Source organism: Sphingobium phenoxybenzoativorans (assembly GCF_018286635.1).
GTDB lineage: Bacteria > Pseudomonadota > Alphaproteobacteria > Sphingomonadales > Sphingomonadaceae > Sphingobium > Sphingobium phenoxybenzoativorans.
In genome coordinates this window covers 2,994,160-3,051,830 of sequence record NZ_CP073910.1, presented here as the reverse complement: position 1 = coordinate 3,051,830, position 57,671 = coordinate 2,994,160, and the positions used below count along the sequence as shown (strand labels likewise).

46 protein-coding genes and 2 pseudogenes (2 of these 48 only partly in view) are annotated in these 57,671 nt (G+C 55.2%); 20 read left to right on the top strand and 28 right to left on the bottom strand.

What is annotated here, in order from left to right; all coding sequences use genetic code 11:
* The 4 genes from rpoC to KFK14_RS15105 form a co-directional block, all read right to left on the bottom strand.
* Positions 1-466, bottom strand: partial view of a DNA-directed RNA polymerase subunit beta' gene (gene rpoC / locus KFK14_RS15120; protein WP_212608221.1) — the start only. The gene continues 3,788 nt to the left of window position 1, outside the view; 466 of the gene's 4,254 nt are visible here — the first part of the coding sequence; its start codon is at positions 464-466; its stop codon lies off the left edge, out of view.
* A gap of 83 nt (positions 467-549) precedes the next feature.
* Positions 550-4,704, bottom strand: a complete 4,155-nt coding sequence (rpoB, locus tag KFK14_RS15115; RefSeq protein ID WP_070155953.1) for a DNA-directed RNA polymerase subunit beta — start codon at positions 4,702-4,704, stop codon at positions 550-552.
* Between the two features lie 444 nt (positions 4,705-5,148).
* On the bottom strand, positions 5,149-6,222 hold the full coding sequence (locus KFK14_RS15110; protein WP_171905834.1) for a mannose-1-phosphate guanylyltransferase/mannose-6-phosphate isomerase: 1,074 nt from the start codon (positions 6,220-6,222) through the stop codon (positions 5,149-5,151).
* 85 nt (positions 6,223-6,307) lie between these two features.
* Entirely contained in the window at positions 6,308-7,630 is a 1,323-nt protein-coding gene (locus tag KFK14_RS15105; protein ID WP_212608220.1) for a UDP-glucose dehydrogenase family protein, read from the bottom strand.
* Positions 7,631-7,794: 164 nt separating this feature from the next.
* On the opposite strand from KFK14_RS15105, the gene wecB reads away from it, so the two are divergent.
* Positions 7,795-8,916 (top strand): non-hydrolyzing UDP-N-acetylglucosamine 2-epimerase, encoded by a 1,122-nt coding sequence (gene wecB, locus KFK14_RS15100; RefSeq protein WP_212608219.1) that lies wholly within the window; start codon positions 7,795-7,797, stop codon positions 8,914-8,916.
* A 6-nt stretch (positions 8,917-8,922) separates the two neighbouring features.
* On the opposite strand, the gene KFK14_RS15095 is transcribed toward wecB, so the two are convergent.
* Positions 8,923-9,987: a phosphatase PAP2 family protein gene (locus tag KFK14_RS15095; RefSeq protein WP_212608218.1), complete on the bottom strand. Its 1,065-nt coding sequence runs from the start codon at positions 9,985-9,987 to the stop codon at positions 8,923-8,925.
* 212 nt (positions 9,988-10,199) lie between these two features.
* Here KFK14_RS15095 and KFK14_RS15090 point away from each other — a divergent pair, with 212 nt between their 5' ends.
* The 6 genes from KFK14_RS15090 to KFK14_RS15065 all read left to right on the top strand — a co-directional run bounded on the left by KFK14_RS15090 (position 10,200) and on the right by KFK14_RS15065 (position 17,059).
* The gene (locus tag KFK14_RS15090; protein ID WP_246524653.1) at positions 10,200-10,826 is read left to right on the top strand and encodes a DedA family protein; all 627 of its coding nucleotides are present in this window, start codon (positions 10,200-10,202) and stop codon (positions 10,824-10,826) included.
* 114 nt (positions 10,827-10,940) lie between these two features.
* Positions 10,941-12,059, top strand: a complete 1,119-nt coding sequence (locus KFK14_RS15085) for a phytanoyl-CoA dioxygenase family protein (protein WP_212608216.1) — start codon at positions 10,941-10,943, stop codon at positions 12,057-12,059.
* 160 nt (positions 12,060-12,219) lie between these two features.
* Positions 12,220-13,179, top strand: a complete 960-nt coding sequence (locus tag KFK14_RS15080; protein ID WP_246524652.1) for a KpsF/GutQ family sugar-phosphate isomerase — start codon at positions 12,220-12,222, stop codon at positions 13,177-13,179.
* 19 nt (positions 13,180-13,198) lie between these two features.
* Complete coding sequence (locus KFK14_RS15075; protein WP_212608214.1) at positions 13,199-14,017, top strand: 3-deoxy-manno-octulosonate cytidylyltransferase family protein; 819 nt, start codon at positions 13,199-13,201, stop codon at positions 14,015-14,017.
* Positions 14,018-14,087: 70 nt separating this feature from the next.
* Positions 14,088-15,812 (top strand): capsular polysaccharide export protein, LipB/KpsS family, encoded by a 1,725-nt coding sequence (locus tag KFK14_RS15070; RefSeq protein ID WP_212608213.1) that lies wholly within the window; start codon positions 14,088-14,090, stop codon positions 15,810-15,812.
* Positions 15,809-17,059 (top strand): capsule biosynthesis protein, encoded by a 1,251-nt coding sequence (locus tag KFK14_RS15065; protein ID WP_212608212.1) that lies wholly within the window; start codon positions 15,809-15,811, stop codon positions 17,057-17,059. The genes KFK14_RS15070 and KFK14_RS15065 overlap by 4 nt, the downstream gene beginning before the upstream one ends.
* A gap of 10 nt (positions 17,060-17,069) precedes the next feature.
* Here the strand turns inward: KFK14_RS15065 and KFK14_RS15060 are convergent, their stop codons facing one another.
* The 3 genes from KFK14_RS15060 to KFK14_RS15050 form a co-directional block, all read right to left on the bottom strand.
* Positions 17,070-18,146, bottom strand: coding sequence for a glycosyltransferase family 4 protein (locus KFK14_RS15060; RefSeq protein ID WP_246524651.1), 1,077 nt, complete (start codon positions 18,144-18,146; stop codon positions 17,070-17,072).
* Between the two features lie 149 nt (positions 18,147-18,295).
* The gene (locus KFK14_RS15055; RefSeq protein ID WP_212608210.1) at positions 18,296-19,078 is read right to left on the bottom strand and encodes a WbqC family protein; all 783 of its coding nucleotides are present in this window, start codon (positions 19,076-19,078) and stop codon (positions 18,296-18,298) included.
* 6 nt (positions 19,079-19,084) lie between these two features.
* Entirely contained in the window at positions 19,085-20,215 is a 1,131-nt protein-coding gene (locus KFK14_RS15050) for a DegT/DnrJ/EryC1/StrS family aminotransferase (protein WP_212608209.1), read from the bottom strand.
* On the opposite strand from KFK14_RS15050, the gene KFK14_RS15045 reads away from it, so the two are divergent.
* A complete protein-coding gene (locus KFK14_RS15045) occupies positions 20,214-20,939 on the top strand; it encodes a class I SAM-dependent methyltransferase (protein WP_212608208.1) in 726 nt (241 codons plus the stop codon). The two genes, KFK14_RS15050 and KFK14_RS15045, sit on opposite strands and share 2 nt — an antisense overlap.
* 35 nt (positions 20,940-20,974) lie before the next feature.
* Here the strand turns inward: KFK14_RS15045 and KFK14_RS15040 are convergent, their stop codons facing one another.
* Positions 20,975-21,925, bottom strand: coding sequence for a hypothetical protein (locus KFK14_RS15040; protein WP_212608207.1), 951 nt, complete (start codon positions 21,923-21,925; stop codon positions 20,975-20,977).
* Positions 21,926-21,976: 51 nt separating this feature from the next.
* Positions 21,977-22,930, bottom strand: coding sequence for a hypothetical protein (locus KFK14_RS15035; RefSeq protein WP_212608206.1), 954 nt, complete (start codon positions 22,928-22,930; stop codon positions 21,977-21,979).
* A 435-nt stretch (positions 22,931-23,365) separates the two neighbouring features.
* Here KFK14_RS15035 and KFK14_RS15030 point away from each other — a divergent pair, with 435 nt between their 5' ends.
* From KFK14_RS15030 to KFK14_RS15010, 5 genes are all read left to right on the top strand, one after another.
* Entirely contained in the window at positions 23,366-24,475 is a 1,110-nt protein-coding gene (locus KFK14_RS15030; protein WP_212608205.1) for a KpsE/RkpR family capsule polysaccharide export protein, read from the top strand.
* Positions 24,465-25,274 (top strand): ABC transporter permease, encoded by an 810-nt coding sequence (locus tag KFK14_RS15025; RefSeq protein ID WP_212608204.1) that lies wholly within the window; start codon positions 24,465-24,467, stop codon positions 25,272-25,274. The genes KFK14_RS15030 and KFK14_RS15025 overlap by 11 nt, the downstream gene beginning before the upstream one ends.
* Positions 25,271-25,960, top strand: a complete 690-nt coding sequence (locus tag KFK14_RS15020; protein ID WP_212608203.1) for an ABC transporter ATP-binding protein — start codon at positions 25,271-25,273, stop codon at positions 25,958-25,960. The genes KFK14_RS15025 and KFK14_RS15020 overlap by 4 nt, the downstream gene beginning before the upstream one ends.
* A 63-nt stretch (positions 25,961-26,023) precedes the next feature.
* Positions 26,024-26,944 (top strand): hypothetical protein, encoded by a 921-nt coding sequence (locus tag KFK14_RS15015; protein WP_212608202.1) that lies wholly within the window; start codon positions 26,024-26,026, stop codon positions 26,942-26,944.
* Between the two features lie 306 nt (positions 26,945-27,250).
* A complete protein-coding gene (locus KFK14_RS15010; RefSeq protein ID WP_212608201.1) occupies positions 27,251-28,186 on the top strand; it encodes an IS5 family transposase in 936 nt (311 codons plus the stop codon).
* Between the two features lie 238 nt (positions 28,187-28,424).
* On the opposite strand, the gene KFK14_RS15005 is transcribed toward KFK14_RS15010, so the two are convergent.
* Positions 28,425-28,883 carry a transposase gene (locus KFK14_RS15005; protein WP_212608200.1) on the bottom strand — a complete coding sequence of 153 codons (459 nt, stop codon included), beginning with the start codon at positions 28,881-28,883 and terminating at the stop codon, positions 28,425-28,427.
* Between the two features lie 160 nt (positions 28,884-29,043).
* Here KFK14_RS15005 and KFK14_RS15000 point away from each other — a divergent pair.
* The 4 genes and pseudogenes from KFK14_RS15000 to KFK14_RS14985 form a co-directional block, all read left to right on the top strand.
* Positions 29,044-29,565 (top strand): annotated as a pseudogene (locus KFK14_RS15000) (transposase); the annotation flags it as partial.
* 143 nt (positions 29,566-29,708) lie between these two features.
* Positions 29,709-30,971 (top strand): IS21 family transposase, encoded by a 1,263-nt coding sequence (istA, locus tag KFK14_RS14995; protein WP_212608199.1) that lies wholly within the window; start codon positions 29,709-29,711, stop codon positions 30,969-30,971.
* On the top strand, positions 30,968-31,828 hold the full coding sequence (istB, locus tag KFK14_RS14990; protein ID WP_212608198.1) for an IS21-like element helper ATPase IstB: 861 nt from the start codon (positions 30,968-30,970) through the stop codon (positions 31,826-31,828). Before istA ends, istB begins: the two co-directional genes overlap by 4 nt.
* 77 nt (positions 31,829-31,905) lie before the next feature.
* A pseudogene (locus tag KFK14_RS14985) lies at positions 31,906-32,619 on the top strand (IS256 family transposase); the annotation flags it as partial.
* A gap of 3 nt (positions 32,620-32,622) precedes the next feature.
* Here the strand turns inward: KFK14_RS14985 and KFK14_RS14980 are convergent.
* From KFK14_RS14980 to KFK14_RS14960, 5 genes are all read right to left on the bottom strand, one after another.
* Positions 32,623-33,186, bottom strand: coding sequence for a transposase (locus KFK14_RS14980; protein WP_212608197.1), 564 nt, complete (start codon positions 33,184-33,186; stop codon positions 32,623-32,625).
* A 269-nt stretch (positions 33,187-33,455) separates the two neighbouring features.
* A complete protein-coding gene (locus tag KFK14_RS14975; RefSeq protein WP_212608196.1) occupies positions 33,456-34,448 on the bottom strand; it encodes an FkbM family methyltransferase in 993 nt (330 codons plus the stop codon).
* A 55-nt stretch (positions 34,449-34,503) separates the two neighbouring features.
* Positions 34,504-35,634, bottom strand: coding sequence for an NAD-dependent epimerase/dehydratase family protein (locus KFK14_RS14970; RefSeq protein ID WP_212608195.1), 1,131 nt, complete (start codon positions 35,632-35,634; stop codon positions 34,504-34,506).
* 17 nt (positions 35,635-35,651) lie between these two features.
* Positions 35,652-36,773 (bottom strand): class I SAM-dependent methyltransferase, encoded by a 1,122-nt coding sequence (locus KFK14_RS14965; protein WP_212608194.1) that lies wholly within the window; start codon positions 36,771-36,773, stop codon positions 35,652-35,654.
* Positions 36,774-36,908: 135 nt separating this feature from the next.
* Positions 36,909-37,169: a hypothetical protein gene (locus tag KFK14_RS14960; protein ID WP_212608193.1), complete on the bottom strand. Its 261-nt coding sequence runs from the start codon at positions 37,167-37,169 to the stop codon at positions 36,909-36,911.
* A 275-nt stretch (positions 37,170-37,444) separates the two neighbouring features.
* Here KFK14_RS14960 and KFK14_RS14955 point away from each other — a divergent pair, with 275 nt between their 5' ends.
* On the top strand, positions 37,445-38,914 hold the full coding sequence (locus KFK14_RS14955; RefSeq protein WP_212608192.1) for a right-handed parallel beta-helix repeat-containing protein: 1,470 nt from the start codon (positions 37,445-37,447) through the stop codon (positions 38,912-38,914).
* Between the two features lie 72 nt (positions 38,915-38,986).
* On the opposite strand, the gene KFK14_RS14950 is transcribed toward KFK14_RS14955, so the two are convergent.
* From KFK14_RS14950 to KFK14_RS14915, 8 genes are all read right to left on the bottom strand, one after another.
* Positions 38,987-40,156 carry a class I SAM-dependent methyltransferase gene (locus KFK14_RS14950; RefSeq protein WP_212608191.1) on the bottom strand — a complete coding sequence of 390 codons (1,170 nt, stop codon included), beginning with the start codon at positions 40,154-40,156 and terminating at the stop codon, positions 38,987-38,989.
* A gap of 62 nt (positions 40,157-40,218) precedes the next feature.
* Positions 40,219-41,343: a GSCFA domain-containing protein gene (locus KFK14_RS14945; protein ID WP_212608190.1), complete on the bottom strand. Its 1,125-nt coding sequence runs from the start codon at positions 41,341-41,343 to the stop codon at positions 40,219-40,221.
* 34 nt (positions 41,344-41,377) lie between these two features.
* Positions 41,378-42,085 (bottom strand): hypothetical protein, encoded by a 708-nt coding sequence (locus KFK14_RS14940; protein WP_212608189.1) that lies wholly within the window; start codon positions 42,083-42,085, stop codon positions 41,378-41,380.
* A gap of 36 nt (positions 42,086-42,121) precedes the next feature.
* Positions 42,122-42,835, bottom strand: coding sequence for a hypothetical protein (locus tag KFK14_RS14935; RefSeq protein ID WP_212608188.1), 714 nt, complete (start codon positions 42,833-42,835; stop codon positions 42,122-42,124).
* 80 nt (positions 42,836-42,915) lie between these two features.
* Positions 42,916-43,758: a 3-deoxy-8-phosphooctulonate synthase gene (gene kdsA, locus KFK14_RS14930; protein WP_212608187.1), complete on the bottom strand. Its 843-nt coding sequence runs from the start codon at positions 43,756-43,758 to the stop codon at positions 42,916-42,918.
* Between the two features lie 22 nt (positions 43,759-43,780).
* The gene (locus KFK14_RS14925; protein ID WP_212608186.1) at positions 43,781-45,991 is read right to left on the bottom strand and encodes a glycosyltransferase family protein; all 2,211 of its coding nucleotides are present in this window, start codon (positions 45,989-45,991) and stop codon (positions 43,781-43,783) included.
* Entirely contained in the window at positions 45,988-47,478 is a 1,491-nt protein-coding gene (locus KFK14_RS14920) for a hypothetical protein (RefSeq protein ID WP_212608185.1), read from the bottom strand. The genes KFK14_RS14925 and KFK14_RS14920 overlap by 4 nt, the downstream gene beginning before the upstream one ends.
* A complete protein-coding gene (locus tag KFK14_RS14915; protein WP_212608184.1) occupies positions 47,475-51,047 on the bottom strand; it encodes a hypothetical protein in 3,573 nt (1,190 codons plus the stop codon). Before KFK14_RS14915 ends, KFK14_RS14920 begins: the two co-directional genes overlap by 4 nt.
* A gap of 188 nt (positions 51,048-51,235) precedes the next feature.
* On the opposite strand from KFK14_RS14915, the gene KFK14_RS14910 reads away from it, so the two are divergent.
* On the top strand, positions 51,236-51,970 hold the full coding sequence (locus tag KFK14_RS14910) for a hypothetical protein (RefSeq protein WP_212608183.1): 735 nt from the start codon (positions 51,236-51,238) through the stop codon (positions 51,968-51,970).
* On the opposite strand, the gene KFK14_RS14905 is transcribed toward KFK14_RS14910, so the two are convergent.
* On the bottom strand, positions 51,967-52,776 hold the full coding sequence (locus tag KFK14_RS14905; protein WP_212608182.1) for a DUF5672 family protein: 810 nt from the start codon (positions 52,774-52,776) through the stop codon (positions 51,967-51,969). The genes KFK14_RS14910 and KFK14_RS14905 overlap by 4 nt on opposite strands.
* A gap of 4 nt (positions 52,777-52,780) precedes the next feature.
* Positions 52,781-54,469, bottom strand: a complete 1,689-nt coding sequence (locus KFK14_RS14900; RefSeq protein ID WP_212608181.1) for a glycosyltransferase family 2 protein — start codon at positions 54,467-54,469, stop codon at positions 52,781-52,783.
* A 320-nt stretch (positions 54,470-54,789) separates the two neighbouring features.
* Here KFK14_RS14900 and KFK14_RS14895 point away from each other — a divergent pair, with 320 nt between their 5' ends.
* Complete coding sequence (locus KFK14_RS14895; RefSeq protein ID WP_212608180.1) at positions 54,790-56,013, top strand: polysaccharide biosynthesis/export family protein; 1,224 nt, start codon at positions 54,790-54,792, stop codon at positions 56,011-56,013.
* 95 nt (positions 56,014-56,108) lie between these two features.
* Here the strand turns inward: KFK14_RS14895 and KFK14_RS14890 are convergent, their stop codons facing one another.
* Both KFK14_RS14890 and KFK14_RS14885 read right to left on the bottom strand, forming a co-directional pair.
* A complete protein-coding gene (locus tag KFK14_RS14890; RefSeq protein WP_212608179.1) occupies positions 56,109-57,056 on the bottom strand; it encodes a Kdo hydroxylase family protein in 948 nt (315 codons plus the stop codon).
* A gap of 15 nt (positions 57,057-57,071) precedes the next feature.
* Positions 57,072-57,671, bottom strand: partial view of a hypothetical protein gene (locus KFK14_RS14885; protein ID WP_212608178.1) — the 3' portion only. 288 nt of this gene lie beyond the right edge of the window; the window shows 600 of its 888 coding nt (coding positions 289-888); its start codon lies off the right edge, out of view; the stop codon is at positions 57,072-57,074.

Genomic DNA, 57,671 nt, shown 5'->3' with positions numbered 1-57,671 from the left:
TCTCCAGCGGGGTCAGGCCCGGCTCGATGACGATGTAGCTCTCGAAATAGAGGACGCGCTCAAGCTGCTTGAGTTGCATGTCGAGCAGCAGGCCGATGCGCGAGGGCAGGGACTTCAGGAACCAGATGTGCGCGACGGGCGCGGCCAGTTCGATATGGCCCATACGCTCACGGCGGACCTTTGAAACCGTGACTTCGACACCGCATTTTTCGCAGACGATGCCCTTATATTTCATGCGCTTATACTTGCCGCACAGGCACTCATAATCCTTGATCGGACCAAAGATGCGCGCGCAGAACAGACCGTCACGCTCCGGCTTGAACGTGCGGTAGTTGATCGTTTCGGGCTTCTTGATCTCGCCGAAGGACCAGGACCGGATGCGCTCTGGCGAGGCAAGGCCGATTTGAATCTGGTCGAAGGTTTCCGGCTTGGCGACCGGGTTGGCGAAGTTGGTCAGTTCGTTCATGTTTCAATCCCCATTGAGGGCAAATCTTCGGGCGGAGCGGTTGGAAGGGACGCCGCCTCTGCAGGGCAGCGTCCCAATTCCGGTTATTCCGCAGCCTCTGGCAGTTCGTCCGGTCCGCTCATGTCTTCCAGCGCAGCCAGTTCGACGTTCAGACCCAGCGAGCGCATTTCCTTCACGAGCACGTTGAAGCTCTCCGGGATGCCGGCCTCGAACGTGTCGTCGCCCTTGACGATGGCTTCGTAGACCTTGGTGCGGCCGACTACGTCGTCCGACTTCACCGTCAGCATTTCCTGCAGCGTGTAGGCGGCACCGTAAGCCTGGAGCGCCCAGACCTCCATTTCACCAAAGCGCTGGCCACCGAACTGCGCCTTGCCGCCCAGCGGCTGCTGGGTGACGAGCGAGTAGGGGCCGATGGAACGGGCGTGGATCTTGTCGTCGACAAGGTGGTGGAGCTTCAACATGTAGATGATGCCCACGGTCACCTTGCGGTCGAACTTGTCGCCCGTGCGTCCATCATACAGGTCCGACTGGCCGGACGAGTGGAGACCCGCCAGTTCCAGCATCGCCGACACGTCGCCTTCACGCGCGCCGTCAAATACCGGCGTACCCATCGGAACGCCGCTGGTCAGATTTTCGGCCAGTTCAACGATCTGCTTGGCATCGCGCGCCTCGATCTCCGCGACATAATGGTCGCCATACACCGTCTTGAGGCGATCCTTGACCGCTTCCGGCATCGCGCCACCGGCGCCGTCCGGGTTGGCCTCACGCCAATCTTCGAGCGCATGCTTGATCTGCTGGCCAAGACCGCGCGCGGCCCAGCCCAGATGCGTTTCGAAGATTTGACCGACGTTCATGCGCGACGGCACGCCCAGCGGGTTCAGCACGATGTCGACATGGGTGCCATCTTCAAGGAACGGCATGTCCTCGATCGGCAGGATGCGCGAGATGACGCCCTTGTTGCCGTGACGGCCGGCCATCTTGTCGCCCGGCTGCAGCTTGCGCTTCACCGCGACGAAAACCTTCACCATCTTGAGCACGCCCGGAGGCAGCTCGTCGCCGCGCTGCAGCTTGTCGACGCGATCCTCGAACTTCTCGACGATGGACTTCACCGCCTCGTCATACTGCGCCTTGACGGCCTCGATCGCCGACTGGCGGCTGTCATCCGCAACCGCGAACTTCCACCATTCGTAACGCTCGACTTCCTCAAGCAGCGCCTCGTCGATCTCAACGCCCTTCTTGACGCCCTTGGGGGCAGCGGTGGCCGTCTGGCCAAGCAGCATGTCCTTCAGGCGGTTGAAGGTCGCACGGTTCAGAATGCCGCGCTCATCCTCACGGTCCTTCGCGAGACGGTCGATCTCCTCGCGCTCGATCGCCATCGCGCGCTCGTCCTTGTCGATGCCGTGGCGGTTGAACACGCGGACCTCGACAACCGTACCGGCAACGCCCGGCGGCAGGCGGAGCGAGGTGTCGCGCACGTCGCTGGCCTTTTCGCCGAAGATGGCGCGGAGCAGCTTTTCTTCCGGCGTCATCGGGCTTTCGCCCTTCGGCGTGATCTTGCCGACCAGGATGTCGCCCGGCTCAACCTCTGCGCCGATATAGACGATGCCCGCCTCGTCGAGGTTGCGCAGGGCCTCCTCGCCGACGTTCGGGATGTCGCGGGTGATGTCTTCCGGCCCAAGCTTGGTGTCGCGGGCCATGACCTCAAACTCCTCGATGTGGATCGAGGTGAAGACGTCATCCTTCACGATCCGCTCGGAGATCAGGATGGAGTCCTCATAGTTGTAGCCGTTCCAGGGCATGAACGCGACGAGCGTGTTCCGGCCCAGCGCCAGTTCGCCAAATTCGGTGGACGGGCCGTCGGCGATCACGTCGCCGGCGTTGACCAGCTCACCGACCTTCACCAGCGGACGCTGGTTGATGCAGGTGTCCTGGTTCGACCGCTGGAACTTCATCAGCGTGTAGATGTCGACGCCCGACTTGCCGGGTTCGACGTCGCCAGTGGCGCGGATAACGATACGGGTAGCGTCGACCTGATCGACGATGCCCGAACGCTTGGCCGAAATGGCGGCGCCGGAATCGCGTGCAACCGTCTCCTCCATGCCGGTGCCGACGAACGGCGCCTCGGCCCGGACAAGCGGAACCGCCTGACGCTGCATGTTCGATCCCATGAGCGCGCGGTTGGCGTCGTCATTCTCCAGGAACGGAATGAGCGATGCAGCAACCGACACTAGCTGCTTGGGACTGACGTCCATCAGCGTGATGTGGTCCTTCGGCGCCATCAGGAATTCGCCGGCCTCACGAGCGGATATCAGGTCCTCGACGAAGCTGTTGTCCGCATTGAGTTCCGCGTTCGCCTGCGCGATCGTGTGCTTGGCTTCTTCCATAGCCGACAGGTAGACGACCTCGCTGGTCACCTTGCCGTCGATCACCTTGCGGTACGGCGTTTCGATGAAGCCGTACTTGTTCACCCGGCTGAAGCTGGCGAGCGAGTTGATCAGACCGATGTTCGGTCCTTCCGGCGTCTCAATCGGGCAGATGCGGCCATAATGGGTCGGGTGAACGTCGCGGACTTCGAAGCCTGCGCGCTCACGGGTCAGACCGCCCGGCCCAAGGGCCGAAACGCGGCGCTTGTGGGTGACTTCCGAGAGTGGGTTCGTCTGGTCCATGAACTGCGAAAGCTGCGAGGAGCCGAAAAATTCACGCACGGCGGCCACGGCGGGCTTCGCGTTGATCAGATCGTTCGGCATCACGGTCGACACGTCAACCGACGACATGCGCTCCTTCACGGCGCGCTCCATGCGGAGCAGGCCGACGCGATACTGGTTCTCCAGAAGCTCGCCGACCGAACGCACGCGGCGGTTGCCGAGATTGTCGATGTCGTCGATTTCGCCCTTGCCGTCCTTCAGGTTCACCAGCTCCTTGACGACGGCAAGGATGTCCTCGCGGCGCAGGGTGGTGACCGTATCCTCGGCATCAAGGTCGAGGCGCATGTTGAGCTTTACACGGCCCACGGCCGACAGATCGTAGCGCTCCGGATCGAAGAACAGGCCGTCGAACAGCGCTTCGGCGGTCTCGCGCGTCGGCGGTTCGCCAGGGCGCATGACGCGATAGATGTCTGACAGGGCCTGGTCGCGATCCTCGGCCTTGTCGGCCTTCAGCGTGTTGCGGATCCAGGGGCCGGTGGTGACATGATCGATGTCGAGCAGTTCGAGGCGATCGATGCCAGCCTTGTCCAGCTTCTCCAGATTTTCGGGAGAAACCTCGTCGCCAGCCTCGATGTAGATCTCGCCGGTCTTTTCGTTGATGAGGTCATAGGCCGAATAACGGCCGAAAATTTCCTCGGTCGGGATCAGCAGCGTTTCAAGACCGTCCTTGCCGGCCTTGTTGGCGGCGCGGGGCGAAATCTTCTGACCCGCCGGGAACACGACTTCGCCGGACTTGGCGTCAACAATGTCGAATGCCGGCTTCTGGCCGCGCCATGCCTCGACGGCGAACGGGATCTGCCAGCCGCCTTCGCCACGCAGGAACGTGACCTTGTTGTAGAAATAGCCAAGGATGTCCTCGGCATTCAAGCCAAGCGCGAACAGCAGCGCAGTGACCGGCAGCTTGCGCTTGCGGTCGATGCGGACGTTCACAATGTCCTTGGCGTCAAATTCGAAGTCCAGCCAGGAACCGCGATAGGGAATAACGCGGGCGGCAAAGAGATATTTGCCCGACGAGTGGGTCTTGCCACGGTCATGGTCGAACAGGACGCCCGGCGACCGGTGCATCTGCGACACGATGACGCGCTCGGTGCCGTTGATGATGAAGGTGCCGTTGCCGGTCATGAGCGGCATGTCGCCCATGTAGACGTCCTGCTCCTTGATATCGAGCACGGAGCGGCTGTCGGTGTCCTGATCCACCTCGAACACGATGAGGCGCAGGGTTACGCGCATCGGCGCGGCGTAGGTGATACCACGCTGGCGGCATTCCTCGGTATCGTATTTCGGGTCTTCCAGCTCGTAATGAACGAAGTCCATTTCGGCGGTGCCGGCGAAATCGCGGATCGGGAACACCGACCGGAGCGTCTTTTCCAGGCCGGATACATAGCCGATGGAAGGGTCGGAACGAAGGAACTGCTCGTAGGATTCGCGCTGCACTTCAATCAGGTTCGGCATCTGAACCACTTCGTGGATGTCGCCGAAGACCTTGCGGATGCGCTTTTTTGCGGTCTGGGGGAGAGCTGCCTTGGTCGCCATGTATTTTCCTGTCGCTTTGGTCGCAATTTTTTCCGCATCGCAGCGAAATTTCAGCCTGATTCGTTAGCCTTAGCCACGAAAAAAAGTGCGGGTCGGGACTGTCCGAACCGCACTGCCAGCGTCTTGTAGAACCTCCACTTGCACCCCATTCGTCTCGGTTCGTGCGCAAATCGAACCTTGGCCCGGGTGAGGGGAGGGTGACCGTTTTCGTACCATTATGGCACAGGGCCGATCGACCTTCGGAAGCGCATATAGGGATATTGTTGGACTTTGAAAAGCCCCCCGAAGGAGGTTTTCCGTCAGTTCCGCAAAATGCCAACGGCGACAGGCCCAAGCAGAAAGACCATGACGATGATGGACGCAGCGATCAACCAGTGGCGCATTGCCGGGCTGGATATTTCCGGGATCTTGTCGTCCGGTTTCAGGCGCACGGGCTGAATCCCATCAGCCTTTCAGGGCGTCCGTAACCCGGCGAACCTCCTGCGCCTTGCCGCGCGGGAGGATGAGGATGTCGGCACCGGAGACGACGACGATCAAATCCTCGACATCGACCAGCGCAACGCGCGGCCCATCCGTATGCACAAGGCATCGCGAGGCGCCGAGGGCAAGTACGTCACCACGAACCGTGTTGCCTGCCGCATCGGGCGCGGAAATGGCGTGAAGCGAGTCCCAGCTACCGACGTCCGACCATCCCATCGCCACCGGTACGCAGGCGACCTTCTCCGCCCGTTCCATGATGGCATAGTCAATGGAATCGGAAGGGCTGGCCGCAAAGGCCTCCGCATCAGGGAACAGGCGGCTGCCCTCCCGCACGGCGCCATCGACGGAAGCCTGAATGGCGGTGAGCATGTCGGGCTGGAATTGCGCCAGCGCCGCCAGAAACGCGTCGGCCCGGAACAGGAAGATGCCTGCATTCCAGGCATAGCCGCCCTCGGCAAGCATGGCTGCGGCGCGATCGGCATTGGGCTTTTCGACGAAGCTTGCGACCTTGTTGACGCCGGCGGCGAGGGCGTCGCCCATGCGGATATAGCCATAGCCGGTCTCCGGGGCGTCGGGTTCTATACCGAATGTCACCAGCCAGCCATCGGACACCAGGGGTAGAGCCTTGGCAATGGCTGCGTGGAAGGCAGGAAGATCAGTGATCACATGGTCGCTTGGCATGACGAGCAGCGCGGCGGCGGGATCATTGGCGGCGATGGCGGCGAGCGCGATGGCGGGGGCCGTGTTACGGCCGAACGGCTCCAGCACGATCAGCCCATCGGGCAGACCGACGGCGGAAAGCTGTTCCTCTATCATGGCCGCATGCGCCGTATTGGCGACGATGATCGGCCGGCCCGACCCGACAATGCCCTCCATGCGGAGAGCCGTGAGCTGCAGCATTGTCTCCTCGCCGGTGAGTGCGAGCAACTGCTTGGGGCGTTCGGGGCGGGACACCGGCCAAAGCCGCGTTCCCGATCCGCCGGACAGAATGACCGGCACGATCGCGGGGGTCGTGGACGGTTGTTCTATCGCTGGCATCGAATCGCTCCTGTACTCATGCTGGTACGACATGACCTGCTATTCTTAAGATTAGACTCACCTTGCCGCGATGATTTGAGATCATCTACATTTCACTGGACGCATCAACGCCGCCAACCCGGAACAACTTGAATCCCGCTGCAGCCGCCTCGGACGCGGGATAGATGTTGCGGAGGTCGACCAGAACGGGTGCGGTCATGAGGCCGGCGATCTTCTTTAGGTCGAGCGCGCGGAAGATGTCCCACTCGGTCACCAGGACCAGAACGTCCGCGCCCTCGGCCGCGGCATAGGGGTCGGACATCATCTTCACGCGCGGCATCAGCGAAGCGGCAGCCTCCATGCCTTCGGGATCATAGGCGCAGATATCCGCCCCTGAATCCTCGAGCGCCTGGACGATGGCAAGCGACGGCGCGTCGCGCATGTCGTCGGTATTCGGCTTGAAGGTCAGGCCAAGGATGGCGACCTTCTTGCCGCGGGCGTCGCCGCCCAGCGCCTTGATGACCTTACGGCCCATGGCGCGCTTGCGGGTGTCGTTCACCTGCGCCACCGCTTCCACGATGCGGATCGGCGAATCGAAATCCTGGCCGGTCTTGATGAGCGCCAGCGTGTCCTTCGGGAAGCAGGAGCCACCATAGCCGGGGCCAGCATGCAGGAATTTGGAGCCGATGCGGTTGTCTAGACCGATTCCGCGCGCGACATCCTTCACTTCCGCGCCCACCGCTTCGCAAAGGTCGGCAATCTCGTTGATGAAGGTGATCTTGGTCGCGAGGAAGGCATTGGCGGCATATTTGATCAGCTCTGCCGTCCGGCGGCCAGTGAAGATCAACGGCGCTTCTCCGAGATAGAGCGGGCGGTAGATCTGACGCATGACGGCCGTGGCGCGGGGATCGTCCGTGCCGACGACGATGCGGTCCGGGCGCTTGAAATCGCCGATCGCCGCGCCCTCGCGCAGAAATTCCGGGTTAGACACGGCCGCGACCTCCAGGTCGGGACGCGCCTCGCGCATGATGCGCTCCACTTCGTCGCCCGTGCCGACCGGGACCGTCGATTTGGTCACGATGACTGCCGGACCGTCCAGAGCCTCCGCGATTTCCTTCGCCGCGGCGTAGACATAGGTCAGGTCCGCATGGCCGTCGCCGCGGCGGGAGGGGGTTCCGACGGCGATGAAGATCGCGTCTGCGCCCTTGACGCCTTCGGCTAGGTCGGTTGTGAAATCCAGCCGCTTGGCTGCGACATTGCTGGCCACGAGCGCGTCGAGGCCCGGTTCATAAATCGGCATTTTCCCGCCGCGAATGGCGGCAATCTTGCTCTCATCCTTATCGACGCAGGTCACGGTGTGACCGAAATCGGCAAAGCATGCACCCGATACAAGCCCGACATAGCCGGTGCCAATCATCGTGATTTTCATGAAGCTCCTTAGCGATTCTGCTGATGACCCGCGGCCGCACCTAGCATAGCCGTTCGCACCTGCGAAAGGCAGAGGAGATCATTTCGTCAGCGTTTAGAGGCTGTATACCATTTTTTGCGAAAGGACGTCCCGATGCGCCGGGCGCGCGAAGCGGGGAATCCGGCATGAAAGTGATCATCGTTTTTGGCACGCGGCCCGAAGCCATCAAGCTGTTTCCCGTGATTCACGCGCTAAAGGCGCGGCCGCAAATCGATACACGGGTCTGCGTCACGGCCCAGCATCGCGGGCTGCTTGATCAGGTGCTGGAGATGAGCGGCATCGTGCCGGACATCGACCTGGATATCATGCAAGAGAATCAGACGCTGGACGGGCTGACCGCGCGCCTGATCGTGGAACTGGGCAAAGTTTTTGACAGCGAACAGCCCGACCGGGTGGTTGTCCATGGCGATACGCTGACGACCATGGTCGCCAGCCTGGCCGCCTATTACCGCAAGATTCCCGTCGCTCATGTCGAGGCCGGACTGCGCAGCGGCGACATCCACCATCCCTGGCCGGAGGAAGTGAACCGGCGCGTGGTCGCCTGTATCGCAGACATGAACTTCGCGCCCACCCAGGGCGCCGCAGACGCCTTGCTGGCGGAGGGGCGCGACCCGGCGGGCATATATGTGACCGGAAATACGGTTATCGACGCCTTGCTCGCCACCAAGCGGCGCATCGATGCTGAACCCTCCCTTGCCGCAGGGCTGGCGCCGCTCGCCACCCGCTTTTCGGGCAAGCGCATCATCGCCGTGACCAGCCACAGGCGGGAAAATTTCGGCGGCGGCATGGAGAATATCGCCAAGGCGGTGAAAGACATCGCAGCGCGCCCGGACGTCGCCATAATCTTCCCCGTGCATCCCAACCCGAATGTGCGGGCGGTGATGGATGTCGAACTTGCCGGCCTCAATAACGTCGCGATGATTGATCCGCTCGACTACCCCCATTTCGTCAAGCTGCTCGACATGTGCGAGATCGTGCTGACCGATAGCGGCGGCGTGCAGGAGGAGGCTCCATCCCTGGGCAAGCCTGTGCTGGTGATGCGCGAGACCACAGAGCGGCCGGAAGGCGTGGCCGCCGGAACCGCCAGGCTGGTGGGGACTGACCGGCGCAAAATCGTGGCTGAGTTGTTCCGGCTGCTCGACGATGCGGATGCCTATGCCGAGATGTCCCGCGCGCATAATCCCTTTGGCGATGGCAAAGGCAGCGACCGGATCGCCGAGATCATGGCCGGGGCGGTTAAAGGCTGAAAAAACTCAGCGTTTGGCGAATGTCGTGCCGCCAGCCAGCACCCGCTCCGCGGCTGGCTCCTTCGCATGGGCGGGGCCGGTCAGGAAACCCGCGCCATACCACAGGCCGATGGCGCCCGCCGCACCAACGATGCCGTCAATCGCATAATGCCAGTTCAGATAGACTGACCCCAGCCAGATCAGCGCTGCAAACGCGCTCATGCACAGGCCGAACACGCGATTGAAGCGATAGCCGACCAGCGCGAACAGCACCGCCATAGCATTGTGGATGGACGGGATGGCGGAGATGCCGCCGCCGATGCTGAGATCGGGGTCGTTGAAGCGGTCGAGGAGCATGTCGCGCACCTCGATCGTGAACAGGAAGTCCGCAGCGCGCGCCGCCCGGTCGGCGACCAGCGCGTCATTAACCGCCTCGAACGGGCCATTGCCGATGGGACCGACCAAAACGCCGTAGAAACATGGTCCCGCTGCGGGCAACAGATAAGCCAGGATCGATCCAAGGCCGATCCAGGTCATGGTGAAGGCTGTCATATACTGCATGCGCGTGCGCGCATCCGTGCAGAGCGCCACAATGCCGACGCCCACCGACATGGGCAGGAACCAGGCGTGGTACACGCCATCAAGGAAATAGGTGAGCAGCGGCGAACCGATGATCTTGTGAAGCCATAATCCCAAATCCACGCCGAATATGCTGCGGTCTATTGCGGCGAGGGCGGGATCAAAATGGAAACCGGCATGGGGCAGAATGCGCTGCTTGAACGCGCTGAAGCTCGACATGACGATCGCAAAAAGAAGGACTGGCCATAGCAATGTGACAAACCGGTCCGACCGCCACCGGTCCTGCAGCGCGGCGAGCATGCCCGGCCCGCGCGCGTTGAGCAGGGCAAAACCGAGCAGCGACAGAGCGCTCAGCGGGATGGTCAAAAGCAGGAATGTGCCGATCAGCCGCAGAAATTCCCATGTGGGCACCGCTGGCTGCGCAACGACAAACAGGGCAAAGGCAAGGGCGATGATCAGATTGAGCCTGACGATGGCGTGTTCGCGCTTCGATACGCGCTCAAACAAGGTCATGGTTTCATTGGTCCACCGCGGCTTCTGGCCGACACCTATGAAAAATATGGCCGCAGCGCAAAGGTGAAATGGTTGCGAATACGCAACGGTTGCGATGCGCGCCGGTCCGCGCAATTCGCTCTTGCCAGCGCCCTCCAATCTTTCCAAAGCGGCGGCGGAACGTCCGCAGCGGAACCGTCCGCGCTACAGAAAGTCCTCCTTTGGAAAATATATTGGCGGGCGTTACGCTGTTCATCACCGAGCATCGCGCATGGGCGGGACCGCTGATAGGCCTGATCATATTCGCGGAGTCGCTGGCCATTATCGGCCTGTTTTTCCCCGCGACGCCCATCATGTTCGCTATCGGCGGCATGTTGGGTGCGGGCACGCTGGAGCCGGTTCCCGTCCTGATCTGTGGGCTGCTGGGCGCGGTGGCGGGCGACGCGCTGTCATATGCGATTGGCAGGCATATCGGCCCGTCCATCTATTACCGCGCGCCCTTCAACCGGCACCGGGGGATGTTCGCCAAGGCGCGGCTGTTTTTCCAGCGTTATGGCTTCGCGGCCATATTCTTCGGCCGGTTCATGGGGCCGTTCCGTACGACTGTCCCGCTGGTTTCGGGCGTGGCTTTCATGGAGGCGCGCACCTTTCAGGCCGCGAATATCCTGTCCGCGCTGCTCTGGGTGCCGGCGAGTTTTGCGCCGGGTTATCTGGCCGTGAGAGGAGTGGGGGCGGCTGCGTTGATGAGCCAATCCGATCTGATTGCGATTGGCGGGGTTATAGCCCTGCTGTCGATCATGATGACGGTTGCCGGGTCCATTTTCATCGCTCGCAGGCGGTCGAACCGGCGGCAGAAATAACTGGCGACAGCGGATATCTCCAGATTGGTTGTTTAAATCGCTCGACTATCGGTACGGGATTATGCAGACGGCGACGTGTTCCGGATACAAGAGGGCTGGAACAGTTCACCGGGAATGAATAGTCATCGCCATCCGATTCTGCAGTTGCCCTCCAAACAGGGAGTGGCAGTTGCACGTTCGGGGCATGAAGTGGGCCTGGGGACCGAGATTTTGTCTGTATTGCGCACGGTTCTGGGGTTGCCATTATGGGCTATTCAGATTGTTTCGGGTACGAAATCTTTTGCGGATAATCCGGTCATTGGGTCCAAGCGTCTAAACCGGCTCGGTTTACATGCAGGGAGAGTGCGCGTCGCGCACCTGCTGGCCCGATGGCGCAGATCGAGGTTGGGCCGTCATGTTCCCGCGGTGTATCGCGCAGAGTTTGCTGCAAATGGCTTCATAAGGATTGATGATTATCTTCCTGCCGATGAGTTCGCGGCTTTGCGGGACGCTGTCCTGTCAACGCGTGCCCCGGCGCGCGAAATGTTGCAGGGCGATACCATAACTAGGCGGATTGCGATCGATCCTGAATATCTGGAGAGTGTGCCGCAGTTGCGGGCGTTGACGTCGGCCAGTCGCTGGCGGAGCCTGGTTCGCTATGTTGCCAGCTCGGCATCCGAACCTTTATATTATATCCAGACGATATTGACGCATCGGGCCAAAGCCGACCCTGACCCCCAAACCACATTCCATGCCGATACCTTTCATCCCACGATGAAGGCCTGGTATTTTCTTGAGGATGTGGCGGAGGATGCGGGGGCTTTCCGCTATGTGCCGGGGTCTCATAAATTGACGGCTGAGCGGCTTGCCTGGGAACAGGCGCGCAGCATCGCTGCTCCGGAGGGCGTTGATCGCCTGTCCGCCAGGGGGTCCATGCGCATACTGGAATCGGAATTGGCCGGGCTTAAATTGCCGGAGCCAAAGACCCTTGGGGTGAAGGCAAACACTCTGGTTATTGCCGATACTTTCGGCTTTCATGCGCGTGGCCATGCATCAAAACCGACACGAAGAGTCGAGATCTGGGCATACAGCCGGCGAAATCCTTTTTACCCCTGGACAGGGTTTGATCCTCTTTCCTTACGGGGCATGGCGGAGAGGCGCATTCCCTGGATATGGGCTGCGAAGGACCGGTTTCCAAAATTGTTCGGTGCCCCCTGGCACGATGCAGGACCGAAAGTGCCGGGAAGTGAATGAAGAATATTTTACTTCGGAGTTAAAGCGTGCGAGCTGTCCGGTAAATAGAAAATATAGTTAACGACATACTCGACAAATTGCGCTTCAAGCTTGTAAAGGTTTTCTAGAGACCGTCGAGTTTCTTCAGGGTTCACAGTAGCAGTGGTTTTTCAATATGCTAATGACTGATATTTCCCAGACAAAAGATCATGGTTTGGCGGTAATTCGTCAAGAGGCTGAAGGGCTGCTTCAGTTGGCGGATCAGCTGGATGATGATTTTAGCCGTGCGGTTTCGAAAATCGTCAGTACGCAGGGACGTGTCATCGTCTCCGGGATGGGTAAGTCTGGGCATATTGGCCGAAAGATCGCGGCGACCCTGTCAGCGACGGGTTCGCCAGCATTCTTTGTGCATCCAGCGGAGGCGTCGCATGGAGATCTAGGCCTTCTGAAGCCGACCGATACCATGTTGATCCTGTCAAACTCTGGCGCCACATCGGAACTTCGGCCGCTTATTGCCTATGTGAAGAACCTCAACGCCCCGATGATCGGAATTGCCTCGGACGCAGATTCCCTTTTGATGCGGGAAGCGGACTTCCGAATTCTTCTGCCGAAGATTCCTGAGGCTTGCCCCGAACTTATAGCGCCAACCACTTCTACCACGATGATGCTGGCGGTTGGTGATGCCTTGGCCATCGCTGCCATGCGCGAACGTGGTATATCCAGGACGGAATTGATGCAGTGGCATCCTGGAGGGTCGATTGGGTGGAGACTGCTACCTGTTGATTCCATGCTTCGCAAAACCGGAACGCTGCCGCTGGTCACGCCCACCACAGGTATGCGTGATGTCGTTCTGGAAATGACCTCGACGGGGAAAGGAGTTGCGGGCGTCGTAGATGGTGAAGGCAATCTGGTCGGGATCATTACGGATGGCGATTTGCGCCGTTCGTTCGACAAGATGCTGATCGCCACCGCTGGCGAGATTATGACCGCTTCTCCCAAAACCGTGGCAAGCGGTACGAGAATAGAGGAAACACTCGCCTTGATGTCCGAGGCGAAAATAACGGTGGTGTTCGTGATGCGGGCGGATGATCCGCGTAAGCCGGCCGGAGTGATCCATATCCACGACATAGCTTCGATTTGATCGCTGGGCTGCTTACCATATGCGCGAGCAAAATTTCGCCGGTGTGGCGATCGTCATTCCGGCGCGGTACAAGTCGTCGCGTTATCCAGGGAAGCCGCTTGCCGAAATCAGGGGCGTAACGGGCGTTGCGAAGCCATTGATCCAGCGCAGCTTTGAGGCTGCGAGTGGTATAGCACCCGGATTGCCGGTCTATGTGGCGACCGATGACGACCGTATCGCAGAGGCGGCAACAGCCTTTGGCGGACGGGTCATAATGACACCTGAATCATGTGCGAACGGCACCGAGCGTGTCGCAGCCGCGATTGCCGATATTCCTGCTGAACATGATGTTGTCATAAATTTTCAGGGAGACGCATTGCTAACGCCGCCTGAACTGGTCAGGGCGTTGATCGAACATATGACAGCAAATCCCGGATGCCAGGTAGCTACAGTGGCAGTTCGCTGTTCTCCCAGTGCTTACCAGCATCTTTTGACCGATCAGGCCGCGGGACGGAGTGGCGGAACCACAGTCGTCGTCAATGCGCAGAGCGAAGCCCTCTATTTTTCGAAGCGGGTCATTCCGCATATCCTGCCTGGGAGCGATGCGGAAAATAAGCCGCCGATCCTGATGCATTTGGGGCTTTACGCATACCGGCGGCCGGCTCTGGAACATTATGTAAATTCGCCCTCGACGTTGCTTGAAGAACTGGAAGGGCTGGAGCAGCTCCGTTTTCTCCATGCGGGCATCCCTGTCGCGGTGGTGCAATGCGATCCGCCAGGCTGGGATGCGATAGAGTTGAACAATCCCAGCGATCTGGAACCGATCGAGACCATTCTAGCAGCCCGGAAAATAATATAAGCCTCCGCTATGCCTGGAGAGGGAAATTCAATAGAACCGCGCCGTAGGCTGTTATCTGGAAGCTGGCGTAATGGCGACTGAAACGCTGAATTTCCAAGCTTTAGGACAGGGTATCGTACCGATTTTACGCGCGCCGCCATTTCCCGGCGCAGCCAATGCGGTGGTGAGCAGGCTATCCCAAGATGCCGGTTCGAAAGAATATGCCGACATCGACGTTCGAGCCTGCATGGACGCCCTGCGCAAAGCGCGGGTGGGGGGCACTTTCTGGGGGACTCACCCTCAACTGGAGATGCCGAATCCTTTCATCGTGCGGCCAGCTACGACCGAGCAGGCCATCGAGATGTTGGGGCGGATAGAGCATGACGGTCATCTGCACAGGCTAGTGTTATGGCTGCCTCCGCATTTGGCTGCGTGGGCAGGCCAAGTAGCCTCACGGGCTGTTGTCCTCACAGAATGCTGTGATCCCTGGCATCTGTTCGCACAGGCCGGGCAAATGTGGTTTGATCCCTCAGATGAAAATCTGTTGCTGGCGCGTATCGCCGGGGTTCGGGCATCCACCTTTTCGGGTGATGGAGAGCCAATCAATCAAGAGAGCTTAGCGGAATTCTTCATAACTGCCGTGCGCCATAGGATCGCGGATATCGATTATATTGATCCGTTTACCGGAGCGCCCAGCGATTTTCTGTCTACAATAGAATTGCTCAAATTCTGGCGGGGTTTGATCGATTCCAATCGGTCGATCGGCGCTGCTGCCGGGTTTGCGCACTGGAAAAAAGCCGTTGTAGAACCTCTGTTATGGGGAGGCTCGGAACCCGTTCGTTTCATGGGGGGCAGCGAGTCGGCGACGAAGTCCATTCCGCGGGGCAAGTCGATCGCCATCTGGAAGTCGAGAGTTTCGAAGCGCTTCCTCGATGAGGTTGAGCAGCAGGGCTGTGATTTACATGAAGTGGAGGACGGGTTCATCCGGTCCGCCGGGTTGGGCGCAGACTGCGTGCCGCCTCTTTCCATTGTGGTGGACAAGGTTGGGGTGCATTTTGATCCGGCACAGCCAAGTGATCTGGAAAATCTGTTGCAGGCCGGAAACTTTCCGCCAGCGATTCTGGACAGGGCGGAGGCTTTGCGCCGGCAGATCGTCGAATCCGGTGTCAGTAAATATAGCGCTGGTGGTCAATCGATGGCTCGGCCGGCGGGCGAACGGCGGCATGTTTTGGTAACGGGGCAAGTCGAGGACGATCGCTCGGTTATATGCGGCGGCGGCGAGGTGGCTGGCAATCTCGACCTGTTGAAGCGTGCCCGCGCACAGGAACCCGATGCCTATATCATTTACAAGCCCCATCCCGATGTAGAGGCAGGGCATCGCAAGGGGCACGTGGCCGATGAACACATATTGTCGTTCGCGGACGATATCGTTCGAGACGCCTCCATCTCGGCGCTGCTGGACATGGTCGATGGCATTCACGTCATTACTTCCCTGGCCGGATTCGAAGCTCTGATCCGGGGCAAGGATGTCGTGACACACGGCATACCCTTCTATGCTGGCTGGGGACTTACAACCGATCTGGGCGTTATTCCCGCACGGAGAACGGCTCACCGCAACGTCATCGAGTTGGTGGCGGCAGTGTTGTTGCTATATCCGCGATATCTGGACCCTATAACTTCATTGCCATGTCCGCCAGAAGTGCTTGTGAAAAGGCTGGCAGCCGGGGTACGCAAGGAAAATTGGGCAATCGTCTCGTTAAGACGTTTGCAAGGAAGCGCGAGGCAGAAACTGTCCAAAATGGGAATAACTATATGAAGCCCGGCCTGCTCCGCCAGCGTAATTTCCTTTTTCTTCAGGGTCCTGCAGGACCTGTTTTCTGGATGTTGGGGCAAGAATTACTTGCGCTAGGCTGTGGTGTGCACCGTATTAATCTGAACGGGGGGGACAAGCATGACTGGCCCGCCGCTGCCGTTGATTATCGCGGATTGCCATCGCGTTGGCCGCTGTTCATCGACCGGTATCTTCGCGATAACAATATCACGGATCTCATGTTGTTTGGCGATTGCCGCCCGATGCATATCGCAGCACGGGGGATGGCAAAATTGCGGGGCGTAAATGTCCACGTGTTAGAGGAAGGTTACATCCGCCCGGATTGGATGACCTTTGAGCCTGATGGTGTGAACGGCCATTCGACCCTATCGCGGGATGCGCGCTGGTTTCTGACGGAAGCAAGGAACCTGCCGCCGCTTCCCGACCTCCCTCCGGTGACAGCCAGTTTCCAGCGACGGGCGAGGGATGGGTTACATTACTACACCAATGTCGCGTTGGGCCGTTTTCGGTTCCTACCCTATAAATCGCATCGGCCGGAATCGCCCATTGTTGAGGGAGTGGGCTGGCTGAAACGGTTTGCGTTACAGCCTCGCCGTGCCCGCCAGACACGGGAAGCGTTGAAAACGATCGAGGGGAAGCCCTATTTCGTGCTGCCTCTGCAATTGAGCGCAGACTACCAGATTCGTATTCATTCTCCGTTCGACACTATGCAGGCCGCAGCGGAATATATGATGGTCAGTTTCGCGCGCCATGCTCCCAAGGATAGCTATCTGGTCGTCAAGGAGCACCCGCTGGATAGCAGCTTCTTCAACTGGCGCCGTTTCGTGCTGGCAAAGGCGCGCGCTTTAGGCATGTCGGATCGCATCCTGCATGTCGATGTGTGCGATCTGGCAGAATTATCCACAAAATCCCGTGGGATGGTATGCGTCAACAGCACGTCCGGCACACTGGCGTTGACGATTGGCATACCTGTGCTGGTTTTGGGGGAGGCTATTTATAATATACCCGGCATTACGCATGAAGGGCATATCGATGGTTTCTGGAACCTTCCCCAGCGGCCCAAACCAGAAGTATATGATGCCTTCAAACGCGTTCTATACGCGCGTTGCCTGATCCGGGGCGGTGTCGCCAGCCAATCTGCTGTGGATTCTCTCGTCAGCAATGTGGTTGATCGGCTTTTCAACGATCCATTGCATTCCCTGCAGAAATTCAAGCTGCAGAACGTGGCCTGATCGGCCAAATCTACGTGTCTATGCTGCTTAGCCAGTCGTCGACTTTGGCGAAATGCTCGTGCCAGTTCGGCATGTTGTAATTTCCCATCCGTCGAACCTGATTGTGCCGTGCGCTGGACGTTTTTGAGCTATAGTCTTCGATGGCCGCCTGCCAGCCTTCTAAGTCCGTCGGATCGAGGTACAGGGGAATCTCGCCTGCCAATTCTCGAAAGACTGGAAGGTCGCTGGCTATGACTGGCGTGCCATGACCCAGCGCTTCTACGAGTGGCATCCCATATCCTTCGACGAAGGATGGAAAAAGGAGAGCGCGCGCGCCTTTCAGATGGTGCGCCAGGTCAGTATCCGTGCATCGGGGGAGTTCTATTACGTGGTTGCGCAGAGAACTGTCCGTATCGAGGAGGGAAAGGACCTCCTCGCTCTCCCAGCCCCGCTGGCCAATGATCAGCAGTTTTGGCGTTGCTGAGCCATATTGAGCGATCAAGCGTTGCCACAATCTTACAAGCAAGAGATGGTTCTTGCGGCCTTCTATCGTGCCGAGGGTGACAAAATAGGGAGCTTCAATGTCTGTTTGGCCCGCGTCAGACAGAGGTAAGGGTGTGGCACCCAGCCATGCCGATACCGTGTGGGGCAGGGCGTATCCACCATTCGTCGCGTAATTTGCTAGGATATCCAGTGTGGCTTGAGAGTTTCCAATGATCCCGAACCCAGAAGCTAGCATCGTGTCCAGCCGCTTCACATGCTTTTCCGTCGATCCTGACCTGCAATATTCCGGATGCGTGATCGGTATGAGATCGTGAATCATGAATACCGGTTTCACGTCCACTTTTTTGAACCATTCGGCAAGGCCTGGCTGATCCAGACCGCTATGTCCGATATTGAGATAGAGGCGGCCCCTGCCGGCATTTCGCTCGATCAATTGAGGAAGCGAACGCAAGGCAAGGATCGCAACTGCTTTTTTGAATTCGGGCGTATCCGACAACAGCAGATCAAACAAAGTTGAGGACATATGCCGTGGCAGTATTCTCCGCATGTTTTTCCACTGGACCACAGCCTGCGATTGATGCCGGTAATGCATGACATAGGCCAAACATACGCGATCAATCCCGGTAGGAAGCCGCCCACTCGAAACACGCCAGATAAGGCGGCTTACATCTATAAGGTATTTTGCTGAGGGCATTTGGAGAGCTTGAACCTGGCGCGGCCTTGTTGAAAATCATCTACGAAATTGGGGTTATATCAATTCCCAAAGGTCTGCCGGCTAGTTTCATCAATCAGAATAAAATCACGAAGCCGGTGAAGAATATCTTCGGGAGAATGATAAGCAAGGCTATCGAGAATGGATAGATCGAGGTCCAGATGGGAACGCGCCTTTTCCCCATCATCACCCTTAGGCATCGTTTTCAAAAAAGATAAACTGAGGCCCTGTTGGACAAAAGAGCCGCTGTCATACAGCGCGGTGCCGCCGATCGGATTGATGTAATGATTCCCGCCAGCTTCCCTGACCAACCGCATGATATAGTCCTGGGCTGATGTTTCCGATCGCGGACTGAATTGCGAGGCGCGCAGCATTTTTGTCTCGAAGCCTATATATTGCATCAGGGCACCAGCCATTCTTTCGAACGCGAGGACAAAAGGCGTCTGTGCGTTGGACGGCGCCGGAAAGGTCTTGTCGATCAAAGCCTGCGATGCTGACCGAAATTCTCCCACCCGCGTGGCATGATCGAGTGTGGTTCGTATCCGGCAGAGTTCGGCATCAAAATTATTGGCAAAACGGATGTCAGTGAATGGCGCGCTGCGCGCATGCTTCTCCACTGGCAGAGCGAAGGAATGCCTATTGCCATTGAGGTTGATGGCATTTCGATTGGCCCAGCCTCTGGCGATGAACTGCGCTGTGTCGAAGATGATGAAAATATCGACGCAGGCAAGCAACTGCACATATGGAAAATAGGGGAACAAGTAGGGTTGCATGACTGCAACGCGCTTGGAAAAATCGCCGAAAACATGGTCGGGCTCAGGCATGCTGATCTATCCAGCTGATACCGACTGATCCGCGAGTGCCGTTTCAAGCGCGGCCACTACGGTCTCGACCGTGTCGGATGTCATCCCGACATAGAAGGGCAAGCCGATAGTGCGCGCCGCCAGATCCTCGGTTACGGGTAGCGGGCCTGCGGCATAAGATTTGAATGCCGGGAAGCGATGCACCCCGTCTTTCCACCAGCGTCTGGTCCCTATTCCATTCGCCGCGAGCTGATGACCGAGTTGCGGGAACGGTTTCGGCAATATGATATTGAACGACGAAGAGACCATGCCTTCCCTGATATTCGGCGCAAAGGCGATATCCGGCAAGCGGGCGGTAATCTGCTCAACATAGCCGTCGGCAATTGTCAGGAGAGTCTGACGAATTTCCGGCCAGGATGTCAAAGAATGCTGACCATAGGCGGCATGAATTTCGCTCAGCTTTGCATTTGTGCCTATTTGAGTGACTGGATCGTCATCAAAGATCCCGAAATTGCTCCAGGAAATCATTCGCCGGGTCATGTCTGCGTTGCTGGTAACGACCATTCCGCCTTCAATCGAGCTGACAAGCTTCGTGGCGTGCAGGCTGACCATCAGCGGTACGGGCAAATCCAGCCTTGTCTCAGCAAGTTTATGGACAAAATCGAATGAAGCGGCACCATCTACGAGGATTTGCATGCCTGTTCTCTCCTGAATATCGGACAGTTCAGGATAAGGGACCGTCGCACCGAATGGCGATACGATCAGACATGCCTTTATATTCTGGTCCGTCGCCATCTCCTCGATGACGTCCGGATCGATGGCCCAACTTTCCGGGTCAACATCAACGATGACGGGTTCGAGTCCTGCCTGCGCCACGGCGCAAGCCGATCCTATGAACGTCCAGGCAGGAACAAGGCATTTCGTCCCTGCCGGAAGATTCCAGGCCTGCATGGCGCCTATCAAGGCAGCCGTACCGGACGAATAGAGCGATATTTCCTGTACAGCACGATCACCTAGGGCTGCGGCGAATTGGGTGCGCAACATTCTTTCCTGCGGACCATGATTGGTATAGCAGCAAGCGTCATCAATCATGCGGATATGTGGCAACATGATATTCGCGTCCGCAACGCGCGGCTTGAGTACGGGAATGAAAGTCATGGGCGAACAGCCTTCAGATCAAGCCACGGTTCTGGCACCGGACGTTGAGCAGATCATACGTCCGATTGTCCAGCATTTTAGCGGCCGTCCCGTGACGCCAGAAGCAGTGCTCTGGCCGAATGCGGATGACTTGCCTCACCGGTTTCGTGCGTTGATGAACGGCATCGATTGGTCCCGTTTCACGGCGGCAAACCCATTGCGTCTTTTGGACCTGGGCTGTGGCCCTGGCTTCCTTCTGGATTATCTGTCGCACGCAGGCCTGATCGACAAGGTCGACTATACCGGTATCGATCTCAGTCCGGAAATATTGGCGGAAGCTGAGCGCCGTTGGCCGGAGCAGAAATTCCTGCTGCGTGATATCCGCAAAACCCCTTTTGCGGACGGGGTGTTCGACTATGCGATCCTCTGCGGCGTATTTACTGTCCGCTTCTCGCTGTCGAATGACGACATGCGTAAGCTTATGCTGGAAACGCTGGAGGCTACCTGGCCTTCGGTAAGGCAGGGGCTATCCTATAATGTCATGAGCAAACATGTGGACTGGGAACGCGAAGACCTGTTCCATCTTCCTTGCGACGAGGCGATAGACATAGCCCGTAAAAATCTTGGAACGCGACAAGTCCGGATCATGCACGATTATGGCCTCTATGAATATGCCTGTATCGTCTCTCGAGAGCCGTTGCGCGATGGCTCGCCATTGCCTGCAAACTGGTTCGGTGCTTCTTGATATGTTGAGAAAAACAGGAGTTCGGTCATTTCTCGCTAAGCTTTGGTCGGCATTTGAAGCCCGCCGGCAAACTCAAATTCCCGGATCTTGGCGCGAACATTATCCCGCTCGCTGTCACTATACCGCCGTCCCCCGAGTTCCGGTACAGGGGTTTCGAGAAATTCCTGAGCGAAGGCTGCATTGCTATTCTGGAATCGCGAGCGGAAATGCGCTGCCTCTCTGGCGTCCATCAGCAGGGCGGGCATGTCATCGTCGGCCAATATTTCAATCAACTGGCCCGCCAGGTCCGGCGGAAATGCTTTTCCGCGCCGTCCCGCAATGCGCATGGCCGTAAGCGCCAGAAACCCCAACGACGAGTTTGTGGATCGATTTTGTGGTGGCGTTTCCGTTTCGGGTAATGACAGCCCTGCCATTGTAAAGAGGCGCGTGACAGCGTCTCCGGCATTGGGATCATAGACTTGGCATTTCACTGCCCTGGGTCCGAAAACTGAGCGCCATGCCGATGCGATTTGGTAGAAATTGCCGTTAAAATGCCTGCTCGCAAAATCAGAGAATGAGCCGTGATAACGCCGTAATTTCACTAACTGATTATATTCCGATTCTGCCAACTCGTCCTGGGAGCGAACGAAATAGAGTATCTTGAAGCTAAGCGGTCGGCGGAAAGCATCGAAAAACTCTCTGACCTTTGTTGGATTGGCCAATTCGAGCTGTTCACTGCTGATAAGTACGGTTGATGCAGGCGAGTTTCCGATCTCTTCCCGAAGCGCGTGAAGTTCAGTCTCGGTGTTAGCTGGCGGCTTCATGTAGAAGGGCAGGTCGTCTATAAACGCTTTGCCAAAGACATCATGACCTTTGCCGTCGGAACCGCCCGCCGCTGCGGGGTAGAGCAGGCCTTCAGGCATGAGTTTGTTTCGAATGGATGCGAGATACCGCTGGATTGCGGTAGTCCCGGTTTTGCCGCCGCCGATATGGATTACAATGTGCATTTTGGCTTTCGCATAGTTGGAACCGTAGCGATATGCTCAGGGCATTACCGATTATGAAAAGGGATAGGCATCACCGCAGATAGACCGGACGTAATCTTGGAACACCCTATCAACACCCGATAAATCCTTTTGCATGAAGGCGTTATAGAATCTTTCGTGGGTAAAAAGGCGTGAGCGCTTGAAGTTCTCCTCAAACATGTAATGCAACATCACGACCTGATCTAATTCACCGGGTTGCAGGTCGTCCGCTTCAGGCCGATTGGGAAAATTGAAGCGCGCCGGCAGGGCGATGGTCGTCAATTCGAGGTCTGCGCATGAAAGGGCGACAGCTACCTGCGCGGCAAAATAGGGTTCGACAAATTGAGATGCGAGGGGGATCAGTTCCCGCTCCCTGGCATGCATTTGCTGCAATTTCTTGGGCGGTCCGACAAGAATGCCATAATTGATATAGAATGGCGCGAGCGGCCTATCGGCTGCAGCATATACTCGCGGGTCTTCCGGTGATCGGCCAAACAAATACGGGTGAGGCCGAGAAATATCCTTGCCGATCGTACCCAGCGCTACTCTGCGCCAGTCCTCCTCCGGATCGCCGCGTACCCCGTCAATCGGGAAGTGATAGTGCGCCATGACACCGCCGATGACGTCATCCCGAACGATCTGGGCAAGGACGTCGTCAAAAGGACGCATGAAGCACACGTCAGCATCGCAGATTACAGCCACATCGGCATCGGGCCGGATGTTATCGAAGCGATCGAAATGCTGTGCATTATAAGTGGGATTGGGGAGTTTGTCCGGATTCGACCAAATGATTTCCACGCCATCCAGATACGGCATCCAGCGTGGCGGTATTTCAGGTGTTTCCCATTCTCCAAGCGCTGCAACAAGGCGCGCGTCGGCATAGTGACCGCCCAGCGCCGCCAAACTTTGCTTCAAAAAAGCGATGTTGGAAAAAAAATGATCGTTCGCGCTTCCGGGAACCAGAAAATCAAGTTTCAGCATGGTCATCAATTAAGAGGCTCGCGATTGATCCTGGGCATCGTAGGACGAAGATTGATGGCAACTGGTCTACAGGGCTTTCTTTTAGAGCGCAAACTCAATGGCTTGCATTGAGTGTTTCAAGGTCTCGTTTTTGAAATGCGTGGAAAGCGCCTGTTCTCTGCAAGCATCTGCGGACTTTCCGGATGGCGAGAAGTTTCAAACAGACGTACGGTCCTGATCGGTGGGCGGCGTCATTATCGGCGGCGTTTTCAGTGGAGCAAAGCTGCGATGAGGCGCTGCAGAAATTTACGGAGAGTGGCCTTGGGGCAACAGTATGAACCGGATGGATATGGGCCAGCTTTGATGTTGCAAATCTTGGTTAACTCGCGCATCTGATCGCGTGCCGCAAACGGGTTCTTTCGCTCCTTTCCCGGTGCAAAAGTTAAGAAATTCAGGAATGCCATGAGCCGAAAGATAATCGATAAAATACGTGGAACCAGTCGGCTGTTTTTGGCGGTAGTGATCTTACCGACCGTGGTCGCCATGGTCTATTTTGGCATTTTCGCGTCAGACATTTATATTTCTGAATCGAAATTTGTGGTCCGTAGTCCGGACAAGCCATCGACAACCGGTTTGGGCGTGCTGTTGAAAAGCGCTGGCTTCACCAACGCTGGGGATGAAGTTTTTGCCGTTCAGAATTATTCTGAATCCCGCGATGCGCTTGCTGATTTGAATCGAACTGGCTTCGTTATGCGCGCTTATCAAAATGGTAGCGCGTTCTTTCTCGATAGATTCAATCCTTTCGGTTCGTACGCCTCATTCGAAGAATTATATAAATATTTTCAGAAAAAAATTTTGATTGAGCACGACGTTACATCATCGATTACTACGTTAACTGTGCGTGCGTTCACTGCTCGCGATGCCTACATTATTAACAAAGCTTTGCTTGATCGCTCCGAAGGAATGGTAAACAGGCTTAACGAACGTGGCAGGGCTGACTTGATCCGTTACGCCACTGTAGAGGTCAACGAAGCAAAGAAAAGGTCGGAACGGGCGACTTTGCTTCTGACTGACTTTCGCAGTCGCGAAGGGGTCATAGATCCTGAGAAGCAGGCAGCGGTGCAATTTCAGATGATTGCCAAATTGCAGGATGAACTGATCGCCACGCGGACACAGTTGATGCAGCTTCGGCAGTTCACTCCAATGAACCCGCAAATTCCAATTTTTGAATCGCGTGTGCAAGGCCTGTCTCGTGAAATCGATAAGGAGACCGGGAAAATAGTGGGTGCACGAAAATCGCTATCATCGTCGTCGGGCGAATATCAGCGCCTGTTGCTGGAAAGCCAATTTTCCGACAAGCAACTGGCATCTGCGATGGCTTCGTTGGAGGAAGCCAATAATGAAGCACGCCGCAAACAAGCTTATGTTGAGCGGATCGTGAAGCCCAATCTACCTGATGAGCCTCTGGAGCCGCGGAGGCTGCGAGGCATTCTAGCTACGTTTGCCCTAGGACTGGTTGCATGGGGTATCCTCAAAATGTTGTTCGCGGGCATAAGAGAGCATGGTGAGTGAATCGATCTCCGGCGAATGGCGAAAGCTTTCGCGTAGCTGGAAAGTGCAGAGGCGCGTTATTGGCGCCCTTCTGCTGCGGGAGATCATAACTCGCTACGGGCGTAACAATATAGGATTTCTTTGGCTTTTCATCGAGCCGATGTTATTTACGCTTGCCATCACGGCGTTATGGACTGCGACACGATCAGTTCACGGCTCCGACATTCCGATCGTTGCTTTCGCGCTAACGGGTTATTCATCCGTTCTGGTTTGGCGAAACATGCCCAATCGCTGCCTGAACGCCTTGAAGCCAAATGTTGCTCTGCTATTTCACCGGCAGGTTAAGATTATTGATGTTTACATATCGCGTGTCATGATCGAATGCGTCGCGGCCTCTACAAGCTTCGTGGTCTTGGGAATTCTATTCTGGTCTATCGACTGGTTGAAGCCCCCTGAGGATGCATTGCAGGTGCTTGGCGGGTGGATATTGCTAGTCTGGTTCGGCGCGGCATTCGGGATTTTCGTGGGCGCATTGTCCGAAGCATATGACATAGTTGAAAAACTGTGGCCTCCAATGTCCTACCTTATCTTTCCAATGTCGGGCGCTGCTTTCATAGCCGATGCCCTGCCGGAGCGGGTAAGGGATATTGTGCTATATCTTCCGATGCTGAACGGGATTGAATTTCTCCGTGAAGGATATTTTGGATCAAAGATGCATGCTCATTATGACATTCCCTATTTGCTGCTGTGCAATATTGGTTTGACATTATTGGCTTTTGGCCAGGTACGGCAGGTGGGCGTGCCGGTGAGTGAAGAATGATCAAACTTACAGGTATTTCGAAATACTATGAGGTGATGGGCGGTCGGCGGGCTGTGCTTGATAATATCAGCCTCTCCATATCGCCTGGCGAGCATGTCGGGGTGCTGGGCAGAAACGGCGCCGGAAAGTCTACACTAGTGCGGATCATCGGTGGGGCCGAACAACCAAGTTCCGGTCAGGTGGAGCGGGGAATGACTGTGTCTTGGCCGCTGGCGTTTACTGGCGGGTTTCAGCCGTCGCTCACCGGTGCGGATAATCTTCGATTCATCTGCCGGATTTATGATGTTGATTACGCTCAACGCGTAGCATTTGTGCAGGATTTCTCGGAACTCGGTCCATATCTGTACGAGCCAGTGGGTATATATTCATCCGGTATGCGCGCCCGTTTGGCCTTTGCGATTTCCATGACTATCGATTTCGATTGTTATCTGATCGATGAGGTGATTGCGGTTGGTGATGAATCTTTCCGCCAGAAATGCAGGGTAGAGCTTTTCGAAAAGCGAGCGGACAAGGCGATGATTGTTGTGTCGCACAGTCACCGCTATCTCAAAGGGACTTGCAGCCGTTTCCTTTTGCTCAGAGACAGCAAAGTCGAAGAATATACTGATTTTGATGAAGCCTACATGCAGTATAAGATGATGCTTGAAGGGCAGGATGCTGCAGCCTCTGCAACAACTACTCAATAGGAAGCTGCGTTCGTAACGCTCGTGCTATCCGGGCAATTGGGCCGATAAAACGGAAAGACTGTCATGGCCAAGATCGAGCGACACCCAGATGTTGCGGATTATATCGTCGAAATGACGCTGCCGGAAATCGAAGCGCGTCGCGGCATCGCTGATCTTTTCGAGAATGGCCAGATGGTCATTTTAAAGGATTACAGGCTCGCTTTTGATTTTGAAGCAATAGGTCGTCTTACCAAATCAACGGATCGTGTGCTTGATGGCAAAATACGTAAGGCACTCAAGAAATTACAGGCGCCTGTCTTTTTCCAAGGCGAAGCACCGATCGTCAAAGGCGGACGTCTTCTCTTCGCCGATCCTGTTCGTCAGGCGGTGTTTGATGTCCTCTGTAACGGGGACCGCGTCATATTTGACCGGGCAAGCCATGCGCTGGAATCTGCGCACGGCGAGATATTACGCATATTTGGTATCTGCTTCCCGGATTATGAGAGCTTTCGGTTCATTCCCAGTCTCCGCCTTACCCGGACGCTGTTTGAAAATCTGCATTGGGACAATCACTCGATTGATGATGATTTTCATCAGGCGCGGATATTCGTCAATCTTGATACCCGTCCGCGGATTTGGCACATCAGCCACCGCTTTATTGATTACATGCGGGGTGTCTATCGAGAACATGATCTCGGCCGATTCGCTGGAAAAGACCCGAATCTGATGCTGAGCTATATTAATGGCGATGTGCTGGGTGGAACGACCAAAACTTGGATGGAAGCCTTGCCCAAGCACCGTATTGCTTTCGATTCTGGGGAGCTTTGGCTGGGTGAATCCAGAATGATCTCCCACCAGATTTTCTATGGCGAAAGTGCAATGGTGTATATGTGGTTTGTCAAGGCGGCTTCAATGTCGAATGCCGATAACCGTTTCAACGCAAGAATAGAAAATCTGCATGAGTTGATGGCCGCGGAAGACCGAGAGGTTGTTTCAGTTTCCTGATTGGATGTAGCCGATGCAATCGCTCTGGAAAATCTGGAATGCTTTTAGTCAGCCGTTTCATGAATTGAAATTCACTCTTGGAATCTCTGGCAGAAGAATTCCTCGCCCTTTCAGAGCTTGTCTCTGATAACTACGGCATCTGCTTCGAGTGTTCTACGCAGATCGGCGGTCATGATCTCTTCATAGCCGTCAAAGAACCAAGCAATGGCGCCGTCTATTGCGGCGTCTAGGAGACCTGTGCGCGGGTGGGTGTAGACAGGAGTGCCAATTGCTGATTCTATCGGCTTTCCGAGGAGGAGAGCGGCCGTGGTGCAGCGTTCGATTGGTCAGGAGCGATTTGGGTTTTCAGGGCCGGAGCGCAAGACGTCATCGCTCGATACGCTGGTATCGCTGATTGATTGGCACGCGGTCGCGGCTCTTCTCGATCCGCTTTATCCGGCCTCCAAAGGGGAGCCCGCCTGGCCGCCTCTGGCAATGTTCAAAGCGCTCCTGTTGTCGATCTGGTATGATCTGTCCGATGTGAAGTTGGCTGAGGCCCTGGACGACCGGGCCTCATTTCGCCGCTTCTGTGGGTTTTCCGCGAATGAGGCGACGCCAGAGCGTACCGCGTTTGTCAGATTCCGTCGACTGCTGGTCGCGCACCAACTTGACCGATCGCTGTTTGAAACCGTGACCATGCAGCTCAAGGCCAAGGCGGTGACGGTCAAGACCGGGACACTGGTCGATGCCACCATCATTGCCTCGGCCAGTGAAGACGATGATGATGCGCGCTGGGTAAAGCACAAAAGAAAACGGGCTGTTCACGGCTTTAAGGCTCACGTGGGCGCCGATGCCGATACCGCGTTGGTCGAGGAAGTCTCCGTCACCTCAGCCAATATCAATGACGGTAAGGCAGGTCCCGGTGCCTTGCCCGACAATCCCGGCGAGGTGTTTGCCGACAGCGCCTATCGCGGCAATCACTTTTGTGATGCCGTGCTGGCAAAGGGCGGCATTCCCCGGATCGTCGCCACCGGCATGTGGGGTCGCGACGAAGCTGAAACGCTCCGCAAGCTCCATGAATGGAATAAACCGATCCATCGCGTGCGCGCCCGCATCGAGAAGATCTTCGGTACATGGAAGCGATGCTACGGCCTGCGCCGAATGCGATGGCGAGGCCTCGCCAAAGCCGCCGTCCAAGTCCACCTCACCGCCATCGCCTACAACCTCAAGCGCACGATGAATATTCTCTCCGTTCCAGCATAATATCGCCTCCGACCGCAAAGCGCAGGCCGGATCGATAACTCATCGAATATATGCGCGATTTCATAGCTCCACACCCACCCGCGCACAGGTCTCCTAGAGCTGGAGACCCGCAAAAACCGGGTAATTTCGGGCTGGCGTGATGACGTCGAGGCTGCGCGGCGCACCAAGGGCATCGTTCGGACCGATTTCCAAGATACCTGGCGTTGATTTCGCCGTTTTTGCCGGCTTGCAGACAGAGTCAGCCTGCGGTTTCTCGGCGCTCGTGGAAGATCAGGCGATTGAAGTTGTAGGCCAGGTTGCAAAGGGTCAGTTTCGCCTCAGCGCGGGCCAGGCCGATGGTGCGGATAAACAGGTTGAACCGGTTCTTCTGATGCGCAAAGACATGCTCAACATGCGCACGGATGGAGGATTTGACGGCATTGGCCCGTGCGGTTGCCTTCGACATCGGCTTGCCCATGGGTTTGCGCCGATGAATTCGGGACGTGAGCATCTGATCCGACAACCACTTCTCGTTGCGCTTGGATCGATAGGCACTGTCAGCCCAGACCTCGGAACTGGTATTGTCCGTGCTGACGACCTGCCGGAGAAGACGCCCGTCCGCTGCTGACGCCGAAGTCACCGCCATGCCTCGGATGAAGCCGAAGCGTCGGTCGATGCTGATGTGGGATTTGTAGCCGAAGACCGGCAGGGCGATCATGGGGAGCGGCGTCCCATCCGCCCGATACCGGACCTTCCCGCCGACTTTGAGAGTCCAGCGGGCGTCGGTATCTTTCTGCGCTGCCTTGTTCGGTTCGTCCGGCGGGACTGTCAGGATTTCCGTGTGTGGGCGGGCATAATGGGCAAGAAGGAGTCCCACTATGTCCCGACGCAAGGAGCCGGTAATTCCGGCTGATTTACTGGATCAACTTCTGGCTGGCGGCGATGCCACGGCAGCCCTTCAGCAGGGTGGCCTTCTGGATTCGCTGAAGAAGGCGCTGGCCGAACGCGCCCTCAATGCTGAGATGGATCATCATCTTGGGCACGGCGACCAGGCCGGCAACAACCGTAATGGCTATGGCCGCAAGACGGTGGTCACGGACACCGGCAAGATCGAGATCGAGGTACCCCGCGATCGGCAGGGCAGCTTTGATCCGCAACTGATCGCCAAGTACCAGCGCCGGTTCCCCGGCTTCGACGACAAGATCGTGTCGATGTACGCGCGCGGCATGAGCACGCGGGAGATCACCGGGCATCTGCGCGAGCTATACGGCATCGACGTTTCGCCGGACCTCATATCGACCGTCACCGACGCCGTGCTCGAGGAGGTCGCCGCCTGGCAGGCCCGCCCGCTCGATCCGGCCTATCCGCTGGTTTTCTTCGACGCCATTCGGGTTGTCATCGGTCGTGCAATTCTCCGCAAAAGTGGGCTTTGAAAATTCCCTAGTTGGTGGCCCCTTCATCTCATTCTGCCGGGGCTAGCCCCGGCAGAATGAGATGAGCCGACATTGTCCTCATCTCCTTTGCAGACACGGAGACGGGGCCGATGATCCGACTTGGAGAATTGATGATGATCCTCGAACTACATCGGCAGGGCGTATCGATATCCGCCATTGCCCGACGCACTGGTCGCGACCCCAAAACCATCCGAAAATATATCGAACGGGGCATCGAGGCCCCGGTTTACGGCCCTCGCATGCTGGGGCGACCGAACAAACTGGCACCCTATCTGGAATTTTTGCGTGAGCGAGTGACGGCCTTTCCCGATCTGACGGCGGCGCGTCTGACGCGGGAAATCCGTGAGCTGGGGTATATGGGCGCCTATACCGCGGTAAAGCGGTTCCTGGCAGCGATCCGGCCGGAAAACGGCCCTAAGCCCTTTGAGGTTCGGTTCGAGACGCCGCCTGGCGTGCAGGCACAGGTCGACTTTGCCCGGTTCGTCGTCGAATTTACCGATGAGCCCGGCGTCAGCCGGATCGTCTGGCTGTTCAGCCTGGTGCTGGGACATTCGCGCTTCCTGTTTGCGCGCTACGTCATGCATCAGGATCTCCAAAGCCTGTTGCGCTGTCATATGCAGGCCTTTGAAGCGCTCGGCGGCGTCCCGATCGAGATCCTCTACGATCGCATGAAAACCGCTGTGACCGGGGAAGACGATCAGGGCCACATCATCTACAATCGATCATTGCTGGCTCTGGCCGGGCATTATCGCTTCGTGCCGCGCGCCTGCCGTCCCTATCGGGCCAAGACCAAGGGAAAGGTCGAGCGGCCATTCAGCTATATCCGCAAAGACTTCTTCCTGGGCCGGAGCTTCCGCAATCTGGACGATCTCAATGTCCAGCTGATCGACTGGCTCGATACCGTCGCCAACGTCCGTGTCCACGGCACGACGCAGCGGATTATTGCTGAAGCCTTCGCCGCCGAGCAGCCTGAGTTGCAGCTGCTTCCGGCGGGCCGCTTTGACGCTGTTCTGAAGCTGGAGCGCCGCGTCAGCCACGATGGGATGGTCTCGGTCGGCGGCAATTACTACAGCGTTCCCGATCGCACCCGGCGCGTCGTCGAAATCCAGCAGTTGCCCGACAAGATCCGGATCGTAGACCTGGGCCAGGTCATTGCCGAGCACCCGGTTCTTGAGGGGCGCCGACAGTACAGGATCGATCCTACGCATCGGACAGGCGGCAGCGGCGCCAAGCGCCGTATCCATGGCAAAGAGGTAATCGCCATCGGTCGTATAGGCCAGCATGTCGCTGTGCGCTCCCTGGCCATCTATCAGGCGATCGGCAGCCAACTGGCGCGGGGAGAACGGCCATGAACCATGGGGGTGCCGCATCCCGCGTCGATAATATCCGCCGCAGCCTGGTCCATCTTAAAATGCCACGCGCCCTGGAGATGCTCGACGCCACCCTGCGCGGCATAGAGCAGGGCAAAATCGATGGCATCGAGGCCATCGACATATTGCTGAACGAAGAACTGTCGCTCCGGGAGAACCGCAGGATCAAGGCGGCCCTGCGCATGGCAAGGCTGCCGATCATCAAGACTCTGGACGGATATGACTTCTCCTTCCAGCCATCGCTCGACCGGAACCGCATCCTGGCGCTCGCTGGCCTGGACTTCATCAACCGGGCCGAGGTGGTGCATCTGTTGGGTCCTCCCGGTACCGGGAAAAGCCATATCGCCACTGCCCTTGCTGTCGAGGCCGTGAAGGCGGGCAAGAGCGTCTACTTCATCCCGCTCGCCGATCTGATCGCTTCACTGACCAAGGCGGAACGGGAGGGCACGCTGCGCGAGAGGATCCGCTTCCTATGCCGATCCTCCCTGCTCGTCGTAGATGAGATCGGGTATCTTCCCGTCACGCCCGGGGGCGGCAATCTCTTCTTCCAGCTCGTCAACGCCCGATATGAAAAGGGTGCCATGATCCTGACGTCCAACCGCGGCTTCGCCGAATGGGGTGATGTCTTTGGCGATCCGGTGGTGGCCACCGCGCTGCTCGACCGCCTTCTTCACCACGCTGTCGTCATCCAGATCGAGGGCTCCAGCTATCGCATGCGACAGCACGCCGACCTCCTGCCCGAGCATGCGCGCATGGCAACGTCCATCAACCCACCGCCCTTGCCGAAACGGCGCGGCCGCCCGCCAGCAAAGGAAAAGCCCGATCTCCATCACGGCTGATCACCGAAACAAACCCTCCCGCCAAACTAGGGAATTTTAGATGCCCACTTTTGCGGAATCTTCGGCGCCCGTTGACACGGGTCAAGATCCGCGATGAGGGCATGGTCCGCAACAAGGCGATCCACATCGCGCTGGGTGTGCTGGCCGATGGCACCAAGGTCGTTCTGGGCCTGTGGATCGAGCAGAACGAAGGCGCCAAATTCTGGCTGCGCGTCATGAACGAGCTGAAGAACCGTGGCGTCGAGGACATCATGCTGGCCGTTGTCGATGGCCTCAAGGGCTTCCCTGACGCAATCACCGCCGTGTTCCCAGAAGCCGTGGTCCAAACGTGCATCGTCCATCTGCTGCGCAACTCAATGGACTTCGTCTCCTGGAAGGACCGCAAGCCGCTGGCCACGGCACTGAAGGGCATTTACCGCGCCGTCGACGCCAAGGCCGCCGAGGAAGCACTCACGGCCTTCGAGGACAGCGAATGGGGGCGGCGCTACCCTGCAATCGGCCAGAGCTGGCGGCGGGCGTGGAGTGAAGTTATTCCCTTCTTCGCCTTCCCCGACGAGGTCCGCAGGATCGTCTACACCACGAATGCCATTGAGGCCCTGAATGCCCAGCTCCGGCGGGCGGTCAGAGCCAGAGGACACTTTCCCAACGACGAGGCCGCGACCAAGTTGCTCTATCTGATCTTGAACAGATCCGAGAAAGAGTGGAAAATGCCGCCGCGTGAGTGGTCCATGGCCAAGGCCCAGTTCGCCGTCCTGTTCGGCGAACGCTTCATCAAGGCCATGGCGGCGTAATGTTTAACCGCCCGCCCACACACGGAAATCCTGACAGTCCCCGTCCGGCCAGATATCCCTGGCGCTCTTGCCCGACTTGATCGCTTCGCGTTCGCCCTCGGTGTTCCGCTGTCTTGGCGCAGGCACCAGCGAGGCATCCACGATCTGCCCGGACATCGGGATGTAGCCCTTCTTCTGGAGTTGCCAGTCAAAGGCCTTCATCACACGCTTGAGCGTTCCCGTCTCGGTCAGGCGATTGCGAAAATGCCGGATCGTGTTCTCGTCCGGCGTTCGATCCCCGAGCGACAGCCCCAGAAACCGCAGCCAACTAAGCCGATCCCGGATCATGAATTCCATCCGAGCGTCTGACAGATTATGCTGCGCCTGCAGGATCAGCGCCTTGAACATCATCACCGGATCGAATGGTGGGCGGCCGCCTTTGCTACCATCGCCATAGCCAAGCCCTTCAACCAGCCACGCCCGGAAATACTCGAAATCCACTGTCTCCTGCAAAACCTCGAGCGGATCGCCTTCCTTGCTCAATGCATCAAGGTGTTCGCTCAAACTGAACAGAGACTTGGGATCCATAGCTCACTCCGTGATCGCGCGCCTTCAATGAATCACCATAGCCGTCCAAACGCTACCGGTTTTTGCGGGTCTCCAGCTTGGTGATGCGTTTTCTGAAGCGGATCGTCCATTCCCTGATGCTGTAGAATACACGCCATGCAACAATGCTAACCGGTTCCGCTTGGCCTGTCAGCGGAAAGCGCTCTCATGACCAATTTGTCATGAACGCAGCCCCAGAGCCGACTTAGGATATGGACCGATAGTTGATGGGGATACAGAAAGGCAGAAGTTTAATCTGACGGCGGTGTAACTTTTATTATGGGATGCCCTGGAGAATAGGCTTTAAAAATATCGGAAAACAGCCTGTCATAATAATCATCTTTGTAGAAGATATAATTCAGGCCGCCAATCCGGCGTCGTTGATAAGCCTCGATCTGCTCTACCGTGAATTTAACTTTACGATTTACGCGTAACTGATCCCAAGAGAATCGCCATCCAAGATCTTGCATTATATTTATAATTTCTAGGTTTTTGGGATTGTCGAAATTTATTTCGATCAAGATTGTTTTGAGCTGAGGCTCGCGAAGCGTTGCCATCATTCCTGCGACCACGCGATGCTCTAGGCCATCAACATCGATTTTTATGTGGTCGGGGATGGGGATGCCATCTGCTACCAGGCTATCGACCCGGCGTCCGATGCAACCCTGCGGCCGGCGGTTATCCTTGCTGACTTTCCAGTCCGGCGCGAACTCCTTGTCCTCTGCCCAAGAATTTTCCTCAAAATCGTGATAGGCAATACCCAGGCCGAAATCGCTCAGGAGGAGCCTGTCAGCTTTGTCGATATCGCTCAATGCCAACCCGTAAGCGAGAACCTGATTGTGAAGATCATTCACATAAATATTCTTGTTCAGTTCAGCATAATTTAAAGATTCTGGTTCGAACGATATGACTTTGGCGTCACGCATGACCGCCGCGTAGATTGTATACATACCGACATTTGCGCCAATATCGTAAAGGGTCTGACCTCTTTTAAAACTATCGATCCAGGCGAGAGTTATGGGTTCTTTTGTAAAGAGACTTCTGATCCTCTTGGCGCTTGAAGATCCAGTCGTTACATAGCGCATTGTTTTTCCGATATGCGTAATCTCTGCATAGTCGAGATCGATCCATTTCGTCTTTACATGGTGTCTTGTATTCTCCTGTGAAACATTGCTTGGTGCAACAGAAGCATTTTCTAGCCTCTTTGGCTCGTAACCGAGAAGGGAAAACAGGTTTTTAAGCATGGTGATGTGTTGCCTTGTTCGGATTTTCAGCTCAGCAGGCAGATAGCTGATCAGATTAGCCCATCATTTTACGGGCCTTCAACTCCGCATTAGCTTTATCGAGAAGATCTTGCGGAACGGGTTGGGTGCTTACCCACTGGCAGAATCTCGCCATGCCCTGCTCCAGGGAAACTTCCGGGGTAAAGCCGACAATATTCTGCAATCGGGAGATATCAGCGAAATTGTGGCGTATGTCGCCTACGCGATATTGCGCCGAAACATGAGGTTCTATCGAAGAGTCCATCAAACGACATAGAAGCTGCGCCACCGCCATAATGGAAGTAGGTTTTCCCATGCCAGCATTTACCACGTGCCCCGACGGCATTTCTCCTTCGGCGCATCGAATAACTGCGTTCGCGATATCCTGAACGTGCACAAAATCGCGGGTTTCGTGGCCATCCTCAAAGATCGGTAGCGGCAGGCCTAAACGAATCCGCGTGGAGAAAATTGAGAGAATGCCAGTGTAGGGATTGCTAAGCGATTGTCCTTCCCCGTACACATTCTGGAAGCGCAATATGGCATGTGAAATACCTAATGAGGAACAACCAATCCGTACCAGATCTTCTTGAGCCAGCTTTGTCGCCGCATATATTGAAGCAGGTGCAAGTTTATCGTCCTCACGGGTGGCTGTCGGCGTGACTGTTCCTTGACACGTCGTGCAACGCGGTTCCCAGTCATGGGATGCAAGTTGCTCCGGTGAGCGAGGGGAGGGGAAGCATCGCTTACCTTCAGCAGAGCAGTTGCGGCACAAGTAAGCGCCCTCGCCATATACCGAACGACTGGAGGCGAGAATTACTTTGCTCACCCGATGACGATGATTGGCCAGAATGTCGAACAGCAGAGCGGTCGCCTGTACGTTGACGCCGTAATAGCGCTCTATTTCGTACATGGATTGTCCGGTGCCGGTCTCAGCCGCAAGATGAACGACAATGTCGACACCATCGAGGCTATTTTGCATATCCTGGCGAGACGTCACATCTCCCTTGACGAACTCAGCTTCTGGGTTTGGCTTGTAGGATGCTTCTGTACCATGGATCTGCGGCGATAGATTATCAATGATCTTGACTACATAGCCTGCCTTTATTGCTTCGGCAGCCAAGTGTGTACCGATAAAGCCGGCGCCGCCGGTTATAAGCATTGATTTCATAATATGGATCCGAAAACTTAGGATTTTACAAGAATGATGTGAAAATCTTTATGGTTAGGCGTATGCTCAATGGAATAGCTAGCGTAACCGAGATTTCGGACAGCGAAATCTGCCAACGATTGGAAATTGACGTTGTCATAATAGTGAACATGGATCGATTCTTTGCGATCCATTGCTGCGCTTACTCGAGGACTATCGGCATCCTGCCTCAAATGCCGCATATAATGAGAGAGAGATGGTTCCCAGATAGCCCGCTCATACTCGTTTATCCATTCATGCATGTCGCTGCGAGACTGAACTGAATCCTTCGTACCCCCCAGATCAGGAATGACGCAGAGGAGTTGCCCGCCTGGTGCCAGTTTTCTCGCCCAACGCTCAAGGTGGCCAATCGGGTTAGCAAGGTGCTCGAAAACGTGGCTGGAGAAAATGAAATCAAGGGAGGAGTCTGCCACAGGAATATCGGAAGCATCTCCAACGATATAATTGTCCCACAGTTCGGGCTTCACAGGATATTTTCCGCCGCTATTGTATAAGCGATTCCATTCTGCCGGCGGCATCTGCTCCACATAGGAAACGGACACGCCAGAACCGGGCATTATCTGTGGCTGCGCGCCGGGGCCAATTTCTACACCTGTGCCGCGTGCTGCATCAAATAGCGACTTTCGAGACAATACCCTGTGATTAGCCAGGAAAACAGCGTCGCTCTCTTTTCCGTGCATTTCAATGACGATGTCGATCTTATCGTGAGCGCCTCTCGGCCAAGGCAGGTGCACCGGATTTTCCGTACAATCGATCCTAATCTTATTGAGTATCTTGTCCGTTTTATGATCTCGTACAGACACAGTCAGATGAGGCTGGGTGACCTCGCTTGCCATTGCTCCTGAGCGCCAATTAGCCGGGTGAAAAAAGGGACGTTTCGGACATTCCTCTTTATTGAGGTCTTGGGCAAACCAGCCGCAAGTATCGGGCCAAGACCGCAGGCTATGGAATCTGAGTGCATCCGGAATGCGGATCGAGGCATTATACGGCAAACGAAGCCCGCGCCAATTGTTGCCAGCTATACGCCCGATCGTAAGAGCTACATCGCCAGTCGTAACCAGATTGCGATCACCCCTTCGAAACATGTCATAAAGATTCAATTGCGGTTGTCCTTTGAAGCAAGCCGTGCGCTTGGTGTGGCATTGTCATGCAAGTGCCGCGCCCCTGATTGGAGGAGCCCTCTTTAGAATATTTCTATTTGTCAGTTAAACTCCAAATCCAAGCTAACGATGAGCCTAATCGTCATTTTCATCCAATGCGACATCGATCATTGTGTACCAGACTTCGAGTCCGGTTGGATGGATATTGGCATGTGTGTCAGTTAGGTCATCTGCAGCACCGATCATTTCCTCATCGGGTTCTCGTATCGCGTGCAATGCAGCGCGCGCATTCTCTCGATAGATTTTTCTCAATGGTTCTGCATTGGGCTCGTTCCAGTCATGAAGCTGGTTAGCAGTGGCAAACATGGCCCGTGCGGCGCGTTCTACGATGTTCATACCCGCACCTGTATGCGATCCATAAGCAATGAGGAAGGCTATCTTCGGAGCGAAAACCTGTCGTCGTGTAAGCTGCGCCGGCCATCACGCTTCAAGTCTTTTTGGGCAGCTTAATGTTTTCTATCATAGCGTTCAGATTGGTCTCAAGGTGGATTGGGCTGTCTTGGGGAAGCGCTTCTCATGGACTACCATCCAATACAGAGCCGAAGGACGGGATCTATATGGTCAGGCAACTTGCTCTTCTTAATCTTGCGCGCAAAATTAAGAAGAGGTCAATGAAAAGCATATTGACGTGGTTCTTGATCGCGATAGGCACGCTCATGTCGTCAGCACATGCGCAAGCTGTCAAACCATTTTCTCCTAAGCTCATAAAAAAGCTTGCTGATTTCGGCGCGGTGGGAGACGGCATATCTGATGACACCAATGCTTTGAAACTAGCGCTATCGCAGTCGGGTCGCTATTGTCTGGATGGTCAAAACCGGACTTACAGGGTGTCAGGAACGTTACGGGTCACAAACAGCTTGTGTCTCAGTCGCGCGACCCTCAGTCAATCGCTTGAGCCATTCGATCCCAGTCCCTACATTTCGGGGAAGTGTCCGGCCACTGGTAATCCCTTTATTATTGTGGATTGTGGCGATGCTAACGTGCCTGACGACAAGTTTGGTATCCTGCGTCAATCGCTCGCCTTACGCACCCTATTTATTAAACCTGCAAAGCCGGGTGATGTTCTGGCAGTAAACCTTGATCGTGTGAAAATTGATCGTGGCCCTTACCCGGATGCGGGTTCACGGCAGGACGCTGCTGGGATATGGCTTGACGGCGCCGAAAGAGTTGATTTCAGGAATGTCGAGATAAGTGGCGGCGGCAAGGGTTATGGCCTGCTTTTGATCCGGTCGCGCAATATAACTCTTGTCGGGCTCCATATTCATGACATTGTCTGGACACCCTATAAAGGGGATACAGCGCTAAAGCTGGCCGAGGTTGAGGCGGCAGGGTGGAATGCGGTTCCTATCCGCGAATTTCGCACTGCCGGGTCCGCCGAAGGAGCGACCCAGAACAAATTCTACGGCGTGAGGGTCCAAGAACAGGTCACCTGCGCCTTTCTTGCGGATGTAACGCATGTCGTGATCAGGAATGCGCGCATATCCCGATGTATGGCGCGATTCGACGTGGGCGACGTGCCTTGGCAGGCGGATGGTTTGGATATCGGTCGATCGTCCAGTGACATTCTTGTCACTGGTAAAACTAGTATCGATTCAACATGGGAGGGCGTGGATGTCGTTGCCAGCGGGGAAGGGGTAGATGGTTTGGCGTTGGATGGAATCTTGGTCTCCAACAGCTTCAGCTACGGGCTAAAGTTGGGATATAAGCTCTCTCGTGCAAAGGTCAGGGCGCCAGTCATCAGCGGAGCCGGCCTGGCAGGAATTCTAGTTTACGGACCTGTGCGGGATGTAAGCATCGCCAATGCTGATATTCGCGGGATGGGGAGCCTGACTGTTGCAGGAGCAAGGTTGCAACCATGGGCATCGCAAACCCGCGTGGGCGTTTGTCTTGACGAAGGCTCAAGGGGAACCGAAGCTGAAGGTAGAACGCCCACTCAAATATCCATCAGCAATGTTACTGTTGGCGGCGCCATAAAATCAGGAAGCTACGAATATGGCTTCTCAAATCACGGCGCTACCAATGTTCGAGTTTCGCATGTGCAAGCTTCTGATTTTCGCAGAGAAGCACTCCGCGGATTTTGAAGCTCTCGGCAATATGGCCAGCAGAAAATATATTAGCGAAAAAATCGATGCAGTAAATATTACTTGTTGATATTAGTCTGAGTTTGGACTGAGTGATATTGCGAGACTGGTTATTGCAAGCTCAAACCGGTCCATCTTCACTAGTGGGTGGATTGTTTTAGCAGGATTTGGCGCTGCAATTACTATGATACCGGTTTTGTCTGCCAAAAGCTTGTTGAGCACGCCGGTCGGTATAACGTCACCATGAACTCCGGGTACGACAACGTCATTATTTACCCCAATACCGTTTTCCTCAAGCATTTGACGCACCTGAGTCATCAGCGGGTCACGTCCGACCAGGGTGATTTCAGAATCAGTCTGGGCGAGAAATTCCAGATCGCGCGCCACGGTCCGTTGAATGGCGGCGTCGACGCTTTCAGCTGGCGGCAGTGGCTGCAACAGAGTCAGAGATGTTGCCGACGCCGTTGGGGGCTCCCGGAAAAAACAAGTGCGTAGCCGTGGGATGATCGGCACGTATTTAATTGTCTCATGATAAGGAAAGCCGAGCTTTTCCATCAACTCAATCAACGATTCATGGGCGAGCCAGACCGAATTTGAGTTTCCGATGCCGGAACGTGGTCCCCTGCGCATTCCGTTTACTTTTTCTCGGGTGTCACCTGGCTCGGCAAAATCCACCGCTTTTAGTTTCAATCCCCGATATTCGATGGTGAATTCACGGCCAAAATATGGAGAGAATTTCGAATCCCGGCGTTCTTCCTCATTTTTGGGGGCGTGTCCGGTATCAACATAAACAAAGCTTTTTGCATATTTGCAGCATCGTTCGATCATCTCTACTGGGTTCTCGAGATGATAGAGAATTCCTGCATTGAAGATGCCGTCTACTTCGCGAAACGCGCTCTCATTGTTTACGTTATCGACTGAGAAGTGAGTCTTTTTGAAATCGACAATAGCCTTAAGCACATTGGCGCGGTCTATCCCATCTGCTCGACCTTCTACACCATAGACGGTGCTTCCCATCTGCGACAGCCCAAGCGTCGTTGTCCCCTCGCTGCATCCAAGATCAAGAAAGCTGCAATCTTCCCAAGGTTTCGTTCTTATCCTGTTAAAATTCTTCAAAAACTCAACAGGTCTTTTATCTGGGGTGGTTATGAAATCTGGATAATATGTTCCATCAGGCATGGTAAGGGAAAATTTATTATGCGGAATACCTAGCTTATATATCGCTGATACTGGAGTCGGCATGATAATTTCCCATTATTGTTAAATGACAGATTTTATATTCAGGTATATTTGAAATGCAGAAATCATTCTTTATCTAAGCCGATCTCGTCGCATTCTACGTCGACAAGTTGCTGAGCTTGGATCAAGAAGGCATCCGTTGATAGATTGCTCGATGCACGGGCAGTAGCCGTAGGACGGAGAATGTGTGGCGCCTCTGCTTTGAGGCCTGCTGGGGCATTCGTAATATGTCTTTCGCTTGCATAATGCATGAATAGACGCATCACGTGAGATACGCCATCCTCCAGCACGTTGCGCAAGTCATCTGCATAATATGCGCCACGGTTATACGATCCCGTAATTATTTCGTAAGAGGGGAAGTAATGCACATGATCATATCTGCACCGCAACGCTTCCGCAGCGACCCGCAGTACCGATTTCGAGTAGGTCGTTGCGGAAAGAACATGAGCGCCGGGTTCGGCTGTCGCCATAAGTGGAACTGGGGATACCGTCAGTATGATTTGGGCCTTGGGGTTCACTCGCGCGAGATGGACTAGGAATGTTGAAAGATCCTGTATGACATCTTCGGTAGTCTGATTGTAGAATTGGTGACGCGATGGATCAAAAGTTCCACCCTCAACACCTGGACAGATGGGAAATACCGCGCCGTCTCGCATGGAGCGCCAACATTCGGTCAGGCCGAGCGTAAAGACAAAGACGTCAAGCGTTTCAAACATGTATCGAACGGCGGCCAGATGTTGCGCACGATCTGCGCGCATTTCTGCCTCTGATATAAATCCGCCCGGTTGAGATGAAGGACGAAATGGATCGAGAAAAACATCGTCTGCCTCTCTCCAGACGTCTTCCTGAGGGGTGAAGAGCCCATAAGCTCGTTGGAACAACTGCAGCAATTGTCGTGCTGTGTAAATATTGCCGTATCTCGCCGAATATAAACCGTAGTTGTTCTGGACTCTAGATGCCTCGGACAAAATGGGATGGCCTGGTTCCGTTACATAATAACAGAATCCGGAATTCCTAAGGTAGCGTGCAATATGTTGTGCGAAACAACTTCCGGCCGTTGCAACCTTGGTTTCTTGCTCAATCCTGATGTTGAACTCACCTACAGGATCAACCTCTCTCCGGTCGGGTCTGGCAACGGATCGCTTCCAGAAGGCCTTGTCGGGAAGAGATTTGTAAGGATGTTCGTTCATCGTGCTTCATTCTATATGTTAGATTGCGGACTGCTCAAAGGGCTTCGATTTGCTGAAGGACCAACTCGCCATATCTGGCATTTGCATGAGTGATGTCGTCGGCATAATATTCCGGTTTGAGATACCCATTGTTGGTGATTGCTTGCTGCGGCGGAAAAAGCCATTTCGCGCCAATCTTTTGACACCAAATCTCGATGCGTTGCATTTCGAGGGTCCAGAGCCTTAGGCGGATATGGGCGTCGTTAATTAGGGCCTCATTCAAGGGGCGGCCACGATATTTTTTGGTACATTTGGCCATAAATGAATTGTCTTCTTTGGGTGGTGGGGTCGCCAGAAGATACGTGGGGCATGATCCGGCCTTGATCAGTTTCTCGATACTCTGGTTGGAATTGATAATGAGGTCGAATTCGTCGCGGATTGCATTGTACGGTATTACAGCGATGTCGTCACTTGCGTAAATATCATCTCCATCTTTTAGTAGAAAATCAAATGGAGTATCGTGTTTCAATAAACCTACAATATTATGATATGTCCCAATTATCGATATTGTAATTATATCATTTACACCTAAATTTGAGATTATATCAATGGCCTCAATTTCTGTAATATCGCCTCTTTCCGATTCTTTTGATTTATTCTTAAGCCAATAAATTTCTAAAATACTTTTATTGTATTCGCGTAGTGAAACTGCCTGAGATAGCGCCATCGTGTGGCTATTGCCGAAGCAGACTATTTTTCGCAAAGCCTGTCTCCATTCGGGATTTGATTAATCGGCACGTTAGGAAACGATGTCTTCTATCTGACGTAAAATCAGATCACCATATCTGCGGTTCGCGTGGGTTGCGTCGTTTGCATAGTATTCCGTTCTGAGAAATCCTTCCCCGGTGCACGACTGGGCGGGCGGTACCATAATTCCGATACCGAGCTTGTTGCAAAGGGTGCTGAGTATTTCGTTCTGCATTTGCCAAGTTCTTAGACGTAATGCTGGTGGTGAAACACCAAGCGAGCCTATTTCCGCATTGGAAAAGTGCGTCTCATGATTGTTCAATATGTAATCGCTATCGATCTTCGGGGGAGGCGGCAGAATATGGTAGAGTTGCGCAGAAGTGGCCTTCCTTAATGCCTGCAATGTCACTCCATCCCGGCCATGTACCCCGGATGTCAAATGCGTCCTGATCACGCGCTCGGGTATGAGTTCTACATCGCGATCATGCTCTATGATGCTGCTTCCGCCATAGAAAAAATCAAATGGAACTGGATGTTGTATGGTACTGAATATAGCATATTGGTTGCCGCCAACCATAGAAAATACATAATCCTTAGATTTTAATCTTCTTATTTTCCTCAGCGCACTGGAAAATTCTATATCGCCAAACTTTTTTCCGTTCTTTATCTTAGAAATTCTGTATATTTTCATATATTTGATTTTTAATTTTTGTTCTTTTGAAGAAAAAGCACGAAACACAGCGTTGGTATGACTATCCCCGAGCAATATGATCCGGGGATTTTTCGATAGGGAAAATACCCACTCGTGCCATACGTGTCGAAGGTACGAATATACTTCCTGCATCCTCATGCTGTAATCACCGGCTTAAGCGATTTTACGAGCGTGTCGATCGCTTTCATCTGGGTCAGATAGGGTTCCAGAGCATTCAATGGCAGGGCGCAGGGGCCATCGCATAGCGCCTTTTCCGGGTCAGGATGCGCTTCGAGAAAAAGCCCGGCAATGCCCAGAGCCAAGCCGCTACGGGCGAGGGCGGTGGCCTGTGCCCGCCTACCGTCGGCACTGTCGCTCCGCCCGCCTGGTTTCTGAAGCGCATGCGTCGCGTCGAAAACGACAGGAGCCATCGGTTTCATAATGTCCATGCCCAGCATATCGACTACCAGATTATTATATCCGAACGAGCTGCCCCGCTCGCACAGAATAATCCGCTCATTCCCTGCTTCACGGAATTTGGTGATGATATGCCGCATTTCTTCCGGGGCCAAAAATTGAGGTTTCTTGATATTGATGGCCGAACCGGTCTTAGCCATCGCCGTGACAAGGTCTGTCTGTCTGGCAAGGAAGGCGGGAAGTTGGATGATATCCGCTACCTCGGCGGCGGGAGCGGCCTGATGAGGCTCATGGACGTCTGTGAGAACCGGCACACCAAACCGGGCCTTCACTTCAGCCAATATCTCTAGCCCCTTGTCCAGACCCGGACCGCGGAATGATGTGATCGATGATCTGTTCGCCTTGTCGAAGGAGGCCTTAAAGACGTACGGAATACCAAGCTTTTTTGTGATCTCCACGAACTGCGCTGCGACTTTTAGCACTATCTCGCGTCCTTCAATGACGTTCATCCCTCCGATGAGGACGAATGGCCGATCATTGGCGAATTCAATGTCTGCGCCGATATTCACTAGAGCAGGCAAATTACGTTCCTTTGGCTGGGAATTAAGCGGCTACGCGCCGCTTGGCGATCTCTTTCGCCTGATCGAAGATATGCAGTACCTGCTCGCGAAGCCGGGCGACTGTATAGTCTCCGTTCAGCTTTTCCTGAGCGCGAGAGATTTGTTTTATCCGTTCGTCCGGGTTACGGGCCAGCAATTCTAGGGCTGCCAGCCACTCCTCCTGCGTTTCGGCCAGAATGCCACACCCATCCTCACAACAGCCATCGTAGACCGTATCGCGACTGGCGATAACAGCTGTTCCAACGGCAGTATATTCCACCCATTTTGTATTGGCTTTGGCCAGATTGAAATCAATCGGGGTCAACGGGCAAATGCCGATATCCCATCCATAACTTGAGAATTCTTGGAGGAACCGGTCATAATTCGCGATCGGTGGAGCGGTTGATATCCTTTCCCCAAAACGCTCCAGCTCTGTTGGCACGGGTATGGAACCGAACAGTTCAAACACGACGTCAGGATTGCGGTCGAGGAATTGGACGATAGCGGGCAATATCATGTCCAGGTTATGGGCGTGATCTGCGCTTGCCATATAACCAACCTTGGTGATCTCGCGCTGCTCTGGCTCACGAAGGACTGATCCGGAACAATATATGCGCCCGGCGACAATATTGGTTCCGGGAAATCGGCCGGAAAAACGCTGATTCAGCCTCTCTGTCGACGCATAGACGAGGTCTGCCTTCGTCATGAGGTTACTGACGGCGCCAACACGATCGGGATGATTGTGATATGCGGATTTTCTTTCGCCGATATCGGCCGGAATATTCAGCAGATCGTCATCGATGTGATATATAACCGGCACGTCGTTATTGTGTGCCCAACTCAGAATGATTTCGGACGCGGGGCCGCTATATCTGCAAAAGACGATTATGCTGGGCGCATAGTCTGTCAGATATCCTTCCAGCCAACCTCGCAATGCAATGTTGTCCGGGGACACTTGCATCTCTTCCCTGATCCTTACTTCGGTGAGGATCTCATTGACCAGCGATCCGTTATCGAAAAGCGGCGCAAGTGGTTTGAGGAAACTCAACTGCAGGGTCGGAACCATGCCATTGGCAATAAAGAGAACGCGGTCGCGCTCCGGTTCGGTTGGCCGGAGTGACGTTTGTATCCGTTCGGCTGCCTGAAATAGCCGGGCGAAGCGCTCATACACGTCGCGCGGGTCGAGTGGCATCTGCTGGCGTTGAAGAAATTTTCGCTGGAGATCGATGAACTGATCCGGATGATTGACAGCTTCCTTACTGAACGCGTTCCACTCGGCGGGTGAGGATATTTCGGTCAGACCATCATAGCTCGCCGAGTCCATTACGCCGTTGCCATCGCGCCATACTGCAGTCGGGATGTCGGCCAGCAACATATCGATCAGCACCGATGACGGTGCCGAGATGCCATAGGAGAATTGCCGCAGATCCACTCGATACATGGGGGCGTTGTTGATCGTTGCATTCTCGGGCAGCGGCAGTTTGTTTTTCAACACATATTGGCCGCCCGGATGCGGCCGCAAAGTCACCTGGCATTCGTCTTGTGCTTGCAGGGCACAGAATTCTTCAAAGGCCTTGACGAACTGACTCTTGAAATCGCCGGAAATATTGAGGCGAACCGAATGCAGATTTTCGCAGACCAGGCCCGGAGCATCGGAAAGACGTGTCATCGGCAGGGTTGGCATCTGCAGCACGGCCGTCGGACCCGTGACATGCAGTTTCGTCCGTTGCGAAGGCGACATCGCCGTCAGGCTGTCCCCACCGTACCATGAGCAAACTATGTCTGCGCCGAACGAAACTGTAGTGCCGTGCGCGCGGACATGATCCCCGCTATGACGAAATCCAACACACTCAAATCCATGTTGCAGGACGATGCGGATGAAGCCGGGGGGTGCGCTACGCAGGACGTTATGAGACGTGGAATGCGCCGAAAGGTTTGAATCACTGCCAGCGAAAATGAGGCCCGAACGGTTAGTCAGTGTTTGGAAGGCAGTAAACTCGTCGTCGTAGACTTCGTGCGTTGCGCCTGTTTCCTCGCATATCCTGTCGACTTCGGACTGCCATATACCGAACATATCCCGGCCCAGGAATTTCGACGATATGAGCAAGCGCGTTTCGAAACCGAAATCCCGGCTCGCCATAAAGATAAGCGGCCGCAGGATGTTCACATCCTGAACAAGATTTATCAGGAAAACTGCGGTTTTTGATGGCCTCACGATGCCGCCTTTCCATGAATTATGGTCAGGTCTCGAAAGGGAAGAGGTGAGTTTTCGCTGACGATGATCTGGCTCGCATCGAAGGCGCAGGCGATTTTTTCCTGCATGTCCTGAACGGAGCCGGCATATAGCGTAAGCTGCTCGGATATGGACGTTACTTCTGCGTCTTCAACCTCTACCGCTTCCAAAGTCCAGAAAGTCTGATTGGCTATCGTATGGGACCGCGTAGTTCGCCTGGTTTCCGTCGACTTGAGACGATGCAAAGCCTTATCGGCGACCAACAGCGTGATTTCTCCTTTTTGAGAGTACCGGAATACTGCGTCGAAAGCGAGGCGCGCGGTACAAAACGGACTGGCGATTGAAAGGCCATCAACCTTTTTCGCCATATCATGTGCTGCGCCGCTGGTGGCTACACCATGCAGGACGGCAATGGTTTGCTTGCCCGCCGGCATGGGAGGGGCCTTTTGCCGATTTTTCAGAAAATCCATCAACTTCGCCGCTTCATTGCTTCGCGACGCCAGTGAATGCATCAGCGATATATACTGGTCTATCGATGCAGTCCCAAGCCGCAGTTCGCCCTGGTCCAGATCATCGAGCAGTGAAGTCAGCCCGTCGTAGATCAGGGGATTCAACTGCGCATAAAGTGGATAGCCGTTCGACAGAACCTGGCAGCCTGAAGTTAGCGCTGAAACAGCGCGATTGAGCGATTTGACGATACTGAAGTTTTGCGCATTGACGGGTAAAAAGCATATCAGGCTTTCGTCGAGCAGGGCTTGCTCACGCATTTCGCTCCATTCTTCTATCGAAAAAGGAACAGATATCCGGCGCAACTGGGCCAGCCCGTCTGGCGTCATGGCACGCCGGTTGGTAAGGATCGTCAGGCTGACTGTCCAGCCCGAGTCCTGCAGACCTCCCAGAATGCGCCCGTGCGCGGCCAGGTCGGACAAGCCAACCTGAAAATGCGGATTGTCGCCAACACCGAACCAGGCCAGTTTGAGAGTCCGGGTTTTTCTCGCCTCGGTCAATTTCGCGTCAACGATGCGCCCGATGTCGTTCGGTCGGATATTATCCGCCGGGTCGTTCATGACATGGATTGGGACATTCGGACTGTAGCGACGCGCGATACCTGCCATCGCCGGTGTTGAGCACATCACGAAATCAACCGTTTCGATCAGCGCCGTTAGCCACAGTCTGAAGCGGGTAAAGCGCCCATCCGAGAAATGGCTGAAATAGTCATCGAACAGATCGACGCCCACAACTTTGCCGCGAGCCGACAGAATATGCGCGCAGATTAGGGATTGGGCGTCATGGCATTTACTGATGATAAAAGTATCGTGATCTGCCGTTTCGGGGTCGAACTGGCTTATATCCTGCAGGATAATCGAATGGCCGCTTTCAATCAGTGGCGCGCTGATTCTGCTGTAGCGGATTCGCGCGCCAGCCTGCGCGCGATAATCCTCCGATGGAATGAGAACGCAAATTTTCACCCGTGAAGAACCTTGATCCGCACCGTTGAGGCATGCCGGAGCGCCTGCGCGTTCAAATGCGTATCGATGTCCTTTGGAGGGCCGGCAAGGCTTGCGGAAATCGCTGAAGTCATCAGATGATAACCGCCGTCCAGAGAAGGCGGCATCGATACGGAGTCACCACGTAATGCTTCCGGCAGCATGTCCATGGTCTTCAGATGCTCTATTTTCGCCATCCACAGGTCTGCACTTTGTACCGCGACCGGATAAGTGCAGCGTGACAGAATGCGCAAATCTTTGATTGGCTTCAGCGTTTCAGCTTGTTCGAAGTCAGACCAGCCAACAAATCCACCCGACTCGGCACTTATCTTCCAACCTTTCTTCGCTTCCTCCGGCCTGATCATAACGCAACTGGCGCTGACGACCGCCCTGTTCTCGATCAACGCGCTCAGAGTTGCCAACGTCCGGCTGTCATGGGGTATGACGTTCTGGCCAAGATACAGAATGGCGTCCGCGTCGAAGGCGGACCATGATGGATCAATCGTCTGGACGGCTCGCCATCGCTGTGGGAAATGATGTTCGCAGATATCCGCGAGATTAGCGGGCAGCGGATCGGGGGCGTCTGCGAGCATCAGAGAGATATTTTCAGAGCCCTGTTGCTGCGCGAGCGCTTCAATCGCCGTCTTTGGCGCACAATCTGCCCATCCGGGATATTGCAACAATGCGAGTATTTTTCGAGCCGATGCAGCTGGCGCCAACGGAGGGCCGCTTTCCGCCACCGGTTTAAGCAATTCGGACGCGCTCAGCTCTCGACCGTCGCTAATTCGTATGGCGACGGCTAGGTCGTCCGGGGCTTTGTTCTGCCATGTGCCCTCACTCCGAGCGGCGCTTAAATAGGGAAAGCCGCTGGCGGGGCCGGAGGGCTGCAACGCCATCAGATCGGCAGTTCCGGCTGGTATTTCCACAAGATATTTGGAGGCAGACGGCCCTTGCTCGGCAAATATGAACGACCCCGGAACAGCCTTCTGCGGATCGTCCATTGGCATCGTTTTTGAAGATGCTGCTGCAGTCAAGGCTTGGATCGTAGGCACCGAATTCGCGGGCAAATTGAGCAAAAATGCTCCGTTTTTCCTTATTTTGGACGACTCTCCAGCACCTGGCGCGCTAAGCGATTGCGTAAGATAATCCGCTGCCGATGGGTCTTGATCTTCGTGTGGTTCTCCGGCTGACACATCCATACGCATAGTATGACGTAGCCAATGCTGGAAATCCGGAGCGAAAATCGCTTCGGTTCCTTTGGCATGCCTTAGGTCTGCCTCGATTGCTGATATTGCGGGCGTCTTGGCCCCAGCTATCACTGCCTGTAGACCTGCGACGAGCGCCTGGGATGAGCCGATGATATCGACTGCCTGCCGAGGATGGTCCGCCGGGTGGAGAGCCAACAATTCTCCATAATGGAGTCCGGCCCGGCACAGAGAAGGAAAGGGTAGGAGCGCGGCGCCACAGACCGTGGCATCAAGCCTGGACCCTATAATCAAGACCGGGGAGAAGGGGGAAGCGAGCGCAAAGTCCACATGATCAAGGGTGTCGGCTATCCGGCCTTCGCCAACGCATCGCGGCGAGGGCGATCCTGCTGCGAACTGATATGCCCGAATGACGAACGGCGTCGCGTCATTGGCTCTCCACCGCGTCCGTAATGTCAGATCATTTGCGTACCAGCTATCGATCAGGTCCGGCGCTGTAGAGGTCTGCAGCTGTGGCGCGGTATCAGTCGCCACCCCCTCCCGTCCCGTGAAGGCGGTTGCGTGCTGGTCACCGGTCAGATGGCAGAAAAGCCCAATAATATCTTCGATCTGCGCTGCCAGTGCCTCATCGTATGGTGCCGGGGAATATCCGAGCATCGTCTCACCCAGCCGCAGCGATTTTCGATCGGCTGTTTCGGTCAGCGAAGCCTGACGCGTCCACCGGACGGGATTACTTCCACGGACTATATGACGGGTGACCGGATGCGCTGGGCCAAAGTCCTCGGTGCTTTTTGCGGGGGCTGATGGAACATGGTCGATAACCGCCCGCCCTTCAGCCTGTCCGTGCTCAAGGAAATGCACAAGTGGATTGACGTCCATGGCGGCGACATCGGCATTGGCCCGTAAATAACGGCTGGTGCTGAACTGCGGGCCAGGGTCACGGCCCTCTCGCCAGCCATCACGCAGATAATGCATGACGGCATCTATCGCACCGTGGCCGACATCGGGATATTTTGAAAGATACCAGGCCTGATCGAACAGGGGGCTTTCCCTTATGATTTTGGCACTCAGCTGCTCCCGCTGCCGCTTGGTCCTCTTTTTCGACAGATTCGTTATCGACAGCTTTTTGGAAAGGCGGGCGAGGAAGAGATGCGTGCGCCATGCTCTTGTCGCCCGCATCCGCTCGATTTCCGCCAGGGCGCGGTCCGCCTCGCGCCGGTTCGCATCTGCCTTGGACTGCGCGTGAGTGTATTTCTGCTGGCTGCGAATATATTTCTGGTCGGTCAGCTTCTTCTCTTTGGAGAGGTTTTCGAGCTGTCCTCGCGTGGCGGCATGCCGCGTCTCCATTTGGGCAATATTGCTCTCAGCCTTCTCCAGTTTTCTCTCCGCCTTTCTCAGCGCGGACGACGCATTGTGCAGTTCCGTCCGCTGGATGCCCGCTTGGTCTTGAAGGGCTGAGACGCGCTTGCGATGCACTCTGCCATTAGTCGCAAGTGCAGCTATAGCCGGGGCGGCGGCATCCATCTCGCCGCGAATATTGTCCAGTTCCGCAAGCTCGGCCTGTGTCGGCTTATTTCCAGCGCCCCAACCGTAAAGGATGCTATAGGCGGAGCGAAGCCAAGGAACATTCGCGATCGTGGCTAGGACCGCCTCATGCGTCACTTTGTGATGATGCAGGTCTGCACTCAGGAAACCGTCGATCTGCGCCTCGACGTCATCCGTTGTCTCGATGGAAATCGAAAGAGCTGCGCCCAACCTGCTGACGGCAGACCGCCAGTCCTCCAGCAAGGCGCTATAGTTCACGAACGCCCGCGGTATGTCCCGCGTCTTTGCTTCCGCGTCGAGATAATATCTCAGCCAGAGCAATTGCCCAAGTTCCGGGTCGAAGTCGTTCCTGCTGGTTAGGGAATGTGCGACCTCGATCGGGTTTCTGATGATCGTTGGTGCGACCACGCGGGATGTAATCGCAAGCAGGGCGTCCTGCCAGAAATCGGCAAGGCGGCAGATTCGTGGGTCTTTCAGGATCGGGTTGGCCAACCCCCCATATTCTGTCTTTAGCAGGGCAATTGCCCGGCCCTGGAATGCCGCGGCGGCTGGGCCTCTTGCCCAATCTGCCGGGATCGCATCCATGCTGAACCAGGTTTGCCCCAGCGTCTCCATGATTTCGTTGTTAAGCGCATTGACGTTCGGGGATTCCCAGAACCCCTTCTGATTGGTCTCGCTCGCGGGCAGCAGCGTGCCCGGCAACGTGAATCCATAGAGGCTGAGAACACGGGTGAGGGCTGAAGTTCCGGACCTGTGCATGCCCAGAATAATTGCCGCAACGTCGGTGTTGGCCGCGCTCATCTGTGAAACTCGTGCACGGTTAACCTTTTATGCCCTTGGTCATCGGCGCTTTCCAATAGGGCAGGGCATGAGTCCCTTGCAAGAGGTGGCGCAGCGATTTTGGGTTGTAACCGGCAAGCGCGGGTCCCATGGGTATTGAGGGATTTGCGCATAATTGCCATATCGACCGAGTTGCTGAGGAGCTTTTGATGAGTGCTGAACCCGCCAATCCCAAGATTTTTGTGGGTTATGACACGCGCGAAGATATTGCCTGGCAGGTTTGCCGCTATTCCTTGCTGCGCCATGCCGATCAGCAACTGAACGTCATTCCTATCCGGCAAAGCGCTTTGAGAGAGCTGGGTCTTTACACCCGCCCCTTTGATCCAATGTCATCGACGGAGTTTTCGCTGACCCGGTTTTTGACGCCTTATCTCGCGGCGCAATCGGGATGGGTCGTGTTCTGCGATTGCGATTTTCTGTATACTGCAGATATCAGGCAGGTATTTGAAGGGCTTGATCCGTCGAAGGCGCTCTATGTCGTAAAACATGACTATATGCCTGCGCATGATATGAAAATGGACGGCAAGCAGCAGACTAGCTATCCGCGAAAAAATTGGTCATCTTTTATGGTGATTAACTGCAGCCACCCCGATGTGCGTGCGCTTTCCCCGTCCATCGTCAACTCGGCGCCGCCTGCCTTCCTGCATCGGTTCAATTGGATCAGGGACGATAATGACATCGGGGAACTGGCGCTGGAGTGGAACTTCTTGGAGGGCGAATATCCCCGTCCTGCAACGGTGCCAAAGGTAATCCACTATACAAATGGCGGACCCTGGTTTGAAGAATGCAAAGATGTCGAATTTGGAGATCTGTGGCTGCAGGAGCAGGCATATTATCTCGAATCCCTTGCTTCCGCGATAGTCCCGAAGAGCACTGCGGCTTAGCTTTTTCCAGGCCTCGTCGGGGTAATCCCGCGGCGATGGCGCATGTAATCCTTTGAAAAGGTGGCGATCATGCGCAGGGTTCTTGGCCAGCCAGCCTGACCTCCGTGCTTGATCGCATCCCACATAATTGCCCAGAAATCGGTGAAGAGGCTGCCTTTGTCATCGAGGGTCTGATAAGCATCCCAAAAGCTGGCCGATCCCATCGTCTGGACCATGTTGAACGCGCCGTGAAAACCGAAAGTTGGTTTGTCCGGTTTCAGCCGCTCGAATGAGAAGTTGTCTGCGAGGGCTGGTTCCGCAAATTTCAGACTGAACTTTTTTTCCAGCAGAGTGCGGTTCTCCCGGCAGATCGCGACATCTTCTGGATGGCTGCCCCTGAACTCCGGGTCTTTGCACGCCTGCAGTAAAGCTCGGCTGCGCAGAGAGAAGCCGCCGTTTCCGACACTGCAGCCATCCTGAAACTGTGGCCAGCTGGCGCCGATATAATCATAGTCACAAAACCGTGCATCCCACAGTTCCGGGTTGATGATGAACCCGTCCCACTGAACCAAAAGGACGAAACCCGTATCGATATGATCGGGGAGCTGTTCGATAATGAACGACGAATATGCCGCCCCGGACCGGAGGGGGGCGATTTTTACGACTTCCATCTCCGTCGAGGCATGCGGGCAATGCAAATCTGTCAGCAGGATGGATCGGCCGAATGTGATGCCGGCCTGACACTGTCTTATCGCGGATATGGTCTGCTCCACGTTGACCGAGGATGCAGCGCATAATGTAACATCGGGAAGCAACAGCTTTTTCATAGGATCAGATATCGATTACAAACTGTTCTGACAGCCGACTGAGATTGGGGTTATGATAAGGGTCGCGAACCTCGTCAGTGCTCCATTTTTGTTTGAGCGTATCGAGTTCACGGGCAAATCTCGTTCGATTTTTACGAAGCATGTCGCTGCCCCGGCTTATGGATTCATGGTGGATCAGCACCGCATTTGGTTCATAGAAGGATTGCCAGCCCGCCTCGCCCAATTTCAGGCAAAGGTCGACGTCGTTGAACGCAACCGGAAAGCTGACCTCGTCGAAGCCTCCAACCTTCTCGAATTTCTCTTTCTTCACAACCATGCAGGCGGCCGTCACTGCCATCATATATTGTGGGAGGTGGGGGCGATTGAAATATCCGCTGCTGGTGTCCGGGCAATAGCGATGGGCGTGGCCCGCCGCGCCGCCGATGCCGATCGTAACACCCGCATGCTGAATCGTACCATTGGGGTATAATAATTTCGCACCGGTTGCCCCGATATCCGGCCGGGAGGCTCGCTCCATCAGCTTCGACAGCCAATCCGGTTTCGTCATCTCAATATCGTTGTTCAGGAAGCAGAGATAGCTACCGGTGGCTAGCTTGACGGCTTCGTTGTTCATTGCGGAATAGTTGAAAATACCCCGCCATTTCATGACCGAAACGCCCTGGGTCTCGAGATGGCGGATATACTCAACGGTTTCCTGCTCATCGCTCTCATGATCAATGATGATGATTTCTTTGTTTGGATAATCCGTCAGGAATACTCCGTCGATGCATGCCTTCAGCAGCTTGTATTGATTCTTGGTCGGAATGATTATGCTGACCTTCTCGCCGACTGGCGCTGACGAAGTCCGATATGACGCCCCTATTTCTGCCCCTGCCACATCCATTATGCGTTGCTGCCGGTGATGGAGTATCTGAGCGACATGTGTCGGCCGGGTCGCATGTTTGTCGATCGTAAGCCCGATCATGGATGTCACGAAATTTGCAGGTTCCGCGATGCTGTGTCCCGGGATGCAAGAGCTATCGATCCGCAGGATACATGAAAACCGCAGATAGTCCTGAAACTTGTAGAGTTCAGCGTTCCAATCAGGTTTGAAATAGGGTGTGGAGCGATTGCCTTCATCGCCGACAAGATCGTCGTCTCCATAAATTACCCATTTGGGTAGCGACATTTCATGTTGAGCGTGTTGATAAAATCCCAGGCTGTTCCGATGCAGTCGATCGCCGGCCATAACCGGGCAAACCCATGTCTCGGCTAAAGAGGAGAGAGCGCCTTTCAGGGCCTCTCCGTCGCGAATGACCGTCAGTTTGAATTGCCCGGCTTCACTGGCTTGCAACTCACTGCTTACGCCATTTGGATCATATAGGAGAATATGTTGTGTGGCTCCTGCGTTCGACGCCGACTGTAACGTGGCTTTCAGAGCGTTTTGTGTCGACTGGGTATCCACAAACACAAGCAAGGAAATCTCGACCACGTCATCTTTTTGCTGCGGAGGGAATCCCGGCTCTCTTGTAGCGATCCAGAGACGATAGGCTTGTGGGGATTGCCCCCCTAAAACGGCAAGCGTGTTACGCGACCGGACCTTTAACCCACGAATGCGCCAAATCATGGCGCGCAGGAACATGGCCGGGTCGCGCCTGAAAGCGAACAGAAGCACTGCGCCGCGCAGCCACATCACGATGACGAATCTTTTCAATGGAGAGCACGCATCCATGGGACAGGCTTAAATTTTCGGGAGACCGGGAGCAGAGAGTAGGAGCATGCGGATCAACAGTATCGCGTCATGCCTGCGGCAGTATAGCACAAACCGACAAAAACCTAGACTGCAAATGCCGGCTGTCCTGCCCATTTTCTCCCCATATTCGCTATTGGCGATCAGTGCTCATGCCCAACCATTAACCACTGAGAGCGACCGAAATGGGGAGGTTTAGAGCTTATTGTTGATCACTCCGGGGCATTGGTGCAAGAAGCGTCGCTCAGGGGAATGCTGGGCACCCAACCAACTAGGCGATATAAATGCAGACTTGTTTTTTCAACGGTAGAGCCAGCGTGTTTTCTGGCTCTCGCAGCCTTAAAATGTGCTTGTTGGGTAGTCTTTTGATCCCTTTACTTTCCGGATGCACGACGTCGGCGGCCGGGCCATCCGCTGGTGCGGTCAATCGCGCGGAATCCCATCCTGAGGTCGTGAACGCCGATATCAAAATCATTGATCTTACCGATTCCGTTGCGCGCCGGGTAATGTCCAGCAGCAGAGGCGCGACCTTTGCCGACGGGTTGGGAGACGGTGTCCCGATTGGTATGAAAATTGGCCGCGGTGATGTGCTGGATGTAGCGATCTGGGAGGCTCCGCCCGCCGCCCTTTTTGGATCGACCGGCGGGGACGCGACGCTATCCGTATCTTCGAATTCCGTTGCGCGGGGAACGACACTCCCGGAACAGATGGTCGATAGCAATGGCCGGATATCTATCCCCTTCGTTGGCAGCATTCAGGCTGCTGGCCAGACGCCGCAGGAAATCGAGCGCGATATTGTCAGGCGGCTTACCGGCAAGGCGCATGACCCTCAGGTTTCGGTAAGGCTGATCAGGAATGTCGCCACCAACGCCACTATAGTCGGCGATGTTAACGCGAACGTCCTCTATCCCCTGACATCCAAGGGAGAAAGACTCCTTGACGCGCTCGCGAGTGCTGGAGGTGTCAAGCAGCCCGTCGGTAAGACGACCATTCAGGTCACGCGCGCTGGCAAAGTCATGTCCATGCCGATGGAAACGGTCATTCGCGATCCGCGTCAGAATATCCGGCTTCAGGCGGATGATGTCGTCACGGTCCTGTTCCAGCCATACAGCTTCACAGCACTGGGCGCGACCGGTGCCAATGCTGAGGTACCTTTCGAAGCGACGGGTATTACCCTCGCGCAGGCTCTTGGTCGCGTTGGTGGCCTTCAGGATAACCGGGCGGATGTGAAAGGCGTTTTCCTGTTCAGGTTGGAGGACATGTCTGCTCTAGACCTGACAAACGCTGGCCCGATCAGGACGACTCCCGATGGAAAGGTGCCCGTGATTTACCGGATCGATCTGAAAAACCCCGCTACCTTCTTCGTCGCGCAGGGTTTTCCCATCCGTAACGGCGACACCCTTTATGTATCGAACGCGCCTTTGGCGGATATTCAGAAATTTGTGAACATCGTAGCGTCACTGGTTTACCCGATCCTGTCCATTCAGAATACCTTGAGCAATAATTGACGACAGCCTGCTCATTCATCTGACGCTTGGCATCCCGGAATGGTCGGGGTGCCAGTCAGCAAGGCTTTGTGCGTTCGTGCCTGACTGGCAGAGTATTATCTCTTAGGCGCGATCCTTGTTGGGAGGATCGCGCGGAGGTGGCTGCGAACCTTCTCTGTGCCCTTGCGCCATGTGTAGGCTGCTGCTCCCAAATGCTCTTTGTGAAGGGTTTCGACTATCCTGGGATAAAAGCGCTGCGGGTTGCGCAGATAAGAGGCATCAAAAAGGAAGGCGCCATCCAGAATCCGCCGGCCATAGACCACTTCATGGGCCAGCATGTTTGGGTTCAGGAACCACACCTCTCCGGGATGGAACGCAATGGAGTGCATGGAATAGCGGTGCGCGCCGCTTTCGTAACGATCGCCGAAGGCCGACCTGGTTGTCTGTCGCGTAAATTCTCTAGGATGTTTGCCGATGCTGTCTTTCAAGCGACCGGTATCGTAGCAATCGTCGACGACCTGCTCCAGTTTCTCGCCAATGCGCCATATCCTTGGAAAATTGTCGAGATTGACGAATACGCGAAGTTGGGTGAAGTCTCCCGCATGCTCCGGGCTATCGAAATGCAGATTGTGGGCGAGCATTTCGCACAAATTATATATGCAATATCTTCTTTTATAGTGATAAAATGGAAATAAGCTTTCGCATAAATCCATCAGGTCGCCGTTGGCTTTTCCAACCGCGGACTTGAATTCATCGATGCTCACGTCGGCATTTTCTATTTGTTCTTTCAGGGAGTTCCATTCCTTCTCACGAGGCGGCTCACCGTGCCGCTTTTCGTCGATATGAAGAAATAGCTTTGTTTTCCCACGCTTGTTGGGGAGAACTACTTTGTTGAAGGTATCCCGGCCTGCGGTGAATGTATAATTTTTGAGGACGATCAGATCGCCATTTTCATAGAATCTTGCGAGTTCTTCGCTTTTTTCTTCCGGAGCACGGCAGTAATGCCGGTAATCTATTATCCGGATCGGATTAGGAATCCGTGGATTTATCACCAGTTTTGGCATTGGCTCAGCGACTCCTCACCGCGTGATCCGCGTCATCGCGCCTCTCATCCTGTCGATCAAAGTTACCGGAGACTTGGAATGGTGTCTGGACAATGCTTTCAATCGTGAAGGCAGGCTGACGGAGCGGTCAATATATTGCCGATATGGATATTCATGATGCGCGATGCACATAAGGTTCCCACCACGTACCTGATGCGCGACGAGGGCCGAGTTTGTTAGCCAAACTTCTCCCGGATCAAATGCAATCCTGTGTCGCGGTTCATCGCTGGTTTCCCAGCTCGGACCGAAGGCAGCGTGATTTAGCCGACCGTTGAATTCAAAGGCGTTATGAACGCATTCTTTCAGACTATGTGTATCGTAATAGCGCTCGGCATAATGATCCCAGTGCTGCCCCACGGCCCAATGCCGAGGCTTCGTGTCCAGATTGGCAAAAACCCGGACCTGAGCGATCTCATTGCATCCCTGTAAATTGTCTATGTGAAGATTTTCTCCAGTATTTCTTTGAAATTTCCAGGTTATTATTTCATTCCTGAACTTGTTTCGAGAAAATATGATTTTGACGATATCATTCATCTGGTCTTCGACGTGGCGCACCAAATTTTGGAATTTTCTGTA

Coding starts and splice junctions, on each gene's coding strand:
- KFK14_RS15020 (WP_212608203.1), top strand. CDS start 25,271: ATGATCAAACTTACAGGTATTTCGAAATACTATGAGGTGATGGGCGGT.
- KFK14_RS15070 (WP_212608213.1), top strand. CDS start 14,088: ATGGCGACTGAAACGCTGAATTTCCAAGCTTTAGGACAGGGTATCGTA.
- KFK14_RS14915 (WP_212608184.1), bottom strand. CDS start 51,047: ATGAGCGCGGCCAACACCGACGTTGCGGCAATTATTCTGGGCATGCAC.
- KFK14_RS14945 (WP_212608190.1), bottom strand. CDS start 41,343: ATGAACGAACATCCTTACAAATCTCTTCCCGACAAGGCCTTCTGGAAG.
- KFK14_RS15055 (WP_212608210.1), bottom strand. CDS start 19,078: ATGCCTGAGCCCGACCATGTTTTCGGCGATTTTTCCAAGCGCGTTGCA.
- KFK14_RS15040 (WP_212608207.1), bottom strand. CDS start 21,925: ATGCACATTGTAATCCATATCGGCGGCGGCAAAACCGGGACTACCGCA.
- KFK14_RS15095 (WP_212608218.1), bottom strand. CDS start 9,987: ATGACCTTGTTTGAGCGCGTATCGAAGCGCGAACACGCCATCGTCAGG.
- KFK14_RS14970 (WP_212608195.1), bottom strand. CDS start 35,634: ATGAAATCAATGCTTATAACCGGCGGCGCCGGCTTTATCGGTACACAC.
- KFK14_RS14980 (WP_212608197.1), bottom strand. CDS start 33,186: ATGGATCCCAAGTCTCTGTTCAGTTTGAGCGAACACCTTGATGCATTG.
- KFK14_RS15080 (WP_246524652.1), top strand. CDS start 12,220: ATGACTGATATTTCCCAGACAAAAGATCATGGTTTGGCGGTAATTCGT.
- KFK14_RS15015 (WP_212608202.1), top strand. CDS start 26,024: ATGGCCAAGATCGAGCGACACCCAGATGTTGCGGATTATATCGTCGAA.
- wecB (WP_212608219.1), top strand. CDS start 7,795: ATGAAAGTGATCATCGTTTTTGGCACGCGGCCCGAAGCCATCAAGCTG.
- KFK14_RS15050 (WP_212608209.1), bottom strand. CDS start 20,215: ATGACTTTCATTCCCGTACTCAAGCCGCGCGTTGCGGACGCGAATATC.
- KFK14_RS15065 (WP_212608212.1), top strand. CDS start 15,809: ATGAAGCCCGGCCTGCTCCGCCAGCGTAATTTCCTTTTTCTTCAGGGT.
- KFK14_RS14960 (WP_212608193.1), bottom strand. CDS start 37,169: ATGAACATCGTAGAACGCGCCGCACGGGCCATGTTTGCCACTGCTAAC.
- KFK14_RS14890 (WP_212608179.1), bottom strand. CDS start 57,056: ATGCCAAAACTGGTGATAAATCCACGGATTCCTAATCCGATCCGGATA.
- KFK14_RS15105 (WP_212608220.1), bottom strand. CDS start 7,630: ATGAAAATCACGATGATTGGCACCGGCTATGTCGGGCTTGTATCGGGT.
- KFK14_RS15110 (WP_171905834.1), bottom strand. CDS start 6,222: ATGCCAGCGATAGAACAACCGTCCACGACCCCCGCGATCGTGCCGGTC.
- KFK14_RS15035 (WP_212608206.1), bottom strand. CDS start 22,930: ATGACCATGCTGAAACTTGATTTTCTGGTTCCCGGAAGCGCGAACGAT.
- KFK14_RS14910 (WP_212608183.1), top strand. CDS start 51,236: ATGAGTGCTGAACCCGCCAATCCCAAGATTTTTGTGGGTTATGACACG.
- istA (WP_212608199.1), top strand. CDS start 29,709: ATGATCCGACTTGGAGAATTGATGATGATCCTCGAACTACATCGGCAG.
- KFK14_RS15025 (WP_212608204.1), top strand. CDS start 24,465: ATGGTGAGTGAATCGATCTCCGGCGAATGGCGAAAGCTTTCGCGTAGC.
- KFK14_RS15075 (WP_212608214.1), top strand. CDS start 13,199: ATGCGCGAGCAAAATTTCGCCGGTGTGGCGATCGTCATTCCGGCGCGG.
- KFK14_RS14905 (WP_212608182.1), bottom strand. CDS start 52,776: ATGAAAAAGCTGTTGCTTCCCGATGTTACATTATGCGCTGCATCCTCG.
- KFK14_RS14895 (WP_212608180.1), top strand. CDS start 54,790: ATGCAGACTTGTTTTTTCAACGGTAGAGCCAGCGTGTTTTCTGGCTCT.
- KFK14_RS15030 (WP_212608205.1), top strand. CDS start 23,366: ATGAGCCGAAAGATAATCGATAAAATACGTGGAACCAGTCGGCTGTTT.
- KFK14_RS14950 (WP_212608191.1), bottom strand. CDS start 40,156: ATGCCGACTCCAGTATCAGCGATATATAAGCTAGGTATTCCGCATAAT.
- KFK14_RS14955 (WP_212608192.1), top strand. CDS start 37,445: ATGAAAAGCATATTGACGTGGTTCTTGATCGCGATAGGCACGCTCATG.
- istB (WP_212608198.1), top strand. CDS start 30,968: ATGAACCATGGGGGTGCCGCATCCCGCGTCGATAATATCCGCCGCAGC.
- KFK14_RS15005 (WP_212608200.1), bottom strand. CDS start 28,883: ATGATCGCCCTGCCGGTCTTCGGCTACAAATCCCACATCAGCATCGAC.
- KFK14_RS15085 (WP_212608216.1), top strand. CDS start 10,941: ATGAATAGTCATCGCCATCCGATTCTGCAGTTGCCCTCCAAACAGGGA.
- rpoB (WP_070155953.1), bottom strand. CDS start 4,704: ATGGCGACCAAGGCAGCTCTCCCCCAGACCGCAAAAAAGCGCATCCGC.
- KFK14_RS14975 (WP_212608196.1), bottom strand. CDS start 34,448: ATGCTTAAAAACCTGTTTTCCCTTCTCGGTTACGAGCCAAAGAGGCTA.
- KFK14_RS15045 (WP_212608208.1), top strand. CDS start 20,214: ATGGGCGAACAGCCTTCAGATCAAGCCACGGTTCTGGCACCGGACGTT.